The sequence below is a fragment of the Streptomyces sp. NPDC026377 genome, from assembly GCF_055567715.1.
In genome coordinates this window covers 1-56,127 of record NZ_JBVHPV010000022.1, presented here as the reverse complement: position 1 = coordinate 56,127, position 56,127 = coordinate 1, and the positions used below count along the sequence as shown (strand labels likewise).

The 56,127-nt window shown below is 72.8% G+C and carries 53 protein-coding genes and 2 pseudogenes (1 of these 55 only partly in view); 33 read left to right on the top strand and 22 right to left on the bottom strand.

Translation table 11 applies throughout. The annotated features are described in order from the left end of the window. The 7 genes from ACZ4MU_RS31730 to ACZ4MU_RS31700 form a co-directional block, all read right to left on the bottom strand. Positions 1-744: the 5' portion of an SDR family oxidoreductase gene (locus ACZ4MU_RS31730; RefSeq protein WP_467882995.1), read on the bottom strand. It extends 33 nt beyond the left edge of the window; 744 of the gene's 777 nt are visible here — the first part of the coding sequence; the start codon lies at positions 742-744; the stop codon falls past the left edge of the window. Between the two features lie 168 nt (positions 745-912). Beyond that, the gene (locus ACZ4MU_RS31725; protein WP_467882994.1) at positions 913-2,553 is read right to left on the bottom strand and encodes a pyruvate, phosphate dikinase; all 1,641 of its coding nucleotides are present in this window, start codon (positions 2,551-2,553) and stop codon (positions 913-915) included. A gap of 77 nt (positions 2,554-2,630) precedes the next feature. Continuing rightward, on the bottom strand, positions 2,631-3,263 hold the full coding sequence (locus tag ACZ4MU_RS31720; RefSeq protein ID WP_467882993.1) for a transcriptional regulator: 633 nt from the start codon (positions 3,261-3,263) through the stop codon (positions 2,631-2,633). Positions 3,264-3,703: 440 nt separating this feature from the next. Then, the gene (locus ACZ4MU_RS31715) at positions 3,704-4,273 is read right to left on the bottom strand and encodes a transcriptional regulator (RefSeq protein ID WP_467882992.1); all 570 of its coding nucleotides are present in this window, start codon (positions 4,271-4,273) and stop codon (positions 3,704-3,706) included. Position 4,274: 1 nt separating this feature from the next. Then, positions 4,275-6,017 (bottom strand): helix-turn-helix domain-containing protein, encoded by a 1,743-nt coding sequence (locus tag ACZ4MU_RS31710; RefSeq protein WP_467882991.1) that lies wholly within the window; start codon positions 6,015-6,017, stop codon positions 4,275-4,277. Then, entirely contained in the window at positions 6,014-6,319 is a 306-nt protein-coding gene (locus ACZ4MU_RS31705; RefSeq protein WP_467882990.1) for a helix-turn-helix domain-containing protein, read from the bottom strand. The genes ACZ4MU_RS31710 and ACZ4MU_RS31705 overlap by 4 nt, the downstream gene beginning before the upstream one ends. Before the next feature lie 56 nt (positions 6,320-6,375). Beyond that, a complete protein-coding gene (locus ACZ4MU_RS31700) occupies positions 6,376-7,140 on the bottom strand; it encodes an SDR family oxidoreductase (protein ID WP_467882989.1) in 765 nt (254 codons plus the stop codon). A gap of 231 nt (positions 7,141-7,371) precedes the next feature. Between ACZ4MU_RS31700 and ACZ4MU_RS31695 the strand changes: the two genes are divergently transcribed. The 6 genes from ACZ4MU_RS31695 to ACZ4MU_RS31670 all read left to right on the top strand — a co-directional run bounded on the left by ACZ4MU_RS31695 (position 7,372) and on the right by ACZ4MU_RS31670 (position 12,063). Continuing rightward, positions 7,372-8,274 carry a sigma factor gene (locus ACZ4MU_RS31695; protein ID WP_467883031.1) on the top strand — a complete coding sequence of 301 codons (903 nt, stop codon included), beginning with the start codon at positions 7,372-7,374 and terminating at the stop codon, positions 8,272-8,274. 179 nt (positions 8,275-8,453) lie between these two features. Continuing rightward, entirely contained in the window at positions 8,454-9,146 is a 693-nt protein-coding gene (locus ACZ4MU_RS31690; protein WP_467882988.1) for an HAD-IA family hydrolase, read from the top strand. Positions 9,147-9,268: 122 nt separating this feature from the next. Further along, entirely contained in the window at positions 9,269-9,469 is a 201-nt protein-coding gene (locus ACZ4MU_RS31685; protein WP_467882987.1) for a hypothetical protein, read from the top strand. Between the two features lie 109 nt (positions 9,470-9,578). After that, entirely contained in the window at positions 9,579-10,877 is a 1,299-nt protein-coding gene (locus ACZ4MU_RS31680; protein WP_467882986.1) for a cytochrome P450, read from the top strand. 197 nt (positions 10,878-11,074) lie between these two features. Continuing rightward, the gene (locus tag ACZ4MU_RS31675; RefSeq protein WP_467882985.1) at positions 11,075-11,662 is read left to right on the top strand and encodes a hypothetical protein; all 588 of its coding nucleotides are present in this window, start codon (positions 11,075-11,077) and stop codon (positions 11,660-11,662) included. Between the two features lie 110 nt (positions 11,663-11,772). Continuing rightward, complete coding sequence (locus ACZ4MU_RS31670) at positions 11,773-12,063, top strand: chaplin (protein ID WP_467882984.1); 291 nt, start codon at positions 11,773-11,775, stop codon at positions 12,061-12,063. Between the two features lie 106 nt (positions 12,064-12,169). Here the strand turns inward: ACZ4MU_RS31670 and ACZ4MU_RS31665 are convergent, their stop codons facing one another. Both ACZ4MU_RS31665 and ACZ4MU_RS31660 read right to left on the bottom strand, forming a co-directional pair. Beyond that, complete coding sequence (locus tag ACZ4MU_RS31665; protein ID WP_467882983.1) at positions 12,170-13,048, bottom strand: tyrosinase family protein; 879 nt, start codon at positions 13,046-13,048, stop codon at positions 12,170-12,172. A gap of 34 nt (positions 13,049-13,082) precedes the next feature. After that, positions 13,083-13,694, bottom strand: coding sequence for a tyrosinase family oxidase copper chaperone (locus ACZ4MU_RS31660; RefSeq protein WP_467882982.1), 612 nt, complete (start codon positions 13,692-13,694; stop codon positions 13,083-13,085). A 502-nt stretch (positions 13,695-14,196) separates the two neighbouring features. Here ACZ4MU_RS31660 and ACZ4MU_RS31655 point away from each other — a divergent pair. Then, the gene (locus ACZ4MU_RS31655) at positions 14,197-14,493 is read left to right on the top strand and encodes a hypothetical protein (RefSeq protein WP_467882981.1); all 297 of its coding nucleotides are present in this window, start codon (positions 14,197-14,199) and stop codon (positions 14,491-14,493) included. 94 nt (positions 14,494-14,587) lie between these two features. Here ACZ4MU_RS31655 and ACZ4MU_RS31650 read toward each other — a convergent pair whose 3' ends face one another. The 4 genes from ACZ4MU_RS31650 to ACZ4MU_RS31635 form a co-directional block, all read right to left on the bottom strand. Continuing rightward, positions 14,588-15,088: a DUF5949 family protein gene (locus ACZ4MU_RS31650; protein WP_467882980.1), complete on the bottom strand. Its 501-nt coding sequence runs from the start codon at positions 15,086-15,088 to the stop codon at positions 14,588-14,590. Between the two features lie 280 nt (positions 15,089-15,368). After that, positions 15,369-15,677 carry a hypothetical protein gene (locus ACZ4MU_RS31645; RefSeq protein WP_467882979.1) on the bottom strand — a complete coding sequence of 103 codons (309 nt, stop codon included), beginning with the start codon at positions 15,675-15,677 and terminating at the stop codon, positions 15,369-15,371. A gap of 299 nt (positions 15,678-15,976) precedes the next feature. Beyond that, complete coding sequence (locus tag ACZ4MU_RS31640) at positions 15,977-16,216, bottom strand: chaplin (protein ID WP_467882978.1); 240 nt, start codon at positions 16,214-16,216, stop codon at positions 15,977-15,979. A 102-nt stretch (positions 16,217-16,318) separates the two neighbouring features. Continuing rightward, positions 16,319-16,558, bottom strand: coding sequence for a chaplin (locus tag ACZ4MU_RS31635; RefSeq protein ID WP_467882977.1), 240 nt, complete (start codon positions 16,556-16,558; stop codon positions 16,319-16,321). 286 nt (positions 16,559-16,844) lie between these two features. Here ACZ4MU_RS31635 and ACZ4MU_RS31630 point away from each other — a divergent pair, with 286 nt between their 5' ends. The 9 genes and pseudogenes from ACZ4MU_RS31630 (at position 16,845) to ACZ4MU_RS31590 (ending at position 27,736) form a co-directional block, all read left to right on the top strand. Continuing rightward, positions 16,845-18,059: a glycosyltransferase family 4 protein gene (locus ACZ4MU_RS31630; RefSeq protein WP_467882976.1), complete on the top strand. Its 1,215-nt coding sequence runs from the start codon at positions 16,845-16,847 to the stop codon at positions 18,057-18,059. Beyond that, on the top strand, positions 18,056-19,531 hold the full coding sequence (locus tag ACZ4MU_RS31625) for a sugar transferase (protein WP_467882975.1): 1,476 nt from the start codon (positions 18,056-18,058) through the stop codon (positions 19,529-19,531). The genes ACZ4MU_RS31630 and ACZ4MU_RS31625 overlap by 4 nt, the downstream gene beginning before the upstream one ends. Positions 19,532-19,533: 2 nt before the next feature. Then, the gene (locus tag ACZ4MU_RS31620) at positions 19,534-20,913 is read left to right on the top strand and encodes an O-antigen ligase family protein (protein ID WP_467882974.1); all 1,380 of its coding nucleotides are present in this window, start codon (positions 19,534-19,536) and stop codon (positions 20,911-20,913) included. Further along, positions 20,910-22,616 (top strand): lipid II flippase MurJ, encoded by a 1,707-nt coding sequence (locus ACZ4MU_RS31615; protein WP_467882973.1) that lies wholly within the window; start codon positions 20,910-20,912, stop codon positions 22,614-22,616. The genes ACZ4MU_RS31620 and ACZ4MU_RS31615 overlap by 4 nt, the downstream gene beginning before the upstream one ends. After that, a pseudogene (locus ACZ4MU_RS31610) lies at positions 22,606-23,325 on the top strand (polysaccharide deacetylase family protein); the annotation flags it as partial. The gene ACZ4MU_RS31615 and the pseudogene ACZ4MU_RS31610, both read left to right, overlap by 11 nt. Positions 23,326-23,477: 152 nt before the next feature. Next, on the top strand, positions 23,478-24,776 hold the full coding sequence (locus ACZ4MU_RS31605; RefSeq protein WP_467882972.1) for a glycosyltransferase: 1,299 nt from the start codon (positions 23,478-23,480) through the stop codon (positions 24,774-24,776). Beyond that, on the top strand, positions 24,773-25,417 hold the full coding sequence (locus tag ACZ4MU_RS31600) for a YveK family protein (protein WP_467882971.1): 645 nt from the start codon (positions 24,773-24,775) through the stop codon (positions 25,415-25,417). The genes ACZ4MU_RS31605 and ACZ4MU_RS31600 overlap by 4 nt, the downstream gene beginning before the upstream one ends. Beyond that, a complete protein-coding gene (locus ACZ4MU_RS31595; protein ID WP_467882970.1) occupies positions 25,414-26,595 on the top strand; it encodes a GNAT family N-acetyltransferase in 1,182 nt (393 codons plus the stop codon). The genes ACZ4MU_RS31600 and ACZ4MU_RS31595 overlap by 4 nt, the downstream gene beginning before the upstream one ends. A gap of 103 nt (positions 26,596-26,698) precedes the next feature. After that, the gene (locus ACZ4MU_RS31590; RefSeq protein WP_467882969.1) at positions 26,699-27,736 is read left to right on the top strand and encodes an MBL fold metallo-hydrolase; all 1,038 of its coding nucleotides are present in this window, start codon (positions 26,699-26,701) and stop codon (positions 27,734-27,736) included. A gap of 79 nt (positions 27,737-27,815) precedes the next feature. Here the strand turns inward: ACZ4MU_RS31590 and ACZ4MU_RS31585 are convergent, their stop codons facing one another. Continuing rightward, entirely contained in the window at positions 27,816-28,748 is a 933-nt protein-coding gene (locus ACZ4MU_RS31585; protein ID WP_467882968.1) for an MmyB family transcriptional regulator, read from the bottom strand. Between the two features lie 261 nt (positions 28,749-29,009). On the opposite strand from ACZ4MU_RS31585, the gene ACZ4MU_RS31580 reads away from it, so the two are divergent. Both ACZ4MU_RS31580 and ACZ4MU_RS31575 read left to right on the top strand, forming a co-directional pair. Then, a complete protein-coding gene (locus ACZ4MU_RS31580; protein WP_467882967.1) occupies positions 29,010-29,681 on the top strand; it encodes a helix-turn-helix domain-containing protein in 672 nt (223 codons plus the stop codon). A gap of 312 nt (positions 29,682-29,993) precedes the next feature. After that, a complete protein-coding gene (locus ACZ4MU_RS31575) occupies positions 29,994-31,160 on the top strand; it encodes a hypothetical protein (protein ID WP_467882966.1) in 1,167 nt (388 codons plus the stop codon). 247 nt (positions 31,161-31,407) lie between these two features. Here ACZ4MU_RS31575 and ACZ4MU_RS31570 read toward each other — a convergent pair whose 3' ends face one another. Next, positions 31,408-32,769: a ParB/RepB/Spo0J family partition protein gene (locus ACZ4MU_RS31570; RefSeq protein ID WP_467882965.1), complete on the bottom strand. Its 1,362-nt coding sequence runs from the start codon at positions 32,767-32,769 to the stop codon at positions 31,408-31,410. Then, complete coding sequence (locus ACZ4MU_RS31565; protein ID WP_467882964.1) at positions 32,766-34,028, bottom strand: ParA family protein; 1,263 nt, start codon at positions 34,026-34,028, stop codon at positions 32,766-32,768. Before ACZ4MU_RS31565 ends, ACZ4MU_RS31570 begins: the two co-directional genes overlap by 4 nt. A 270-nt stretch (positions 34,029-34,298) precedes the next feature. Between ACZ4MU_RS31565 and ACZ4MU_RS31560 the strand changes: the two genes are divergently transcribed. The 4 genes from ACZ4MU_RS31560 (at position 34,299) to ACZ4MU_RS31545 (ending at position 39,125) form a co-directional block, all read left to right on the top strand. After that, on the top strand, positions 34,299-35,207 hold the full coding sequence (locus ACZ4MU_RS31560; protein ID WP_467882963.1) for a DUF4344 domain-containing metallopeptidase: 909 nt from the start codon (positions 34,299-34,301) through the stop codon (positions 35,205-35,207). 767 nt (positions 35,208-35,974) lie between these two features. After that, the gene (locus tag ACZ4MU_RS31555; RefSeq protein WP_467882962.1) at positions 35,975-37,108 is read left to right on the top strand and encodes a bifunctional DNA primase/polymerase; all 1,134 of its coding nucleotides are present in this window, start codon (positions 35,975-35,977) and stop codon (positions 37,106-37,108) included. Between the two features lie 197 nt (positions 37,109-37,305). After that, complete coding sequence (locus ACZ4MU_RS31550; protein ID WP_467883030.1) at positions 37,306-38,727, top strand: DNA primase family protein; 1,422 nt, start codon at positions 37,306-37,308, stop codon at positions 38,725-38,727. Beyond that, positions 38,724-39,125 carry a DUF6009 family protein gene (locus ACZ4MU_RS31545; RefSeq protein ID WP_358834948.1) on the top strand — a complete coding sequence of 134 codons (402 nt, stop codon included), beginning with the start codon at positions 38,724-38,726 and terminating at the stop codon, positions 39,123-39,125. The genes ACZ4MU_RS31550 and ACZ4MU_RS31545 overlap by 4 nt, the downstream gene beginning before the upstream one ends. A 71-nt stretch (positions 39,126-39,196) precedes the next feature. Here the strand turns inward: ACZ4MU_RS31545 and ACZ4MU_RS31540 are convergent, their stop codons facing one another. Then, entirely contained in the window at positions 39,197-39,673 is a 477-nt protein-coding gene (locus ACZ4MU_RS31540) for a carboxymuconolactone decarboxylase family protein (protein ID WP_467882961.1), read from the bottom strand. Positions 39,674-39,857: 184 nt separating this feature from the next. Continuing rightward, complete coding sequence (locus ACZ4MU_RS31535) at positions 39,858-40,265, bottom strand: rodlin (RefSeq protein WP_467882960.1); 408 nt, start codon at positions 40,263-40,265, stop codon at positions 39,858-39,860. Positions 40,266-40,440: 175 nt separating this feature from the next. Here ACZ4MU_RS31535 and ACZ4MU_RS31530 point away from each other — a divergent pair, with 175 nt between their 5' ends. Further along, a complete protein-coding gene (locus tag ACZ4MU_RS31530) occupies positions 40,441-40,638 on the top strand; it encodes a hypothetical protein (protein ID WP_467882959.1) in 198 nt (65 codons plus the stop codon). 68 nt (positions 40,639-40,706) lie between these two features. Here ACZ4MU_RS31530 and ACZ4MU_RS31525 read toward each other — a convergent pair whose 3' ends face one another. After that, positions 40,707-41,117: a rodlin gene (locus ACZ4MU_RS31525; protein WP_358834944.1), complete on the bottom strand. Its 411-nt coding sequence runs from the start codon at positions 41,115-41,117 to the stop codon at positions 40,707-40,709. A gap of 154 nt (positions 41,118-41,271) precedes the next feature. Next, complete coding sequence (locus tag ACZ4MU_RS31520; protein ID WP_467882958.1) at positions 41,272-41,679, bottom strand: hypothetical protein; 408 nt, start codon at positions 41,677-41,679, stop codon at positions 41,272-41,274. Between the two features lie 193 nt (positions 41,680-41,872). Between ACZ4MU_RS31520 and ACZ4MU_RS31515 the strand changes: the two genes are divergently transcribed. From ACZ4MU_RS31515 to ACZ4MU_RS31490, 6 genes and pseudogenes are all read left to right on the top strand, one after another. Further along, positions 41,873-42,283: a rodlin gene (locus ACZ4MU_RS31515; protein ID WP_467882957.1), complete on the top strand. Its 411-nt coding sequence runs from the start codon at positions 41,873-41,875 to the stop codon at positions 42,281-42,283. A gap of 299 nt (positions 42,284-42,582) precedes the next feature. Beyond that, positions 42,583-42,816, top strand: coding sequence for a chaplin (locus ACZ4MU_RS31510; RefSeq protein WP_467882956.1), 234 nt, complete (start codon positions 42,583-42,585; stop codon positions 42,814-42,816). A 178-nt stretch (positions 42,817-42,994) separates the two neighbouring features. Further along, positions 42,995-43,162, top strand: a pseudogene (locus ACZ4MU_RS31505) (chaplin); the annotation flags it as partial. A 351-nt stretch (positions 43,163-43,513) separates the two neighbouring features. Beyond that, a complete protein-coding gene (locus ACZ4MU_RS31500; protein WP_467883029.1) occupies positions 43,514-44,488 on the top strand; it encodes a chaplin in 975 nt (324 codons plus the stop codon). A gap of 481 nt (positions 44,489-44,969) precedes the next feature. After that, positions 44,970-46,469, top strand: a complete 1,500-nt coding sequence (locus ACZ4MU_RS31495) for a glycoside hydrolase family 26 protein (protein WP_467882955.1) — start codon at positions 44,970-44,972, stop codon at positions 46,467-46,469. A 107-nt stretch (positions 46,470-46,576) separates the two neighbouring features. Further along, complete coding sequence (locus ACZ4MU_RS31490) at positions 46,577-47,308, top strand: endonuclease/exonuclease/phosphatase family protein (protein WP_467883028.1); 732 nt, start codon at positions 46,577-46,579, stop codon at positions 47,306-47,308. Between the two features lie 105 nt (positions 47,309-47,413). On the opposite strand, the gene ACZ4MU_RS31485 is transcribed toward ACZ4MU_RS31490, so the two are convergent. Then, the gene (locus ACZ4MU_RS31485) at positions 47,414-50,386 is read right to left on the bottom strand and encodes an FG-GAP repeat domain-containing protein (RefSeq protein WP_467882954.1); all 2,973 of its coding nucleotides are present in this window, start codon (positions 50,384-50,386) and stop codon (positions 47,414-47,416) included. Between the two features lie 533 nt (positions 50,387-50,919). Beyond that, positions 50,920-51,561, bottom strand: a complete 642-nt coding sequence (locus tag ACZ4MU_RS31480; protein WP_467882953.1) for a TetR/AcrR family transcriptional regulator — start codon at positions 51,559-51,561, stop codon at positions 50,920-50,922. An 84-nt stretch (positions 51,562-51,645) separates the two neighbouring features. On the opposite strand from ACZ4MU_RS31480, the gene ACZ4MU_RS31475 reads away from it, so the two are divergent. The 4 genes from ACZ4MU_RS31475 to ACZ4MU_RS31460 all read left to right on the top strand — a co-directional run bounded on the left by ACZ4MU_RS31475 (position 51,646) and on the right by ACZ4MU_RS31460 (position 55,789). After that, positions 51,646-52,725, top strand: coding sequence for a zinc-binding dehydrogenase (locus ACZ4MU_RS31475; protein ID WP_467882952.1), 1,080 nt, complete (start codon positions 51,646-51,648; stop codon positions 52,723-52,725). Further along, on the top strand, positions 52,722-54,299 hold the full coding sequence (locus ACZ4MU_RS31470) for an MFS transporter (protein WP_467882951.1): 1,578 nt from the start codon (positions 52,722-52,724) through the stop codon (positions 54,297-54,299). Before ACZ4MU_RS31475 ends, ACZ4MU_RS31470 begins: the two co-directional genes overlap by 4 nt. A 14-nt stretch (positions 54,300-54,313) precedes the next feature. Beyond that, positions 54,314-54,934: a DsbA family oxidoreductase gene (locus ACZ4MU_RS31465; protein WP_467882950.1), complete on the top strand. Its 621-nt coding sequence runs from the start codon at positions 54,314-54,316 to the stop codon at positions 54,932-54,934. A gap of 345 nt (positions 54,935-55,279) precedes the next feature. After that, entirely contained in the window at positions 55,280-55,789 is a 510-nt protein-coding gene (locus tag ACZ4MU_RS31460; RefSeq protein ID WP_467882949.1) for a GNAT family N-acetyltransferase, read from the top strand. Positions 55,790-56,127 lie beyond the last annotated feature (338 nt).

Genomic DNA, 56,127 nt, shown 5'->3' with positions numbered 1-56,127 from the left:
GAGAAAGTCCTCCCAGGCCCGGGTACCCGTCACGGCGTGCTCCAGGGAGAGGTTGAGCCCGGCGCGGTAGGCGCGCCCGGCCTTGCCCGGCACCCGGACCGGCACCATTGGCCGCCGCTTGCCCCGGGCCCTGAGGTACGTACGGGTGATGTCCCCCATCCCGTACACCTTCGGTCCCGCCAGATCGGCCACCCGCCCGGCGGGCTCGCCCAGGGCCAGCTCGACGAGCCGGGCGGCGACCTCGCGCGAGTCGACGGGCTGGAGACGCATGCCCGGGACAGGGACCACCGGAAGCCTGGCCATCTTCTCCATCATGGTCAGCACCAGGTCGTGGAACTGGGCCGCCCGCAGCGTCGTCCACGGGATACCGGACTCCTCGACGGCCCGCTCGGCGCCGAGCTTGGCCCGGAAGTAGCCGAGCGGGACGGTGTCGGCGCCGATGACGGAGATGTACACGAGGTGCTTGACCCCGGCGCGGGCGGCGGCCGCGACCAGGTTGCGGGTCGCCAGGTCGTCACCCTTGGGCCCCCCGGCCAGGTGCAGCACGGTCCCAGCCCCCTCCACGGCATCCCCGATGCCCTCGCCCGCGAGCAGATCGCAGGCCACGTACGAGACGCCGCTGTCGTCACCGCGGCGCGCGTTCCGGCTCACCACCCGCACCTCGTGCCCGGCCTGCCGCAGCAGGGGGACGACGTGACCGCCGAGGGTGCCGGTACCACCGGTGACCAGGATGGGAGACGCCATGACCACACACTCCAGAACTCACTCCACGTGCCCCGCCTCTTCCGGCGGGGCCGAGCCGCGCTGTGCGGCGGCTCTGCTTCTGTGAAACGCGGGGGCGGGGGAACGTGACACGATCCTGGGATTTCTTTGACGCCGTTGGCGATTTCCTGGGCCGGCGGAGGTTGGTGATCACTTCTGGGGGCCGGCGCCACGCAGGACGGCCTGCGCCGAGGACAGGCGTTCCCTCTCGTCACGGTCGCCGCCGACGCCGCTCGTGACGTCGTCCGCCCAGCCGAGCAGCTGATGGAGGTGAGGGTCGGTCGCGGCCGCGACGATGCGCGGCTCACCCACGACGACCTCGCCGCCCGTTCCGTCGACCGCGATGAGCGTGCCCTCGGGCAGGGTGCGCCCACCCGCCCGGACGCAGCCGTCGGCGGCGTCGACCGTGAGGCCCGTGGCCCCCACGACGGCGGGCTTTCCCATCGCCCGCGCCACCACCGCCGCGTGGCTGGTCGGCCCGCCGCGTGCGGTGACGACCCCGGTCGCGGCCGCCAGGCCGTGCATGTCGAGCGGGGAGGTCTCCGGACGCAGCAGGACGACCGGTCCGCCCGCCGCCAGTCGCGCCGCGCTGTCGGCGGTGGTCGCCACCCGGCCGACGGCGACTCCCGGAGAGGCTCCGAGCCCTCGGGTGAAGACGTCCCGGGGGTCGATCGCCGTGATGCGCGGCGTCCGCACCTGGGCGAGGTGCTGCGGTGAGACGCGCAACAGCGCCTCGTCGCGCCCGATCGTTCCCGCCTCGGCGAGGTCGACCGCGACCCGTACCGCGGCACGCCCGACGAATCGCCCGGGACGCACCTGGAGGATCCACAACTCGCCCGCCTCGAAGGTGAACTCGACATAGCACGCGTCGCGGTAGTGCTCCTCCAGCCGGTCCAGGGCGGCCAGCAGGCGAGTCCATACGACGGGTTCCCGGTCCGCCAGCTCGCTCAGCGGCCCGGTCAGCGAGGTGCCGGAGACGACGTCCTCGCCCTGGCGGCCGAACAGGACCTCGCCGAACGGGACCTGCTCACCTGTGTTGGGATCGCGGCTGAAGGCGACACCCGTACCGCTGTGCTCATCGCGGTTGCCGAACACCATCGCCTGGACGGTCACGGCCGTGCCGAGGTCGCCGGGGATGTCGTGCAGGGCGCGGTAGGTCTTGGCGCGCGGGGTGTCCCACGACGAGAACACCGCCTCGACGGCGAGCTCCAGCTGCCGGGCCGCGTCCTCGGGAACGGGCTCGCCGCTGTGTTCGCGGATGAGCCCCTCGACCTCGCGGATCGCCGTCTTGAGGGCACTGGGGTCGCCGTCGTGCCCGGCGATCGCCCGGTCCACCCCCGCCAGGCTCTCCTGGCCCACGCCGACGACCTGGGAGGCGAAGCTGGTCAGGAACCGCAGCCGCGAGTCCAGCGCAAAACGCGGGGCGCCCATCTCCTCGGCCAGCGCGGCCGTCGCCCCGGAGGTGAGCCCGAGGTTGAGGACGGTGCTCATCATGCCGGGCATCGACACCCTGCCGCCGGAGCGGACCGACACCGCCAGCGGACGCTCCGGGCCGCCGAGCTCGCGGTGTGTGACGGCTTCCAACTCAGCAACGGCGGATGCGAGTTCGGTGGCGAGGCCGTGGGGAAGCCGCCCGGTACGGAGGTAGGCACGGCATGCCTGCGTACCGATGACGAACCCCGGCGGAACGGGCAGCCCCAGACGTCGGAGCACGATGAGCCCGTGCGCCTTGCCGCCGAGGACATCCACTGTCTCCTCGACCTCTGCCGAGAGCGGGTGAATCCAGGTCATCGCGTTGTCATCTCTGCGTCGCCTCTGCTGCTTGGCTGTTCGGGAGAGGGGGGTGCCACGCGTGGCGGCCGGTGGGTTCAGTGGCGTGGGATGCCGAGCGTGGCCAGCAGGTCCTCGTGCAGCTGGAACCACACGGTGTGGTACGAGGCGGTGCTGTCCGTCACGTACTCCAGCGCGCCGGACCTCGCGCGGGCGAGCGCGTCGGCGAGCCGGACCGGATAGCGCGTGAACCGGAGCAGGGCCGCGGACAGCTCCGCGCACAGGGGCTCGGCACGCCGGTGGAACTCCGTGAACCGGTCGAGGACACGGGCGTCGTAGGAGGAGTCGCTGTGGTCGTTCATCGTCATGGTGCCGTCGACGGTGCGGGTCTGCCATGCCGTGCAGAGGTCGAGGAGTTCGGGATTGAGGACGAGGAACCGGTCGAAGGCCGCGGTCAGAGCGGGTCGCACACCGGCCGTCGCCACCTCGTCGGCGATCCGCTCGGCGTCCGCGGCGCGGCCTGCGTCCGTGAGACCCCAGCCGCCGAAGTCGCCCGCGGTGCGCGTGACGAGTCCGGCGACGGCGAGGTCGATCAGTTCCGACTCGACGTCGGACTCGGGGAGTCCTGTCGCCCCGGCCACTGCGGACAGGCCCGAGAAGCCGATGCAGCGCAGAGCGTGGAGCACCAGCAGGTCGGTGCTGGTGGCGTGGGACGAAACGGGCTGGGTCATGGTGCGGCCCCATCGGGTGTGGTGTGGGAAAGGTCTGCGGTGGTGAGGTTGGCGGCCGTGGGTGGCCGCGGCATGCGCGGCACCCGGTCCTTGGGCTCGGATGACGATCGTGCAGCACCCGCACGCTCATTGTGCTGGAGAGCATCCGAAGGGGGGTCCGTCACCGATCAGATACGGACAGCCCGTGAACGCCCGGCCCGCCCAGTGCTCCTGAATCAGGCCGCATGCGTCGCCGTCAGGGTCACCTGGGAACGGCTCGGGTCTTGCCGGCGTTGCCATGGGCCCGATCGAGCCGGCGCGGCAGATGGGCGGCGGCGCCCATCCGGCTCCGGCGAGGACCTCGTCGGCGTCGATGTCCCGTTACCGGTCGATGCCTCGCCGGGGCAGGTCCACGAGCACCCCCGGGGCCGGGCCGGCCCCGGGCATCACCCCGTGACTCCCTACGCCGCGAACCCCACATTCGTCACATATTCATACTGCCCCCACTGCGACCCCAGATCCTCGATGACATCCGTCCACGCCCCCTCCAGCGCCTCCGCGTCCGCCTCCGCCCAGGCCGCCACGATGCGGTCCCAGCGGCGGACGTTCATCGTGCGGTACTCCACCATCCGCTGGCGCGGGCGCGGCACGTGGGACTGGTTGAGGGGGTGGAGCTCCACGCGTGTGCCGCCCGCCGCGTTGAGGCGGCGCAGCAGGTGGCGGGCCACGTTGTGGCGGCGGACCGTCCAGTACGCGCGGTCGATGCGCTCCAGGTTCGCGGCGGTGGGGGTGCGCCCGCCCGCCAGCCAGGCTCTGACCGTACGGTCGGTGACGGTCAGGCCCGCCTCCCGCGCCGCCGCCCACGCGTGCGGGGTACGCGTCAGGTAGTGCAGCCGCGCCATCAGTCCGCGCTTGGCCGTCACCGGTGTCGCGATGCCGCCCGCGAGGGAGTCCAGGACCCGGGACACCGCCTCGCTGCCCTTGACGCCGCGCGCCCCGTACTTCCCGAACTCCTGACTGTGCTCCGGCACTTCAGCCCTCCTCGCCCTCAGCGGCCGCACCCGCGCTGTACGTGTCCTTGACCTTGACCTCGGTCACGCCCCGGCCCTCCGCGAACACCGCGCGCCAGTCGCCGATCACATGGAGCTCGTCGGTGCCCATCGCCCGTACCACCGTCAGCCCCTCGTCGTGCGCCTTGTACGCCTTCATCCAGAGGTTGGCGAACGCCTGCGAGCGGATGATGTGCATCCAGTCCGGACGGTACAGCTCCCTGTTGTAGTTGGACTCGCCCATCGTGGAGACGAACTTGGAGTACATCGCCTTCACGTACTCCAGTGTCACCTCGTCCCCGTCCGCGAGCGCCGCGTCCCGCGCGTCCTTCAGCGCGATCCGGAACTTCTCCAGCAGGTTCTCCGTCGCCCCCGACGTGAACGACTCGTGGATCTCGGGCGGTTCGCACAGCCCGTACCTCGGTCCGGAGAGGCGTTGCAGCAGCCGCAGGGTCGGCTCGGTCACCCACAGCGGGCCGGGCTCGTCGCGGTTGCCGATCGGGTTGGGCAGGACGTCCTCGTGCTCCCACACCGGCGGCGTGATCAGATGCACGCCCGCCCGGCGCCGGTCGTGCGCGAAGCCCGTGGAGTGCTCCAGCTGCCCCAGCGGCAGATGGGTCTTGAGCGCGGAGAGGTACGCGCCGTTGATGTCCAGCGCCGTCACCTCGTGCTCGCCCGGCGGCAGCGCGTGCCGCGTCCACTTGGGGCGCGCCTCCCAGATCCGGTCGGCGCCCTTGGCCGTCTGCTTGCGCAGCACGTCCGGGATCCACGGGTGGGCGACGATGTCGTAACGGGCGCCCTTGCGCGTCTCGTCCAGCAGCCGCATCGCGTCCGGGATCGCCCGCTTCACCAGCGCGGCCGTCGCCGCGTCCACATCACCCCCGTGCTCGGCGAGCGCCGCCCGCACGGCCTGGACGACCAGGTCCGAGGGCTCGGGCCGGGCCGCCTGGAAGGCCCGGCGGGTGGGAGTCCTGGGGGGCGCGGCGGCCTCCCGGGGCCGGTTCGCCCGGGACGCGGGGGGCGGGGTCGCGGTGGCGGCGGCGGTCGCGTTCTCCGTACGCGTACGGGCAGGGACAGGGGCAGGAGTACGTGTACGAGAGGGAGGGCGCGGGGCCGCCGGGTCCGCGGGGACCCGCTCAGCCACGGGAGCCTGCGCGTCCGGAACCGCCGGAGCCTCCGGAACCGCCGAAGCCCCCACGCCGCCGGATCCCGCCTCCCCGCACTCCCCCGGATCCAGGTGCTGCGCGAACCCCGCCACCCGCTGCCGGGCCGGACGCCCGCACAGCACGCACGGCTCGGGCACGGCAAGCTGCTCGACTTCCTCGATGTCCTCGAAGCCCTCGGCGTCCTCGATGCCCCCAGCCCCCCCAAGACCCCCGGCGCCGCCCCGGCCCCCGCAGGCGTCCCCGCCCCCGCCCTCCCCCGCGGGCACGTCCTCCGGTTCCTGCCCGGACTGCTCCTGCCCGGACTCTTCCCGCCCGTACTCCTCCAGCCGCTCCCTCAGCCCGTCCAGCAGGTACGCGTACCGCGTGCGCAGCTCGCCCGACGGGTCGCGGCCGGTCTCCCAGCCCGTGACCGTCGAAGGGCTGACCCCGAGCGCGCGGGCGACCTGCGCCTTCGAAAGGCGCGCGGCCTCGCGCAGCCGCAGGCGCTCCTCGGGCGCCACGAGCGGGGTCTCGGGGCCGACCGAGGCGAGCAGCGAGTCGATCGCGTCGAAGTCGCTCACCGTCCCGCCACCCCGTCCCCCACGTTCCGCACACTCCTGCCGCCACCGCCGCGCCGCGCCCCCGCCGGAAGCGCCTCGCACGCGCGGGTCGGACCGGCCAGCAGGTCCAGGGGGCCGATCCCATAGTGCGCGGCCAGCACATCGCAGTCGCGCAGGCTCCACGCGGTGGTGCCCGCCTGACGGCGCGACACCTGGGTCTGCGTCAGACCGAGCACGTCGGCCAGGTCACGCTGCGACTGGCCCGTCGCCTGCATCAGCGCCGCGACCGTCAGCCGCAGCGACTCCTCCAACCCCAGTCCCATACGCCCCACTCTACCAACCAGCGATGCGTTTTCCGCATGGGACGCAGGGATAGCAACTAGCCCAGTCGTTCGGCGAGGAAGTCCTCCCAGGTGCGCTCTCCCAGCACGGCGGTGCCGTCCTGGGAGAGGTTCTCGCCCGCCCGGTAGGCACGCCCGGCCTTGCCCGGCATGGGCACCGGGACCAGCAGCCGACGCGTGTCGCGGGCCTGGAGGTACGTACGGATCAGGTCGCCCAACTCGTACACCTTCGGCCCCGCCAGGTCCGGCGCCTGCCCGGCCGGGTTCCCCAGGGCCAAGCGCACCAACCGGTCCGCCACCTCGCGCGCGTCGACCGGCTGGAAGCGCAGACCCGCCGGAACGGGGACGACCGGCAGCCGGGCCATCTTGCGGCACATCAGCAGGATCAGGTCGTGGAACTGGGCCGCGCGCAGGACCGTCCACGGGATGCCGGAGGTCCGTACCGCCTGTTCGGCGTCCCTCTTCGTCCCGAACCAGCCCAGCGGGACGCGGTCCGCGCCGATGACGGAGATGTGGACCAGGTGACTGACCCCGGCCCGGGAGGCGGCGCCGGCCAGATTGCGGGTGGCCTCGTCGTCGCCCTTGGGGCCACCGGCCAGGTGCAGCACGATGTCGGCGCCCTCGACGGCGAGGTCGATGCCCTCGGGCCGCAGCAGGTCGACGGCGACGTACTCGACACCACCGGCATCCGCGCGGTCGTGGCGGCTGAGGACGCGCACCCGGTGCCCCTCCTCCAGCAGGCGCGGCACGACATGGCCGCCGAGCGTGCCCGTGCCACCGGTGACCAGGATCGTTGACGCCATCGCTGCCGCTCCTCGCTTTGTCGGACTCCCCCGGGTAGAGGAGCAGGTCCGCGGTGATCTACTTCTCTGACACACCGCGCACGGGCGAGGGGGACCGGAGGAATGCGGCCGATGGACGAGCACCAGACGCACAGCGACAGGCAGAACACCCCGGAGGGGGAGACGCAGACGCGGACGGAGACCCCGGGGCGGATACACACGCAGACGCGGACGTCACAGCCGCCGTCGCAGATGCAGACGCTGACCGAGCGCTTCGAGCAGGACCGTTCCCATCTGCGTGCGGTCGCCTACCGCATGCTCGGCTCCCTCAGCGAGGCCGAGGACGCCCTCCAGGACGCCTGGCTGCGCGCCGGCCGGGCCGACCTCGGCGAGGTCGAGAACCTCGGCGGCTGGCTGACCACGGTCGTGGCGCGGGTGTGCCTGAACATGCTCCGCACCCGCCGCACCCGGGGCGAGGACCCCCTGGAGGCGGGTGGACCCGACGCGGACTTCGGCACCGGCCCGGCCACCGGCTCCCCCGGCGAGACCGGCCACCCCGACCCCGAACGGGAAGCGGTGATGGCGGACTCGGTCGGGCACGCGCTGCTCGTCGTCCTCGACACGCTCTCCCCGGCGGAACGCCTCGCCTTCGTCCTGCACGACATGTTCGCCGTACCGTTCGACGAGATCGGCCCGATGATCGAGCGGACCCCGGCCGCGGCCCGCCAGCTCGCCAGTCGCGCCCGCCGCCGCGCCAGGGGCGCCACGGCCGCGCCCGGTCCGGACCTCTCGCGCGGACGCCGGCTCGCCGAGGCCTTCCTCGCCGCCACCCGCGACGGCGACTTCGAGGCCCTGGTCACCCTGCTCCACCCCGATGTGGTCCTGCGCGCCGACAAGGCGGTCGTGCCCAGCGCCGAGCCCATCTTCCTGGGCGGCGCCGTCACGGTCGCCCGGGCGGCGATGGCGGCGGTGGGCCGCGCCCGGTTCACCGGGGTGGCCCTGATCGGCGGGACGGTCGGCCTCGCCATGGCCCCGTTCGGCCGCCTGCGCGTGGTGCTGCGCTTCACGGTCGTGGACGAGATGATCAGCGAGATCGACGTCGTGGCGGAGCCGGACCGCCTGCGCGAACTGGAGATCGCGGTGGCGGACGCCTGAGCGCGAGGGGGCGGGAGGCCGGTACGGCAGAGCCCGTACGGCACCGAGCCCACACCCCTCGGCGGGGCGGCGGCGGGGGCCGTACGGCACGCGCCCGTACGGCCCCCGCCCCCGCACCACCTCGGTGGGGCGGTCCCGGCGCCGAGCCCGCCCCACCGCCCCGGCTACGCTCACCGGTCATGCACCTCTCGGCCGACGCCCTCCTCTTCGACAGCGACGAGACCCTCGTCTCCAGCATGCGTTCGGTCGTACGGGCCTGGACCGGCTGGGCCGCCTCGTACGGCATGACCCTCCAGGACGTCGCCCGCGTCGAGGTGCACGGCCGCCCGGCCGCCGCGATCGTGGCCGAGCTGCTGCCGCCGGAGCAGGTCGCCGAGGCCGTGGCCCGGCTGGAGGACGCGGAGGTCGCCGACGCGCTGGCGGGGGGCGTGGAACCGGTCCCCGGAGCGCCCGAACTCCTCGCCCGGCTCCCCCCGGACCGCTGGGCCGTGGTGACGTCCGGCACCCGCCGGGTGGCCGAGGCCCGCCTCAGCGGGGTCGGCATCCGCCCCCGCCACCTGGTCACCGTCGACGACATCACCCACCACAAACCCCACCCCGAGCCGTTCCTGCTGGCGGCCGAGCGCCTGGGCGTCGACCCGGCGCGCTGCGTGGTCGTCGAGGACGCCCCCGCCGGTCTGGCCTCGGGCCGGGCGGCCGGCATGACGACGATCGCCCTGACCAGGACCCACCCGGCCCACGAACTCGACGCGGACATCACCGTCGACGAACTCACCTCCGTATCCGTACGGGTGACGGCCACCGGCCTGGAGATCACCGTCGACCGAGCCGTACGCGCCGTACGAACCGCCACGGACCGCACGGGCGCGTAGAAAAGCGGGAATTGCGCGGCCGGGCCGGGGCGTGCCTTCTTCCCGCCCATCGCGTTGATAAGGGCATGAATGTATGTCGAGTTCTCAGTACTGCGGTCGCGGGGACGGCGTTGGTGGCCGCAATGGCGCCTTCCGCTCAGGCTCTTGACATCGGCCGGACCATCAGCAGCGCCGCGCGTACGGCCACCGCCGCCGGGCAGCAGGTGAAGCCCGTGGCCCAAGGAGTCGTCGGGCGCAATCTGGACAAGCGGGTGAACGCCGCCAAGAAGGCGGTCAAGGCCGGTAGCGAAGCCGTCGAAGCCGGGCGCGAACTAACGAGTTGACCGGACCTGGGCAGTGTGTGACGAGACGCGCCCCTGCCTTCCTCCGCCCCCGGGAATTCCTCCCGAGGGCGGACTTTCCTTTTGTGCGACTTTCATGGCGGGTGGGACATTGTCCGTTGGTAGGGACGGCGCGGACCGTAAGGACGGGGTCGGGTGCGATCTCGCGGACCCCGCGTTCTGGGCACTCCCCCGCGAGCGCCGCCTGGAAGCCTTCGCGCGGTTGAGACGGCTGGAGCGGCCCGCCTATTTCGTCGAGCGGTCCCCCGGCCGCCGACGGCCCGAGCGCGGTTTCTACGCCCTGGTGCGCCACGCGGACGTCGTCGCGGCCAGTCGGCGGGCCGACGTGTTCGCCAGCGCCCCCGGGGCCACCGCGCCCGAGCCGCCCCGCTGGGTGCGCGCGGTGTTCGGGGACTCGATGGTCAACCTGGACGGGCCGCGCCACGCCCAGTTGCGGCGGGTCGTCTCGCGCGCCTTCACCCCCCGCGTCCTGGCCGACGCCGAGCACGGGATCCGCGAGCTCGCCGCCCGTATCGTCGACGACCTGGTGGCGACGGGGGCCGGGGAGTTCGTCTCGGCCGCCGCCTCGCGCATGGCCTTCGAGGTCATCTGCGACATGCTCGGTGTGCCCGAGCCGGGCCGCGTCGAGATCGCCCGCCAGGTCGACCGCGCCTCCGAGAACGCCGGTGTCGCCCGTACGCTGCGGGCCCGTGTCCGGGTGCCCGGGCGGGGGCTGCGGGCGCTGGCCCGGATGCAGCTGACCGTCGCCGCCCTCGGCCGCGAGCGGCGCAGACGGCCCACCGGGGACCTCATCTCCGCGCTGGTCGCCGCCGACGTCGACGGACAGGGCCTGAGCACCCGTCAGCTCGGCTCGTTCTTCTCGCTGCTCATGGTCGCGGGCGTGGAGACCACCCGCAACGCCATCGCCCACGCGCTCGCCCTGCTCACCGACCACCCCGAGCAGCGCGCCCTGCTCACCGGCGACTTCGAGCGCTACGCGGACGGGGCCGTGGAGGAGATCGTCCGCTTCTCCACCCCCATCATCCAGTTCCGCCGCCATGTGACACGCCCGCACGTCCTGGGCGGGCGGGCGTTCGTCCCCGGTGACCGCGTGATGCTGCTGTACGCCTCCGCCAACCGCGACGAGGCCGTGTTCGACCGCCCCGACGCCTTCGACATCACCCGCAAGCCCAATCCGCACCTCGGATACGGGGGCGGCGGCCCCCACTACTGCCTCGGCGCCCATCTGGCCCGCGTCGAGATCAAGGCCCTGCTGCGCGAGCTGCTGAGCCGCCCGCTCGCCCTGCGCGCCGTGGGGATGCCGGAGCTGGGGCACTCCAGTTTCGACAACCGCGTACGGGCGCAGCGCTGTGCCTTCACGCCCGAGGAGAGCCGGGCGACGCCCCGGTGACCCCGCGCACCCCGTGACCCCCGCGAACCCTGCGAACCCTGCGAACCCGAACAGATCATCCGATGTGCGCTAGACGGGTTGCCGCGCGCCGATCCGGTACGGACACGCGCACGGATACGGCCCTTCCGGTGATGCCCGGAGTATTCCTATGACCATCTGGTCTTCTCCCCGCATTCCTGTCGAAGGGTTGGTCCGGCATGCACAACATCTCTGGTTCCGTCGCCCGGGCCGCCGTGGTGGCGGGCCTGGTCACGACGCTGGGTACGGCCTACAGCGCGGCCGCCGCCACGGGCGGCCCCGCCGGGGAGCGCGCCTCGGCACAGCAGGGCACGGCGGCCCCGTCGGCCGGGCGGCAGGACGCCCGTACGGGTGGCGCCGCCCACCCCGCTTCGGACCAGCGCGAGGACCACGACGACGGCGGTTACGGCCACCAGGGCCGCGACGACCACGATGACCACGGGGCCCGCGACGACCACGACGGATACGGCCGCCCCGATCACGCCCACGACCACGGCCCCGGCCACACCACACCCCCCGGCCACCACACCCCCACGGGTGACGACAAACCGCCGCAGCACGGCGGGCCCCCGCAGCACGGGACGCAGCAGAACACGCCTCCTCAGCACGGCACACCGCAGCACCACGGCACGCCCCCGCAGCTGGCGCACACCGGCAGTGACAGGCTCCCGCTCTTCCTCGGCGCGGCCAGCGGCACCCTGCTGATCACCGGTGGAGCCGTGGTGGCGCTGGGCCGGCGCGTGGCCCGGCATCAGCAGACGCAGTAAACCTCCGTTACTTCTGCACGCCGGGCGCGTTTAGCCATGACAACTGCGGCTTCGCGGTGGCCGATGGCCCTCGGGAGCCCTGAAGCGTTGGAACAAACAAGGAGAACTTGATGTCTCGTATCGCGAAGACCGTCGCCGTCCTCGCCGGAACGGGTGCGGTGGCGCTGAGCGGTGCCGGCATGGCCACGGCCGACGCGGGGGCGCACGGCGAAGCGTCGAACTCCCCGGGTGTGCTGTCCGGCAACCTGCTGCAGGTCCCGGTCCACGTGCCGGTCAACCTCTGCGGAAACACCATCAACGTGATCGGCCTGCTGAACCCGGTGTTCGGCAACCACTGCGTGAACGAGAGCGGCCACCACGGCGACCACCACGGGCGCCACGGCGGCAGCTACGGGCACTGAGCCGGGCCGTCCTCGACGGCTGGGTCCATGAACGGACGGCCCCCGGGTTCTCCCCGGGGGCCGTCCGTGTGTGCGCGACGCGGCCGGCACGGCCGCCGCCCGGCCCTCAGTCCGCGTACTTGTAGATCTTGCTGTGGTCCAGGAGCGCCGCCGGGGTGGTGTGCCACGGGGGCATCCGCTCGTTGAGGGCGGCGACGCGTCCGCGCTGCGGGTCGTCGCGGCCGGGCGGCTTGGCGGGGCGGTAGCCCGACTTGGGGTGGCGGGCCTGCCAGCGGGACCAGATGAGGTCGACGAAGGCGTGGTGGAGCCAGAACACCGGGTCGTTGACGGCCCCGCCGCCGATCATGGTGCCGCCGATCCAGCGGTGGACGCGGTTGTGGGTGCGCATGGTGTCGGTGCGCGAGCCGTCCGTCCAGCCCTCCATCTTGTTGCGGAAACCGGTGGGGCTCAGCGAGTTCCACGGAGCGACGTCGTAGACGGAGTCGGCGAGCGCCCGGTTGAGGTCCTCGCGCGGCGGCAGGTCCATCCGGCCGCCGCGCCCGTGGGCGTTGGCGAGGTCGCGGGTGAGGAAGGGGTCCTCGGTCACCGCGGTCTCGATCGTCCAGTTGCCGTGCCGGTAGGCGAAGGGCCCGGTGGTCACCTGGAGGTCCTCGCCGCGCCCGGTGCCGCCCATGAAGTCCTCGGCCCACAGCGACGACGAGGGCGAGTTGTCGCGCGTCCAGTCCCAGTACGGGACCGTCACCTTCGGGTTGACCTTGCGCAGCTCGCGCTCGAAGTCCAGCAGGAAGCGGCGGTGCCAGGGCAGGAAGGACGGCGCCATGTGGGCGACGCGCAGTCCCTCGTCCCCGTCGCCGACGAAGTACTCGATGTGGGTGCGCACGAACCGGTCGTACCGGCCCCGGCGCTTGAGCTCCAGGACGGCGTTGACGAAGGCCCGCTTCTCGGCCTTCGTGAGGTTCTTCTGGTTCTTGCGGATGTACACCATGCGGGTTGTCTCACCTGGCCTGTCGGGTGCGGGGTCACTTGCCGTGGAGCGGGGTCTCGGCCAGGCGGGCGGGCCCCAGGGCGTCGACGGCCGCACGGACGGCCTCCAGCGGAGTGGCGTACGAGGTGTAGTGGTCCATCGCGCTGATGTACGTGCCGTCCGCGCGGCGCATCAGATGCAGCTGGCGGCCGTCGATGAGCGCCTCGAACCCCGCCCCGGCCGCGTTGGTGCCGCCGGGGCCCGGGTGCGGGAGCACCGCGAGGGTGCCGGGCGGGCGCTCGGGCAGTCGGCCCGTCGCCGCGGCGGACGCCTGCGCGTGCACGTCGGCGAGGACGGTGCGGCCCTGGATGCGCCGGCCCCGGTAGTTCTCGTCGAACGCGGCGGGCAGACCGTTGTCCCTGGCCCCCTTGGCGTCGGACCCCTTGTCGTCGGCGCCGGTCCAGGCGCCGGCCTGGTCGGCCGGGTCGGTTCCGGTGCGGGGGGCCGCGTCGATCCGGGCGAGGGTGCCGCCCGTGAAGCCGACGACCGTCAGGGTGAACAGCCCGCGCAGCACACCGCGGCGGGTGGAGGCGGAGGGGGTCCAGCGGGGGCGGCCGGGCCGGAACAGTCCGGGGCGGCGCCCCGGTACCGGGTCTTCGGTGATCACACGGTCTCCGTTCTGCCCGGGATCCGACCAGATGCGTACGGGCCGGGGCTGATCGTTCACAAGGGGGCATTCGGGACAACGAGACCGGCCGGAAACCGTTCCGGTCGAGTTTGATCAATTGGAGTCGGATCCGGCGACCGGCCGTGACGTCCGGGGCGGACGGTCGTTGGTGCGGGTAGGGCAGAGGAGAATGAACGCCTGCTGGGGTCCCGGAGGTCACCACACTTCCGGGGCCTTGGTTTTTGTCCGGCCCCCTCAGGCGGCGGGCGGGCACTCCCCCGGGCGGTGCGGGGCCTCGACGAGTGGCGGAAGGGACCCCTTCTGACGGCCCGGCACCTGACATCCCGGCATCTGACGACTCCGTATCTGACGGGCCGGAGGCTGACGGCCCGACACCCGCGCCACTCACATGCAGTAGCCGCCCGCTCGCTCAGCGCGACAAGTGCGCATGATCGGATTAGCGTCCTAGGTGTCCGTGTTCACCACCTCAGGAGCACCGAAAATGACGTTTCGTCACATAGCTGTAGTCGCCGCCCTGTCCGCCGTGGCGATCCTCCCGGTCGCCGGCGCCGCCCAGGCAGCGCCCCAGACGGCCCGTACCCCGGCATCGGCGGCACTCTCGTGCGGGTACGGCGACCACTGCAACAACAAGGACAACCGGGAACACGGCCGCTACGACAACGGTGGCAGCTACGGCCACGAGGGCCGCTACGACCGTGAGGGCCGTGACAGCCACGACGGCGGCTACGGCCACCGTCACCACATGGGGCTCCTCGGTGTGCTGGGGTATCTGCTCTAGTCCCCGGCCGGTCGGCACATGAGAACGGCGTGTGCCGCGGACCTTCCGTCCGCGGCACACGCCGTTTCCGTACGCCCTCCGGGGGGGCGTACGGCTACGTGCGCAGGCGGCTGACCGGCAGGACGCAGTGGCCGGCGCCGGTGAGCGTCCGCTCGTCGCCGACGAAGGCCCGCATCATGTCCTCGGTGAGCGGCGTGCCCGGAACCGCCTCGGGCCAGGCGCGGGTGGTGAAGACGAAGTGCGCGGCGCCCTCGGCCTGCGCGGCCCGCATCCACTCGGGGGGCGTGGCGCACTGGACGTGGAACTGAGGCAGCGTCAGGGTCACCTGGCCGCCCTCCAGCAGGAGGGTCAGCGGCAGCCGCGCCCCCTGGGCGGCGTCGTGGACGGTCCCGGCCGGCATGCCGATCTCCTCGAGCAGCTCCCGCACCGCCGACTCGGCGCCTTCGGCGCCGCCCTCGCCGTCACCGAGCGGATACACCATCAGGAAGGCCACGTCGCGGTCCTCCTCGAAATGCGGGCCGCTCCATGCGAGCAGGGAGAGCGTGCCCAACTGGGCGGTCCGGGAGGGGCTTACGGCACTGGAAGCTGTGGTCATGCCGGGACTCTAGCGACATCGGGGAGACACCAGGAGCAAAAGCCACTCGTTAGGGCGAACCGGATCCCACTCCGGCCCGGCCGCCCTCGTCCGGACCCGCCACCCGCACATCGCAGCCGCCCGAACCCCGGGGGCGCCCCGTACCCGGGAATTACGCAATCCCCAACACCTGTCCGCAGCCACTCGCATTTCTGCGCATTTCACGCATGCTCATGCGCAATACAGCGAAATGCCGCCTACCGCTTCCGGAAGGGAAATGCCGCGCTATTCCGTCGCTTCATCAGTGGCCGAGGGGAAGGCCGCCGAGAAGGCCCGCCGGGACGACGCCATTGGTCTTGTTCGCGCTGCCGGTGGCCTGGGAGGCCGTGTGGAACAGGGAGTCCTTGCTGTTCGGGTCCAACGCGTTGGTCTCGACGGGCGACGGCAGCTGCGGCTTGGTCAGCATCTGGCCCGCCAGAGACTCCACACCGCCGTTGAGGCTGGTGGGGACAGGGCTGCCACCCATGCCGCCCGCCGCGAACGCCGGGGCCGCGGCCCCCACCACCGCCAGGGAACCCGCCACGACCGCGGCGACCTTCATCGGCTTCATCGTCATTTCCTTCCGGTGGCGACATTTCGTCGCGGTTCACTGATTTCCGTGTGCGCATATGCACCAGGGGAAGGGGCACGCGCTTCTCCCTGGCTAACGACCTCCCGGCCCGAGAGAAACCCGGCAAGCCGGAAATTGTCACCGGACCACTCGTACGAAGGGGAACGCGCCGCTGCTCGTACGATTCTCCTATCAGCATCCGGCCGGGAGCCGGGCCGCAACACAAGACCGCCCTTCCCCCGTGGGGAGAAGGGCGGTCCGCGCACGGCAACGGCCGTGCGATGCGACGTGAGGAAACGTCAGTCGTTCTTGCACTCGTTGCCGAACGCCGGGTTCAGCAGGCCGATGATGTCGACGCTGTTGCCGCAGAAGTTGATCGGGACGTGCACCGGCACCTGGAGCAGGTTGCCGGACAGGACGCCCGGGGAGTTGTGCGCCGCGCCTCCCGCGTGGGCGTCGGCGGCGGCGACACCGGCACCGCCGGCGACGGCCGCTGCGGCAGCGGCGGAGAGGGCGAGAGCCTTGGCGGTACGCGACATGAAGAAGCGCTCCTCTTGATGGGGGCTGTGACCGGGCGTTGTCGCCCAGCCTGTCTATCAACGCAGGTCAAAGGCCCCAGGTTGTGGCCCGACCGGGTGAACTCAGTCGTTCTCGCACTCGTTGCCGAAGGCGGGGTCGAGCAGACCGATCACATTGATGGTGTTCCCGCAGAAGTTGACCGGCACGTGCACCGGCACCTGGATCAGGTTGCCGGACAGGACGCCGGGGGAGTTGTGCGCCTGGCCCGAGGCGTGGCTGTCGGCGGACGAGACGCCGGCGCCGAGCACCACGACGGCCGCGCTCGTGCCCGCCATCGCCACGGACGTGACAATGCGCTTCATCACTTTTTCCTTTCAGGGCGAAGATGAGGCACTTCCCCCAACGAGACCGCTGGCGACCGGATACGGATGATCACCCGATGGGACACTCCGAAACACATTCATGACGACCCCCGGCCGCGAATAGGGCTACAGTTGCTTCCCACCCATTGCCCACGCGAAACAGCAGTGCGCCGGAGGCTCGGCCATCCGGCTCAGCAATGCGGAATTGAATGACCGACCCGGGGGAACGACACCCGTTCGGCGGGCCGCTTATACGAATACCTTCCCATGGGCGGAGTGACCTCGCGTGCAGCCGCAATTCCCCGACACCGGACCGGAAAACCGGCCCGGGCCGCGCCCTGAGAACCCCCCGCGTCCCCCGCACGTCCTGCACCTGGTACAGCCCGTCGACGGCGGGGTGGCCCGGGTCGTCGCCGATCTGGTGCGCCATCAGCTGCGGTGCGGGATGCGGGTGTCGGTGGCCTGCCCGGGCGCGGGGCGCCTGGGCGCGGAGGCGGCCCGGCTCGGCGCCGGCGCTTATGCCTGGGAGGCGACCCGCTCCCCCGGCCCCGGCCTGCTCGGCGAGACCGTACGGGCCGCGCGTCTGATCCGGCGCCTGGGGCCCGACGTCGTGCACGCGCACAGCGCCAAGGCCGGGGTGGCGGCGCGGCTCGCGGTGCGCGGCCGGGTGCCGACCGTCTTCCAGCCGCACGCCTGGTCCTTCGAGGCCGTCACCGGCCCCGTCGCGTACGCCTCGCGCGCCTGGGAGCGGGCGGCGGTGCGCTGGACCGCGCGGCTGGTCTGCGTCAGCGAGGGCGAGCGGCGCACCGGCGAGCGGGCCGGGGTGCGCGGGCCCTCGGTGGTCGTCCCCAACGGCGTCGACCTCACCCGCCACCGCCCGCCCGCGCCCGGCGAGGACGTACGCGCCCCGCTGGCCGTCCTCGGGGAGGTGGACGCGCACGCGCCGCTGGTGGTGTGCGTGGGGCGGCTGTGCCGGCAAAAGGGCCAGGACGTGCTCCTGGACGCCTGGCGGGAGCTGTCGGGCGAACTGCCCGCCGCCCGCCTGGTCCTGGTGGGCGACGGACCCGAGGAGGCGGCCCTGCGCGCGGCGGCGCCCGCGTCCGTCCTGTTCGCCGGGGCGGTCGAGGACCCCACCGCCTGGTACCGGGCCGCCGACGTCGTCGTCCTGCCCTCGCGCTGGGAGGGCATGGCCCTGGCGCCCCTGGAGGCGATGGCCTGCCAGAAACCCGTCGTCGTTACTGATGTGGGCGGCTCGTCCCAGAGCCTGCCGCCCGGGCACGCCCCGCTCTGCCTCGTCCCGCCGGACAGCCCGCGGGCGCTGGCCCGGGCCGTCGGCGCTCTGCTCCGCGACGCGCCGCTGCGCGACACCCTGGGCCACCAGGGCCACCAGCACGTGACCACCACCCACGATGTGCGCCAGACGGCGGAAGCGATCGCGGACCTCTACCGCGAACTGACCGGCGCCCGGCGCTCCGAGTGCAGGGAACCCACCTTCAAGTGACTGCGGACAACACCGTTCCCTCCCCCGGAGGGGGCGTTCCTTCCCCGGCGGGTCCGCGCCGGGGCGGCGCGGCCGCGGCGGGGGCCGCCTCGATGGTGGCGGAGCCCGCCCGGGCGTCCGCCCCGCCGCCGCTGCCCGTGCGGCGCGCGCCCCGGCCGCGCACGGAAGCCGCCCTGATGGCCGTGGACGGCTGCGCGGTGCTGCTCGCTGCGGCGGCGGGCGGCGCACAACCGGCGCACCCGGCCACCGCCGCGCTGGTCCTGGGCGTCCTGGTCCTGAACGGGCACGCCGGGCTGTACCGGCCGGGCGCCCTCGCCGCCGCGCGCGGCGCCCTGGAGGAGGTGCCCGCGCTGGCGTTCCGGGCGGCCGTCGCGTGGTGCGTGCTGGCGGCCGTGCTTCCCGGGCCCGCGCTCGCGCTGCCGGTGCTGGCCGCCTCCTGCGCCGTACAGACGGCGGCGAGCACGGCCGGGCGCTGCGCGGCGTACGCGCTGCGCCGCCGGCGCGCCGCCCGCGCTCCGCGCCCGGCCCTGGTGGTGGGCCCGGCGAGCGCGCTGCGGCTGACCGCGGCGCTCGGGCGCCGCCCGGGCGGCGGGATCCGCCCGGTCGGGGTGGTGGTGCCGGAGTTCCAGCCGGTGCCCGAGCCGGTCGGGGTGCCGGTGCTGCGCACCATCGAGGAGGTGCAGCGCGCGGTCATCCAGAACGGCGTCCGCGACGTGCTGTTCACCGACGCCGACGCCGCCGATCCCTCCCTGCTGCTGCGCCAGCTGGAGAGCTGGGGCTGCGCCCTGTGGTACGTCGACACCCGCGCCCCGGGCCTGGCCGCACCCGCGGTGCGGGGCGAGGAGCTCGCCGGGTTCCCGGTGCGCCGGGTGCAGGCGGCCGGGGTGCGCCGCCCGGGGTTCGCCGTCAAGCGGGTCCTGGACCTGTGCGTGGCGGTGCCCGCCCTGCTGCTGGCGTCACCGGTGCTGGTGGTGTGCGCGCTGCTGCTGCGCGCCGGGGACGGGCCCGGCGTGGTCTTCCGCCAGGAGCGCGTGGGCCGCGACGGGCGCCCCTTCACCCTGTGCAAGTTCCGTACGCTGCGCCCCGCCGACGCCCACGAGGCCGCCACCCGCTGGAGCGTCGCCGACGACGAACGCATCGGCCGCACCGGCCGCCTGATGCGGCTGACCTCGCTGGACGAGCTCCTGAACCTGTGGAACGTGGTGCGCGGTGACATGAGCCTGGTGGGCCCGCGCCCCGAACGGCCCTACTTCGTCGCCCAGTTCGGCCAGAGCCACCCCGGCTACTGGGCCCGCCACCGCATGCCCGCGGGCATCACGGGCCTGGCGCAGGTGGAGGGCCTGCGCGGTGACACCTCCATCGAGGACCGGGCCCGGTACGACAACTACTACATCGACCACTGGTCGCCCTGGCAGGACGTGTGCGTGCTGCTGCGCACGGTGGCGTCCCTGGCGCGCCCGACAGGGAGCTGACGATGAGTCAGAACGCGGCGGCGCCGCCCCGGACCACCGCCTGGCCCCCCTGGGCCCTGAACGCGGCCGTGGGGCGCCGTCTGCACCTGCTGCCGCTGCTCGCCGTCCTCGTCCTGCTCGCCGCACCCGCGCCGGGCGGCGCGGGCGGCGAGGACACGGGCACCGGCACGCCCGCCGACGCGGCCTGCGCCGTCCTCGCCCTGTGGGCGCTGGGCTCCTCGCTCCGGTCCGGGGCGCGGCCCCTGGCCCCGGCCGCCGCCGCGCTGTTCGGCGCCGCCGCCGCGGGGATCGCGGTGGCCGCCGCCGGAGCCGGGGATGCGGGCGATGCGCTCACCGGACTGGCCCGCTACCTGGAGATCTTCGTCCTCGTACCGGTCTCGGTGCTCCTCCTGGTGCGCGACCGCCGCGACTTCACGGTCGTCGCCTGGACCCTGGTGGCCCTCGCCCTGGCCGAGGGGGCGGTCGGGGTGCACCAGTACGCCACCGCCACCGGCGCCTCCTACATGGGCGAGGACATCCGCGCGGTCGGCACCTTCGGCGCCTCCGACATCATGGGCATGGCCACCCTCGTCGCCCTCGGCCTGGTGTGCGCGGTGGGCCTCGCGCTCGCGCCCGACGCCCGCGCGGGCCGCGCCCAGCGCCCGGTGGCGCTGGTGTGCGCGGCGGGGCTGCTGCTGCCCCTCGCCCTCTCCTTCAGCCGCGGCGCCTGGATCGCCACCGCCGTCACCTGCGCGGCACTGCTCCTGCTGGCGGGCGTACGGCGGGCGGTGGCCGTCGCGGCCGGCGCCCTCGCGCTCGCCGTGGTCGTCGTCGGCGGCGCCGGGGCCGGGACCGCGCTCCTCCAGGAACGCCTCACCAGCATCACCCGCGTCACCGACGCCCCCGACCAGTCCGTCACCGACCGGTACACCCTGTGGAGCGCCGCCGCCGCGATGTGGCGCGAGGCGCCGCTGACCGGCGTCGGCCTCAAGGGCTTCCCCGCCCACCGCGACAGCCACGCCCCCCTCGCCCTGTCCTCCGGCAGCGACACCGCGGGCGCGGGCGCCGCCTTCCGCCGCCAGCCGCTGCTCTCCCCGCACAACATGTACCTCCTCGTCCTGAGCGAACAGGGCCTGACCGGGGTGTGCACCCTGGTCGCCGGGTGGGCCGCGCTCCTCGTCGCCGCCCTGCGCAGGCTGTACGCGGCCGCCGCGGGCCGCCGCCGCGACCGGGACTGCGGCCTCGCGGCCACCGGCCTGCTCCTGTGGCTCCTGGTCGACTTCTTCTACGGCGACATCGGCGGCCCCTCCACCGTCCTGACCGCCCTCGCACTCGGCCTGGCCGCCTGGTGGGCCCTGGGCCGGCACGGCGGCGCCGGGACACCGGAGGCCGCGCGGCGATGAGCGAGGCCTCTCCCGCCGCGCCGGGCCCTCCGCCGAGAGACCGTCAGGACGGCCGTCCGCCCCCGGAGTCCGCCTCGGGGGGGTTCCTGGCCCGGGCCGCCGCCGTCACCGCCGCGCTCACCGTCGCGGGCGCGGTCCTCGGGCTGCTGCGCGACCGTACCTTCGCGCACGTCTTCGGCGCGGGCCCGGACACCGACGCGTTCCTGGTGGCCTGGACGGTGCCGGAGGTCGCGGCCACCCTGCTCATCGAGGACGGGCTCGCGCTGGTGCTCGTCCCCGCGTTCAGCCTCGCCGCCGTACGGCGCGGCCGGGGCGGCCCCGACCCGGTGCGGGCCCTGGTCGCCGCCACCCTCCCCCGGCTGATGCTCGCCCTCGCGGCCCTCGCGGCGCTGCTGGCGGCGGCGGCGCCCGCCCTGGTGGACCTGCTCGCGCCCGGCCTGCCCGAGGCGGACCTGGCCGTCGACTGCACCCGCGCCACCTCCACCTGCGTCCTCACCTTCGGCCTCGCCGGATACTGCAGCGCCGCCCTGCGCGGCCATGCCCGCTTCCTCGCCCCGGCCACGATCTACGTGGCGTACAACACCGGCATCATCACCGTGCTGCTCGTCTGCGGCCACGCCTGGGGCGTACGGGCGGCGGCGGCCGGGGTCGCGGCGGGCGGCGCCCTGATGGTCGCGGCCCAGGCGCCCTCGCTGTGGCGGGGGGTGCGGCGCACGGGACGGCGCGGGGAGCGGTGGCGCGGCCCCGGCCCGCGCGGCATCCCCGGGCAGCGACAGCCGGCGAGGCGGCCGGGGCAGCCGAAGGAGGCGGCCGGGAGCGTGCGCCTGGCCATGGTCGCCCCCGTCGTCGTCTTCGCCCTCGGCCGCCAGTGCCAGACGCTGGTGGAGCGCCACCTCGCGGCCCCGCTGCCCGCCGGGGCGATCTCGCACCTCAACTACGCCCAGAAAGTGGCGCAGATGCCGATGGTGCTCTCCCTGATGCTGTGCACGGTCACCTTCCCCGTCGTCGCCCGGGCCCTGGCCGCGGGCGACACCGAGCGGGCCCGGCGGCGCGTCGAGGGCGATCTGCTGGTGGCGGGCGCGATCGTGCTGCTGGGCGGCGCCGTCGTCATCGGCTGCGCCCCCCAGATCGTCGAAGTGCTCTTCCAGCGCGGCGCGTTCGGCCCCGCCGACACCGCCGCCACCGCCGCCGTGATGCGCCTGTACGCGCTCGGCCTGCTCGCCCAGACCATGGTGGGCGTCCTGGTCCGCTCGTCCTTCTCCGCCGCCCGCCCCACCTGGTACCCGGCCGCCACCATGGTGGTATGCCTGGCGGTGACCGCCGGCGCCGGGGCGTGGGCGGCGCCGCTGTGGGGGGCGCGCGGCATCGCCGCCGCCAACGCCCTCGGCATCACCTGCGGCGCGCTGCTGCTGCTCGCGGGCGCGGGCCGCCGCCCGGTCGGCCTCGCCCGGCTCCGCACCGGCGGCGAACTGCTGAAGCTGGCCGGGGCCGGGGCGGGGGCCGCGGCCGTCTGCTGGTGGTGCGCGGCCCGCGTCGGCGACCCGGCCGCCGCGCTGGCCACCGGCTCCCTCGCGGCCACGGCCGCCTTCCTCGTGCTGGCCCGCGCCGCCCGCGTACACGGCTTCGCACCGCTGCTGCTGCTGTCGGCGCTGCTGCGCCCGCTGACCCGCTCCCTGACCCGAAGGCCGAGGCATGCCCGTTGACACCCCCGCCCTGTGGGCGGCGATGTACCACTCGGTCGGCGCCCGCGCCGACGCCCGCGAGGACGACCCGTACGGCATCACCGTCACCCCCCGGCGCCTGGAGCGGCAACTGCGCTGGCTGCGCGCCCGGGGGCTGCTCGGTGTCGGCATGGCGCAGTTGCTGCGGGCCCGCGCCGCCGGCGGCGGCACCCGCCTGGTGGGCCTCACCTTCGACGACGGGTACGCCGACTTCACCGAGGAGGCGCTGCCGCTGCTGCGCCGCTACGACTGCACGGCCACCGTCTTCGCCCTGCCCGGACGGCTGGGCGCCACCAACGACTGGGACCCGCTCGGTCCGCGCCGCCCGCTCCTGGACGAGGACGGCATCCGGCGCGCCCTGACCTGGGGCATGGAGATCGGCTCGCACGGCCTGCTCCACACCGACCTCACCACCGCCGACGACGACACCCTGCGCCGCGAGACCGCCGAGAGCCGCGACCTGCTGCGCGCGCTGACCGGCCGGGACGTGCCGGGCTTCTGCTACCCGTACGGGCGGTGCGACCAGCGGGTTCTCGACGCGGTGCGCGCGGCGGGCTACAGCTACGCCTGCGCCATCGACCCCGGCTCCCTGACCGGCCGTTACGCGCTGCCGCGCGTCCACATCGGCGAGGGCGACACCAGCTGGCGGCTGCACCTCAAACGCGGGCTGCACCGCTGGCGGCGCCGTCCGCCCGGCGACGGCCCGGGCGCCGGTTTCCTGCCCGAGGACCGCCCCGCCCTCCTCGCCCCGCCACGCCGCCCCCAGGACGAGGACACCTCCGCCCCCGACCCGTCCCCCCAGGCTCCCGCCCGGAGCCGCCCCGCACCCGGCCAGGAGGCACGGTGAGAGTCCTGCACGTCATCACCGGCCTCGGCGTCGGCGGCGCCGAACAGCAACTGCGCCTGCTGATCGGCGAGTTGGACGCCGACTGTGAGGTGGTCACCCTCACCAACCCGGGAGCCGTCGCCGAGGGGCTGAGCGCCGACGGCGTACGGGTGCACCACCTCGGCATGGCGGGCAACCGCGACCTGAGCGCCCTGCCGCGCCTGACCCGCCTGATCCGCCGGGGCGACTACGACCTGGTCCACACCCACCTCTACCGTGCCTGCCTGTACGGTCGGGCCGCCGCCCGCCTCGCCGGAATCCGCACCCTCGTGGCCACGGAGCACTCGCTCGGCGCCGCCACCATCGAGGGCCGCCCGCTCGGCGCCGGGGTGCGCGCCCTGTATCTGGCCTCCGAACGCCTGGGCACCTCCACGGTCGCCGTCTCCGCGACGATCGCGCGGCGGCTGCGCGCCTGGGGCGTGCCCGCCCGCCGCATCCACGTGGTGCCCAACGGCATCGACGCGGACCGCTTCCGCTTCGACGCGCTGCCGCGCACCCGGGCCCGCACCCTGCTGGCCCTGCCCCAGGACGCCTTCGTGATCGGCGGGGTGGGCCGCCTGGTCGCGGGCAAGCGCTTCGACGTCCTGGTCCGGGCCCTGCCCCATCTGCCCAGCGCCCATCTGCTTCTGGTGGGCGGCGGCGAACAGGAGGCGGCGCTGCGGGCGCTCGCGGCGCGGCTGGGGGTGGCCGGGCGGGTGTGCTTCGCGGGCGAGTGCGCGTACGAGGGCGGCGGCGGGGGCCTCGACCTGCCCGCCCTGCTCGCCGCGATGGACGTCCTGGCCTCGCCCTCGGCGGACGAGGCGTTCGGCCTGGCCGTGGTGGAGGCCCTGGCGGCGGGCCTGCCCGTCGTCTACGCGACCTGCCCCGCCGTCGACGACCTGCCGCCCGGACAGGCGCCGGGCGCGGTACGGGCCGACCCGGCGGGCTTCCTCACCGCGCTGCGGGCCACGGTCCAGGCACCGCCCGGCCGGCTGCCCGTGCCCCCGGCCGTCGCGCACTACACGGTCGCCGCCTCGGCGGCCCGGCTGAGGGCCGTCTACGAGGCGGCCCTGCACGGCACGACCCCCGTACTCGGCCGACACCACCCGCCGCCCCTTGCCACGGACACCCCGGACGGCCCGAACACCCCGCACAACACGGCCACTTCCGGCACCACCGCCACGTCCGGCACCCCCCATACCCCCAGTACCCCCCATACCCCCAGTACCCCCGACACCCCCGACCCCTCAGTCACGTCAGGAGTGAGCGCACGATGAGCCGACCCCCAAGCCCCTGGCGCCGGACGCGGTCGCACCCCGGCACCCGGCCGCTGCCGAGGTGGTGGCCGCTGCCGGTGTGCGCGCTGCTCGGCGCGGTCGCGGGCGGCGTGTACGGAGTGGCCCGGCCCGCCGAGTACTCCGCGACCAGCTATGTCGTGGTGACCCCCACCGGCAAGTCGGACCCCGCCACCGCCCTCGGCTTCGCCCAGGCGTACGGGCGGGTCGCCACCCAGGTCGCGGTGGTCGGCGACGCGCAGACATGGGCCGGGGTGTCCGCCGACACCATCCGCCGCAAGGTGCAGACGGCGACCTCCCCGGACGCGCCGATGATCGCCATCACCGGCACCTCGGGGCGGCCGGGCGAGGCGGCCGACATCGCCAACGCGGTGGCCCGCTCGCTGACCGTCAACGGCACGCACACCGAGGCGAGTACGGGCGTGCGTCTGGTGCAGTTCTCGCGCGCGGCCCGCCCCGTCGACCCCTCCTCGGCGTCCGCCTCCCTGACCGCGCTGGTGGGGGGCTGCGCCGGGGGTCTGACCGGCGGCCTGGTCCTGCTCGTACGGCCCGCCCGGCGCGAGCCCGCGCCCGTGCCGTCGCCCGCCCTGCCCGCCGGTGTGCCCCACGGCGGCGCCCGGTGACGCTCACGACGGTCCCGGACACCGCCCTGGTGGCCGAGGTGTGCACGGACAGCGGCCACTTCGCGGGGCTGGCCCGGCAATGGCGGGACCTGCACGGCCGCTGCCGCACGGCCACCCCCTTCCAGAGCCACGCCTGGCTGCACTCGTGGTGGACGTCCTACGGCGTGAGCGGCAGGCTGCGCCTGGTGCTGGTGCGCCGGGACGGCGAACTCGTCGCGGCGGCCCCGCTGATGCTGGTCTTCCGGCCCTTGCGCACCCTGGTGCCGCTGGGCGGCGCCATCACCGACTTCACGGACGTGCTCCTCGACGACTCCTGCGCCCCGCAGGCGGCGCGGGCGCTGGTGGCGGCGGTGCGGGAGGCGGCGGGCGGCGCGCTGGTGGACCTGCGCGAGGTGCGGCCGGGCGGCGCGGCCGAGCTGCTGGCCGCCCAGTGGCCGGGCAGGAGCGTCCGGCTGCCGGACTCGACGTGCCTGGAGCTGCCGGCCGCCCCCATGGACGGCCTGCTGGCGCGGCTGCCCTCGAAGGCGGCCCAGCGGGTACGCGCCAAACTCCGCAGGATCGACACGCTGGCGGTCGACGAGCGCGCGGTGGCGCCCGAGGAGGTGCCCGCCGTCCTGGACACCCTGCTCACCCTGCACCGGTTGCAGTGGCGCGGACGGGGGGTGACCCGCGAGCATCTGCGCCCCCGGTTCGCCGAGCACCTGGACCGCGCGGTGCGGCTGATGGTGGCTCAGGACGAGGCGGTGCTCACCGAGTTCCGCCTGGACGGCACGGTGGTGGCCGCCGACCTCACCCTCCAGTCGCCGTCGCTCTCGGGTGGCTACCTCTACGGCGCCCACCCCGTCCTGCGCGCGCACAAGCTCGACGTGGCGACGATGCTGCTGCGCACCTCCGCCCGCCGCACCGACGGCAGCGGACGGACCGTACTGAGCATGCTGCGCGGCACCGAGCCGTACAAGAACCACTGGCGCCCCGGCACGGTCCGCAACCAGCGCTTCCTGCTCGCCCACGGCACCCGCGCGACTCCCCTGCTGTGGTGGTGCGCGGGATACGTACGGGCACGGCGGTGGGCCGTGACGGTCGTACGGGGGCTGCGCGCACGGCGGCGGGCGGCGGCGCCCGGCGGGAGGCCCTCCCCGGGAGAGGCGCCCAACTCCCCACCGGGCACCGGAAAGTAGCAGCCGCCGAGAGGGCGGGGCAGGTCCCCGCCGGGCCATGTCCACCGGCCCGGCGGGAGGATTCACCACCGGAACGGCAGCCTCGCCCCCCAGAATTGCGGTCATGCTGATTCCTTCCGAACTCGTGTCCCTGGACGAGCGTGTGCACGCCTGGCTGCCCCACTCCCCCGGCACCTGGGGCATGGCCAACTGCGTGGTCGTGGGCTCCGAGTCCGACGCCCTGCTGGTCGACACTCCGTACACCGCCGGCCTCACGCACGCCCTGGTCGCGGCCGCCCGCCAGGTCCTCGCCCCCGGGGCCCGCTTCTCGACCGTCGTGAACACCCACGCCAACGGCGACCACAGCTACGGCAACGGCCTCTTCCCCGACGCGGAGATCATCAGCACCGAGGCGAACCTGGCGCACCTGTGCGCCGAGCCCACTCCCCCGCAGCTCCAGGCCGTACTCGACGGATGCCGGGCAGAGGTGCCCTTCGAGCGGTATCTGCTCGCGCACTTCGGCCGCTACGACTACGCGGGAATCGACGTCGTCCCGCCGACGCGCACCTTCAGCGGCCGCCTCGACCTCCTCGTCGGCTCGACTCCGGTCGAGCTGCACGAGGTGGGCCCCGCGCACACCGCCGGGGACCTGGTGGTGCACCTGCCGGAGAGCAGCGTGGTCTGCGCCGGGGACGTCCTGTTCGCCGGGGACGTGCCGGTGCACTGGGCCGGCCCCCTCGACGGGGTGATCGCGGCCTGCTCGCGCGTCCTCGCCCTCGACCCGCGCGTCGTCGTCCCGGGCCACGGGCCGCTGATGGGGCAGGACGACGTGCGCGCGTACATGGCGTACCTGGAGGAGGTGCGCGGACGCGTCCACGAGCTGCACCGCGCCGGTACCGGTGTGGAGGAGGCCGCGCGGGTGGTGCTGCGGGAGCTGCGGCGCCCGGGGCTCGGGCTGTGGGAGCGGCTCGCCGTCCTGACGGCCGTGGAGTACCGCCGTCTCGACGGCTCCACCGAGCCGTTGCAGCTGGTGAACGTGCTGGACGCGGCGGTACGGCTCGCCCCGGACTGCGTACCGGAAACGGTCGCCGGGCGGCCGGAGCTGGTGGCGGGGCTGCGGGACCGGCTGCCGGGCGGGCAGGCGGTCGCGGCCGAGGGCTGACGGCCCCGCGCGGCGGGCCGGAGGTACCAGGGGCACCGGGGGCCTCCCCCGGGCCACCGGCCCCCTCCCCCACCGCCCCTCACGCCGCGCTGCGGGCGGCTCTCCCCTCGCGCGGGGGTGCGGCCACGCCCGGGCAGTCGAACGGGGTGAGGACGAAGGTCAGACGCGTCAGTCCCAGCGCGTGGGCGCGGGTCGGGATCTCCTCGACCAGCCGGCAGACCTGGAGGCCGCGACGCGGATCGGGGTGGCGCAGTACGCGCAGGGGGCCCTCGGGGTGGGCGAGGTCCGCGGCGCCGTCCGGGGCGCAGCCGTCGAGCGCGTCGCGGCACAGGGCGCGCAGCGACGGGCGCCGGTGCACATCGGCGTGCAGGGCGCGCAGCGCGGAGTCGTACGGGTACTGCTCGCGCGCCGCCGCCAGCGCGGACAGCAGCGAGATCCGCCAGTCGGCGTGGTTGGCGAGGATGCTCCCGGCGTCGGGGTGCAGCAGGCCGAACCGCAGGAAGCTGGCGGCCGGGTCGGCGTCCGGGTGGGCGCTCAGCCCCGCGAACAGGTCGTGGTAGGCGTCGTTGGCGGCCTGCACCTCCCATCGGTGGTCGATGAGCAGGGCGGGCAGCGACAGCGCGTTCATCATGACGTCGTAGTCGGCGAGGACGGCCTGCGCGGCCTTGCACGACGCCCGCCCGGCGTGGGCGGAGGGCCTGCGCACCCGGGCGGGAAAGCGGCCGACGGTGAGCCGGAACAGCCGCTCCACCTGGTAGTCCGACATCTCCAGAACGTCGGCGAGGGCGAGGAGCTTGCCGTCGGTCCACTCCTTGACCCGGCCGCGCTCCCAGTTGCCGTACGCGCGCGAACTGACCCCGAGCCGCTCGGCCACGGCCTCCTGGCTCAGCCCGAGGCGGCTGCGGCGGCCTCGGATGAGCTCCTGGAGCGGTTCGGGGCGCGCGGCCCGTCCGCCCGTCCCCGCCCGCGCCGGTTCCTCCAACCCCAGGGCCTCACGCGTACCCACCGTCATGGCCATCCCCGTCCCCGTCCCCGTTGTGCGAGATCTCGGACCGCCGCCCTGGGGGGCGATGGTCCCGCGAAGTCCCGCGCGGCGACGTCGTATTGACACTCCGTCACCTTTGCCGTGATCCTGCAACTCCCCCACCACCCATGTCAACCAGGCTTTCCCACCGGGGAAAGCCGGCTTTGCCCCGGGGGGTGGGTTCAAGCCGCCGCAGTCGTTACGCTCGGGCCTTCGAGGAGCGACGGCGGGGTACGACCAGGGGGTGCCGTGACTGACGCCTGCGGGCTCGACGCGATGCTGGACCGCGTGCGGGCCCTGATCGAGGAGCTGGAACGGCGGCCGGAGGATGTCCTGGACGCCGGGGAGCTCTCCTACGCGTCGGGAGTGCCGCCGACGGACGTACGGGAGCTGCTCGCCGGGGGCCGGGTGGCGGACCCCGGGGTGGCCGCCCGTGTCCAGCAGCGCCTGGAGCTCCTGATGAACACCCGCAGGAGGTGCGGCGACGGCATCGTGCGGCCGGTGGGGGAAGCGGTGGCCCCGCACACCCAGGCCGAGATCGCCCAGGGCATCGGCGTCACCCCCCAGGCACTGCGCGCCTACCGCAAACCGGACCACCCCGCCGTCCCCAGCGTCCATACGGTTCTCGGCATCAGCGAGTGGTTCCGGGTGCACTCCGGCTGGCTCACCGAACCGGCCGATCGCGCCCTGGCCCGCGTCCTGCGCGAGCGGCTCCAGGAGCTGGAACGGCAGTCCGCCCAGCGGGAGATGGAGCGGCTCCTGCACGACAGGGGCGTACGCGCCCACGCCTTCCGGGCGGTCGGCGCTCTCCCCCGGCAGAAGCTGGAGGCGCTGATGACCCTGCTCGGCTGCGACCCCGACAACACCGATCCCGCCGAATCCCCCGGCACCCCGCCGCTGGGCGCCACCCCCGGCCGCTGACCCGCTTCCCCTGCAAGCCCCGCCCCCACCAGGGACTTCCCCGTACTCCACCTCCAGGCACCCGGGCACCCCCGTCAAAACGACCATGGCGAGAACCATCCCCCCTCGGCACGGCTCCTTGACGCCCCCACTCCCCTCCCGGTAGAAGCGGGGCGCGCGGCGTCACGCCCGTCCGCCAAGTGACCGGATCTCGCTGGGAAAACCCCGTTCCGGAAGCGCCGTTTCCTGGTGGAGTTCCCACTCCTTCGATAGGCATCGTGTCCCGCGCACAACGCGGCAGCACGGCAAGAGCCACGAGCAGGAGGGGGATCCATGCACAGCCTCGCGTCACCGGACCGGGAGATCGGGTACGAAGGCCGGAGCGTGGTGTACGAGACGTGCTGGCCGGAGGGTCCGCAAGGGGAGGACGGGCTGCTGTTCAGCAGTCTGGCCACCGCGCAACGCCAGGCGGAGCACGCCTATCTGCGCGTGGCGGGGAGCGGTCCGTCCGGCGCCGCGCCGCTCGCACCGCGCGGCGGCACCGGACGCCTGTCGTGGTTACGGCAGGACGCGCACGCGTCGCGGGCGTACGAGACGTGGAGTCTGCTCGACGGGGGTGAGCGAACTGTGGTCTCCATCAGCGCACGGCCCGTCCACGACAGCGCGGTACCGCCCGCGACCGTGACGACCTGGCGGACGTTCCCCCTGCCGCCCGCCCCGCCCCACCACACGCGGGGCAGGCCCGCCCACTGCCGGGCGAGCCCCGTCCACCGTGCCGCCGCTCCCCCGGGACCGGCGGCCGTACCGTACGACTCCCCCGGCCGGGAGGTGCCATCGGCGTCCCCGGTGTTCTCTGTGCCCTCGGGGTCTTCGGGGTCTTCGCGGTCTTCGATGTCCTCGGTGTCCTCGGTGTCCTCGGTCGAGGAACTGCTGGCCCGCTTCCGCGACCACCCGGACCTGTCGGAGTCCATGTACGCGCTGTGCGGATTCGACATGTCGTGCCGCGACCACGGGGAGGTGCTGAGCGTGCCCTCGGGCGTACCGGTGGAGGGCTTCGCCGGGGACGACGTCGGCGGCACCTACTTCCTGTGCGGCGACCCCGCCGGGCAGCGCGCCGTGGTGTACGCGAGCCCCGAGGGCGAGGGCGGCCTGATCGCGGACAGCCTCGGCGACGCGCTGTGCGTCATCGTCGGGCTGCCCGGCTGGCAGGACTGCCTGCGGTTCTCGGGCGGCGGCAGCCTGACGGCCATGCGGGCGGCGGCGGCGTACCTGGAGAACGACCTGCGCCGGGTCGAGCCGCACCTCACGGCGCGCCGCAGACACCTGGCCGCCGCGCTCTGCCTAGACCTGCCGCCCGTCCACCTGCTGCTGGCCCGGCTGCGGGACGCGGTCGCGCGGACCAGCCCCTCGTACGTCCTGAGGACCGCCCGGGGGGACACCTGCACGTCACTGTTCGGCACACTGACACCTGCCGACAACCCGGGCTGGAGCGGCCCGTAGCGACCGGATCGCCCGACCGGGGCGATCCGCGATTATCACGGCGTGATAGGTCGGCGACCGCCCCGAGCAGGTCGCTGGATCTATCACGCCGTGATAGATCGCGGGATTTTCCGGGCCGGGGGAAGATCCCGCGCGATCGTCGCCGGCCCGGCGCCATCAATGGCCGCCGACCGCGGTCAGTCCGGCCGTTGATGACCGATCACCGTCCGCGCATCGCCGTCAGCGGTTCACTGTCGGCCCGTCACCGTCAGCCGGCCGTCGACGATTCCGTCGAGGCGGCTCCCCGGTCCCGGGCCGCCTCCTCCTGGAGCCGTTCCACCATCCGGCCACGCTCTACGGCCGTCATCCGCGAGATAGCGATCTCCGCACAGGCGACGCCATCGGTCCAGGGCATCTTGACGACGGGCCGAGCGGGGGCGGAAGGCGCCTCGGGACGCTGGGCCGGGAAGTCGCCTCCGGCGGAAGCAGGGACCGGATTATCACGCCGTGATAGGTCGGCCACTCCCCCGGCGGCCGTCGCGCCTCCGGCCACCGACCCGGACGCGGGAACAGCAGAGGCGGTACCGGCCCCCACGACCGCTCCCGAATTATCACGCCGTGATAGGTCAGCCTCGGGCTCGCGGCTGTCACGGCGTGATAGGTCCGACTCAGCCTCGCGATTATCACGGCGTGATAGATCCGGATCCGCCTCGCGGCTATCACGGCGTGATAGGTCCGCTTCCCCCTCGTGGCTATCACGCCGTGATAGCTCACGGTCCTGCGTCGCCGTCACCGACTCCTGCGGCGACGCCGAACCCGATCCGGACACCGCCTCCGGCCGCCCCGGCTCCCTCGTCAGCTCCTCCGTGGACCTATCACGGCGTGATAGGTCGGCCGCCCGCCTGCTCGCCTCCCGGCGTTCCTCCGCCGCCGCCGCCCGGGCGTCGGCCTGGGCGCGCTGCTGCTCGGCGTCGTACTTCGACAGGTTCCGTACGTGCTCGACCTTGCGGCGGCCCTCCAGGAGATCGGCCTGGAGCTCCGGGGTCAGGTCGAGGACCGACAGCTTGGAGGAGATCGTGGACTGGGCGATGCCGAGGCGCTTGGCGGCGCGGCTCTGGGAGCCGTAGAACTCCACCAGCTTCTTCAGCGCGTGCGCCTGCTCCAGCGGGTTCATGTCGTCGCGGTGGACGTTGGCGACGAAGGCCGCTTCGAGGAGCGCCTCATCGGTGGAGACGAGCGCGTTGTCGACGCTGACCCGCACCGTGGGGACGCCCGCGAGTTTGGCGGCGGCCAGCCGCCGGTGACCGTCGATGACGATGTAGCGGGTGTCGGGGTCGAGGTCGTCGGCCCGGTCGGGACGCTCGCGCAGGTACGCCTCGACGGAGGCGATGGTGATGGCGTTGACGAGCCCGATCTCACGGATGCTGTCGGCCAGGCCGTCCAGGTCCCGGAGCTGCTCGCGCGGGTTGTCGGGGTTCTGGCTGATGCGGCCGACCGGCAGTTCGGTGGGGTCGGGGACGCCGGCGGTGGGGGCGACCGTGACGGCGCCGATCGCGGCCCGGCGGGCGGAGACCGCCCGCGCCTGCCCGAACGACGAACCGGCTCCGAGGTTCTTGGCCTTGCTGCTCACTTGCTGATCTCCCGGGCGAGGGCGCGCAGCCCCACGGACTGGTCGCAGCGCGGGGCGTACGACAGGAGCGGACGCTTGACCCGTACCGCTTCCTTCTGTTCCTTCAGGTCTCCGATGACACCGACGACGCGAGGGTCCTTGATGTCCATCCAGGACTGGAGGGAGGACGTGGCGATGTAGCCGCGCCGGGCGTCGTAGTGGTTGACGACGATGCCGAGGTAGTCGAGCTCCAGGGCGAGGTCGGTCCGCATGTCCTCTATCTGCGACGTCAGCAGGTCGTAGGCGTCGGCGCTGCTGTCCTCGGCCTGGACGACGATGAGGGTGCCGGAGTTGCCCGGTACCTCGTCGGGGCGGCGGCGTCCGTAGTAGGCGGCGGCGTCCATGCTCAGGCCGAGGCTGGGCGGGCAGTCGATGAGGATGACGTCGTAGTCGGCCTCGACGGGGGCCAGGGCCCGCTCCAGCGCGGCTTCCCGGGCGCGTACCGAAGCCAGGCGTACGTCGAGGAGGAAGGCGTCCGTACAGGCGGGCAGGAGGTGGAGGCGGTCGCCGAAGCGGTCCTGGTCAATGGCGACGATCACCTCGCGCAGCTCGCCCTTGGCATCGCCCGCCATGTGGTTGGTGAGGGAGTCACCGCCCATGGGGAGGGGCTCCTGCCCGAGTTGCTTGGTGAGGTGGCCCTGCGGGTCGAAGTCGACGAGCAGGACGCGCTGGCCGAGGCCGGGCAGGTCTTCGAGGGCGAGGGGGTCGTTGCCCCGGTCGTTCTCACCGTCGCCGAGGAGCGCCGCGAAGTGCTTGGAGACGCGTACGGGCATGAGGGTCGCGGGGTCCTCGGCGAGCGCCTCACCCGTACCGGCGGTGATGGCGGTCTTGCCGACGCCGCCCTTCTGGTTGCAGACCACGATGCGCCGCACGATCGCGGGGCGCCGCACGGCGGGGGCGGGATGGTGGTCGAGCCATACCTGTACGGACTGGGCGAGGCCCTGGATGAGGGAGACGCCCCGGTCCTTGCAGTCGCTGCGGAAGCCGGACCACTGCTCGGCGGGCAGGAAGGTGGCGAACGACTCGGCGCCGGAGGTGTCGATGGGGGAGAGGTTCGAGCCGAGGCTGCGCCAGGTCGTGATGCCGGTCTCGACGGCTTCCTGGATGTCGACCCCCAGCTGGGCGGCCCGGATCTTCAACTCCTGGCGGAGCCGCAGGGGAAGCTTCGAGACGACCTTCTCCCGGTCGCTTCTGGATGCAGGTGAGGTGGGTGAGGTCATGGAACGTAACTGTACTAACGCCGAAGATCCTTTGACGGACCGACACGTTAGCTTTCTGACTTTGGAGGTGGGGGAGAGGGGGATGAAACACCCCAATAGGGATGAAGTGGGCGGCGGGGGAGGGGAGTTATCACGGCGTGATAGGTCGAGGACCGCGTGACAGGTCGAGAGCGAGCTATCACGCCGTGATAGATGGCCGCCGCGCGCGGAACGCACCTCGATGCTCGAACGCCCTGCCAAAACGATCCGTCACCCCGTTGAATGCACCTCATGCGCACACGGGGTCCCCACCAGTCCAGCAGAGCCCGCACGGCCTTCCTGGCGGCCCTGCTGACGCTGTGTACGGCCGCCTGCGGCCCTTCGCGCGCGTCCAACACCCCCAGCGGCTCCAGCGGAACCCAGAGCCGGTCATCACCCCATACGGGCTTCCCCATCCGCTACGAACTCCCCTCCGCCCCCGACCGCTCCGACGCCGCCTTCCTGCGCGGCCGCCGGATCCTGGAGCGCGCCTCCGCCGACCTCGGCACCCTGGTCCCCGCCGCACGCCTGGGCCACGCCGTGGAGGTGGTCGCCCGCTCCTGCGCCGGGGAGGGCTCGGGTTACGACCCCGAGGCCCGGCGGATCGAGATCTGCTACGACGACGTGGCCCAGGAGCTCGCCCTGTTCGTGGCGGCGGGGGTGCGCCCGGCGGATGACGAGGCCGCTGCCGTACTCACCGAGACGTACTTCCACGAGGCGGGGCACGCCCTCACGGACGTACTCGGCCTGGACCTCGGCGACCGGGCGGAGGAGGACGCGGCCGACGAGTTCGCCGCCCTGATGCTGATCCGGCGGGGCGCTGCGGGCCGGCAGGAGCTTCGCACGGCGGCCCGGGAGTACGAGCTGTCGGCGGCGGCCGAGAAAGCGGATCGCGGTTCGGACGGCGGCCCGGGTGACGAGCCGGGGGAGAGGTCGGCCGACGAGCACTCCTCAGACCTCGTCCGAGCCGCCCACCACCTCTGCCACCTCCATGGCGCCGACCCCGCCCACACCACCGGCCTGGTCGGGACGGAGCTGCTCCCGCGTGAGCGGGCCAGTCGCTGCGGGGAGGAGTGGCGCACGGTGCGCGAGACCTGGCAGAAACGTCTCGCTTCGGTCGCTGGGCGCAGTGACCGTAAGCCCGCCGGGCCCAGCGACTGAAGCGACCGGAGCGACTCAAGGCCGGAGATGGCTCAGGCCAGAAAAAAAACGAAAAAGAAGGCCCAGGAGGCGATGACCGGCGGGGGTGACCGCTGTCGGAGCGACGGAACCCGCCGCAGCGACTGAAGCGACCGAAGCGACTGAGGCCCGGACCTTTTGGCGTGTCCCGGACCAGTCGCAGGGGCAGGTGCGGAGTTCGGTCGCTTCAGTCGCTTGAGTAGCTGGACCCGAAGACCCTTCGGTCGCTGCCCTTCAGTCGCTGCCGAGCCCTTCAGTCGCTGTTACGCCCGGTAAGGGTGACGGCGATTTGGGCGTTTTGCGCTCCCAGCTACTGAAGCGAGCGACCGTAAGGGCTTCAGTAGCTGTTCAGTCGCTGCCCTGAAACCGCAGGTCAGAGCCGCAGAGGCCAGCTGAACAGCGACTGAAGCGACTCAGGCTCCTATATTAGGTAGCCGTTTTTGTATTTTCCTCGTATGCGCGTGGGAGTTATAAGTAGGGGTTTTTAGTCGCTGTCAGTCGCTTGTGGATCTCTACATGGCCTCTGACCTGGTGTTTTAGGCAGCACCGAAGACAGCGACTGAAAAACGCTCAGTCGCTGCCCTTCGGTCGCTGGTCGCTCGTTGAGCAGCTGGGCCCGATCCCGGCGGCCGCCCCCGCCGACGCCCGACACGGCAGGCGTTTTCCGTGGGCCTGCGCTCACCCGCCCCCATGCTTCGCTAACCTATGTCCGTCGTTGAGTCGCTTCAGTCGCTGAGTAGGGGAACCACATGACTGCTGAGCTGCGGTTTTCACGCAGCGACTCAGAGCAGTCAGCCCTTGAGCCGACTCTTGCTGAGCTCGCGGCCACGGGCCCGCTCGCCCTGGCCCTGGGCTGCGCCGCCCGGGACTGGCCGGTGCACCCCCTCGCGCCGGGCCGCAAAACGCCCGTGGCCAACTGCTCGCGCTGCCGCCTCCCGGGCCACACGCACGAGGGCTGCCCCTGCACCGCCGCCGGTCGCTGGTGCCACGGCTTCCACGCCGCCACCGCCGACCCGGGCCTGGTCGACCGCTGGTGGGGTGGTGACGGCGAGCTCGGCGTCGCCGTCTCCTGCGGGCCCGCGGGCCTCGTCGTGATCGACGTCGACGACCACCCCCAGCCGCTCCCGGCCCGCGACCGCATCCTGCCGGGCATCGCGATCCACGACGACGTCGATCTGCGGGGCATGTCCAACGGCTTCCACACGCTGGCCGTCCTGGCCGCCCTGCGCGGCGAGAAGAGCCCGGCCGACGACACCTCGACCCTGCGCGTGCGCACCCCCTCGGGCGGGCTGCACGTCTGGTACCGGGCCCTTCCCGACGGCCGCCGCTGGCACTCCTCCGTGGGCCAGGGCGGCGGCTGCTCCCTGGCCTGGCAGGTCGACGTACGGGCGCACGGCGGCTACATCGTCGCTCCGGGAACCGTCACCCCCGCCGGGAGGTACACCCCCCTGGAAGGCGCGGGGGAGCCCGCCCCGCTGCCCGCCTGGCTCGCCGGCGAGCTGGAGCGCACGGGCCACCTGCGGGTCCGGCCGACGCCCGTGGCCAAGCCCCCGCACCGCCCCGACCGCGCCCGCCAGGCCGTCATCGCCGCCGGCGGCGGCCGCGAGCAGGCCACCCGGGTCCTCGCCGCCGCCCTGGCCGAGGTCGCCGACTGCGCGGCCGTGGCCGAGGGCGCGGGCTTCACCGACAAGCTCAACCGGGCCGCCTACACCGTCGGCGGGCTCGTCGCGGCCGGATACCTGGGACAGGACGCGGGGGAGCGGGTGCTGCTGGAGGCGGCCGAGTACGCGCGTCCGGGCCAGGAGCGCCGGGCCGCCCCGATCGTGCGCGGCGGCATGACCGCGGGCCTGCGCCGCCCCCTGGAACTCCGGAGCCGCCCGTGAGCGCCACCGGCAAGGGCGGCGGCCGCGGACGGGCCCACGAGGACGTGCTCTTCGACTTCGACCCGCAGACGGTCGCCTCGCAGATCCTGGCGCACGCCCCGGACTCCCCGTCCGGGGAAGCCCTGTTGCCCGCTCAGACGGGCAGCCAGGGCCCTTCCGAGGCCCGTCCCGCCCACGCCCGGGCCTCCGCCCAGGCCATGCCGGTTCAGGACGCGTCCGCGCACCCCCACTCCGCCGCCCGCACGGGCCTGCTGCCCGACACCCTCACCGACCGGGGCAACGCCAAGCTGTTCGTGCGGCTCTTCGCCGACGACTACCGGCACGTGCCGGGCCTCGGCTGGTACCGCTGGGACACCACGCGCTGGCAGCTCGACGAGGACGACACGGTGATGTGGGCCGCCGGAGACCTGGCCGAGAACATCGCCGACAGCGACCCGCGCGGTCTCTACACCGCCCAGGCGCTCCAGCAGCACCGCCGCCGGGCCCTGTCGACGTCCGGGATGAACGCGATGCTGGCGCAGGCCCGTTCGGCGCCCGGGATGGTCCTCAACGCGGCACTGCTGGACGCCGACCCGTACGCGCTGTGCACCCCCGCCGGGATCGTCGACCTGCGCACCGGCCTGCTGCGCACGCCCGACCCGAACAAGGACTTCCACTCCCGCTCGACCTCGACCGGGCCCCGCCAGATGCCGACCCCGCGCTGGAACCGGTTCCTGACCGACACCTTCGGCGAGGACGCCGAGTCCGCCGAGATGATCAGCTTCCTGCATCTGCTGCTCGGCTACTCGATCACCGGCGATGTCGGCGGACAGATCATGCCGTTCCTGTTCGGATCGGGCAAGAACGGCAAATCGGTCCTCCTGGACGTGGTGATGAAGCTGCTCGGCGACTACGCCGACGCCGGGCCCCCCGGCTTCCTGATGGCCCGCCCCTTCGAGGGGCACCCCACGGACCTCGCCGAGCTGCACGGGCGGCGCGTCATCGTCTGCTCCGAGGTCAAGCCCGGCGACAAGTTCGACGAGGCCCGCGTCAAGCTGCTCACCGGCGGCGACCGCATCAAGGCCCGCCGGATGCGCCAGGACTTCTTCAGCTTCCAGCCCACCCACAAGCTCTGGCTGCTCGGCAACCACCGCCCCGAGGTCGGCACCGGTGGCTTCGCCTTCTGGCGCCGCATGCGGCTGATTCCCTTCGAACGCGTCGTCTCCGACGAACGCAAGATCGACAACCTGGCGGACGTCCTGGTCACCGAGGAGGGCCCGGGCATCCTGAACTGGCTGATCGAGGGCGCCCGCCGCTACCTGGGCGGCGACAAGGACCTCACCGGGCCCGAGCGCGTACGGATCGCCACGACCGTGTACGCGGAGACCGAGGACCACACCGGGCGCTTCTTCGAGGAGACCTGCGCCCTGCACCCCGACCACCGGGCGGAGCAGACCCGCCTCTACGCCGCGTACCGGGCCTGGTGTCAGAATGAGGGGGCACCCGTCATCACCTCCCGCGCGTTCGCCGCGCGCGCACGCGAACTGGTCGGGCTGGCCTCGCCCAAGGAGATGATCTTGTCCAATTCGCGGAAGTACTACCCGGGCATCGGACTGCTCGCCGACGAGGAGAGGGCATGAGCTCCCTGATCACGGACGACGAGATCAGCCACGAGACCGAGCTGGTCTGGCTGGAGGACATCTCCCGTCTGGACTACGTACGCCAGAGCCTGGACCGGCTGCCCACCCGGCGCAGCAAACCGGCCTACCACCGCGACGGGCGGATGGTCGGCTACGCGCTGCTGGGTCCCAAGGCCAAGGCGTCCCCGTCCTCGGGCACCTGGCGCCGCCGCGTGTTCTGGGTGCTGCCCCACGACCGCGACAGCGAACCGGACGGTCTGTACGCCACGGGGGCGCCGGCCGAGGCCATCGACCCGCGCACGCTCGCCCCGGGCAGCAAGGGCCGCAAGACCGAGCGCTCCGAGGGCGGCCCGCCGTCCTCGGCGATGCGTGAGCTCGGGATAACGCTCCCGCTCTGAGTGCCGTTCTTTGACCCCCGTCTGCGCCCAAATGCCCGGCACGGACGCCCGCACGCCGGAGCCGCGCCCATCTACCAGGTGGCCCCCGCCGGCTGCCGCGTCGTCGCGTTGAGCCGGTTGAACAGGTTCGTCAGGGCGATCATCAGGGTGAGCGCGGCGAGCTGGCGCTCGTCGTAGTGCCGGGCGGCCTCGTCCCACACGGCGTCCGGCACCGGGTCGGGCCGGTCGGCCAGCCGGGTCGCGGCCTCGGCGAGGGCCAGTGCCGCGCGCTCGGGCCCGGTGAAGCAGCCCGCCTCGCGCCAGGCGGCCACCGCGTGCAGCCGCTGGTCGCTCTCCCCGGCCTTCCTGGCGCTCGCCACGCCCCCGTACACGCAGTAGCTGCACCCGTTGATCTGACTGGCCCGCAGATGGACCAGCTCCAGAGTCCTCTGGGGCACCCCGCCCTGCTTGGCGGCCTCGAAGACGTCGAGCAGCGGTCGCATCGCGCCGGGCAGCACCACGGCGGGGTTGCGCATCCGGGCCGGGCGCCCCGTGGTCGGAGCGGTCATCAGTGCCTCCTCGTGCTCGTCTCACCCAGCCCAACGAGCCAGTACGGCAAACGGGACGACACCGACGCCGCGAAAGCGCCCGAACAGAAAGAACCGGGCTGTCGGCACCGACCCCCACAGGGTCGGTGCCGACAGCCCGGTGTGCCCGGACCGGGCCGCGCGCGGCGGCGCCGGACCGGGAACCTCAGCTGCCGGAGGCGGCGTTGCCCGAGAGCACCGGGATGTTGTCCACGATGTGTGAGAGCTGCGCGTCGTCCTGCTGCTGGGTGGAGTTCTCGGTGCACTGCTGGTTCTGCTGCTGGGTGAGGACGTAGATGTCCTGGATGCCCACGTTGACCAGCGCCACGATGTTCTGCACGTCGGCCTTCTGGAGCACACCGAGGCAGAGCTTGTTCAGCGAGCCCTGGACGAGGCTCATCTGCGGGCTCATGTCGCCCTCGGTCTTCGACTGGCCATACGCCTGACGGCTCTCGTTCCCGTCGTACGCCGTGGGGCCGTCGTCGTTCCCGATGGCCATGGCCTGGGGCGCCACCATCATCGTGACACCGGAGATGGCTGCGGCAACGGTCGCGGCCGACCACAACTTCTGCATGTTGGCTCCTCTTGAGTCAGACTCCAGGGGCGGAGATCTGTAGCCATCAACGGACGCGACCGGCGGCGGTTGCTGTCCGTGACGATGAATAGCCCGAATGGCGCAGTCGAGCGGTGAACCGGCCCGCCGCACGGTATGGGTGTCGGGAATCTCCCGCGAGAAGTCGAGGTGACAGATGTCACAGCCCGAACACGCTTGGCACCGACAGGCGTTCATCCCCGCCAGCCGCAAGGAGAGCCCCGCGCCCGCCGCTGCCGCGCCGCCCCTCTACCGCGAACTCGTCGCGGTCTGGGCCGCGCAGGGCCGCACCCTGCCCGGCGGCCCAGACCGCGAGTGGCGGGACGTGACCGCCCGCCCCTGCTGGCCGGTCTGAGCGCCCGGCAACGGGTACGTCGAAGGGCCGCACCGGCCGGCGAGGCGGTGCGGCCCTTCGACGTCGTGTCAGCTGCCGCTTCCGCCGTTGCCCGACAGGAGCGGGATGTTGTTGAGGATGTGCGAGAGCTGCCCGTCGCCCTGCTGCTGGGTGGAGTTCTCGGTGCACTGCTGGGTCTGCTGCTGGGTGAGGATCGGGATGTCCTGGATACCCACGTTGACCAGGGCGAGGATGTTCTGCACGTTGGCCTTCGCCGGCAGGGCGATGCAGGGCTTGTTGAAGGAGCCCTGGATGAGCGCGATCTGCGGGCTCATGTCCCCGTACGTCGCGGAGTTGCCGTAGTACTGCATCGCGCTGTTGCCGTTGTACGCCGTGGGGCCGTTCTCGTTCCCGATGGCCAGGGCCTGGGGCGCCGCAGCCGCCGAAACTGCGACGACGGACGCGGAAACGGCGGCTGCCGCCATAGCCTTCTTGAACACGCTGGTCCCTTCCTCATGGAAGCCCCGTCCGGAATGGAGCCCCGTCCGGAGCTGTCGGAGCTAGCTGGATCAACTGACTTGTCGCGCTATGGTTTCCCCCCTTCACCCGTACGGCCGACGCGGTACCACCCCCGGGGTTGACCGGCGCGGTGCCTCAACCGCGCCGGGTGGCGGACATGTTGGGGCGCCGGTGCAGATGCAGGAACGACAGACGGGTGTTCGTCTCGGCGGTGCGCGGATGGGTCGGGGCGGACGCGGCGGGGGCGGCCGGGCGCTCACCGAGCCCGGCGAACAGATGCCAGTCGTCCGGCGGCACCCGCCACGACAGCCGCCCCGCCGCCGTGTGCACATGCACCAGCGACCACCCCGTACGCTCTGCGGTGACATCACCGCCGTGCAGCCGCGCCACGTACGAGATCAGGGCGGCGCGTTCCTGGTGCAGGGCGTCCAGCTGGTGGTGCAGGGCCGCCAGCCGGTCGACGAGCCTGAGCTCCCGCTCGCTCCAGAATCCGCGGCGCCGCCGTCTGCCGGTGCCCGCGTCAGGCGCGCTCGCGCGCTTCAAAGGACCTCCTGGTGGTGAGAAACGAAACGGAATGATAAACGGCCTGCATACGCGCGCCCCCGGGGCGCGCCGCGTGGCAGCGTGAATTCGCTTCCCCACCGATCGGGTGAATGGGCGTCACTAAACTCCACCAAGGCAGTTGATCGGAGTGCGGTAAACGCGTGAACTCCTCTCTCCAGAAAAGGAACACCCAGTGATCAAGAAGGTTATGGCGGCTACGGCGGTCACCGCGTCCATCCTCGGCGCCGCGGCCGTCACCGCTCCTCAGGCCATGGCCATCGGGAACGACAACGGCCCCACCGCCTACAGCGGCAACGGCTCGAAGCAGGCCTACGGCAACCAGAAGACCGAGGGCGACATGAGCCCGCAGCTCAGCCTGGTCCAGGGCACGCTGAACAAGCCGTGTGTCGGCCTGCTCCAGAAGCTCGACATCCAGAACATCGTCGCGCTGGTCAACGTGGGCCTGCAGGACATCTACGTCCTCACCCAGCAGCAGAACCAGCAGTGCACCGAGAACTCTTCCCAGGAGGAGGGCGACGCGCAGCTGTCGCACATCCTGGACAACATCCCGGTCCTCTCGGGCAACGGCGCCTCCGGCAGCTGATCCCCGCTTTCCGGCGAGTTCACTGAGTGACCGGGCTGCCGGCACCTCCTTTCCCGGGGTGCCGGCAGCCTCGTCTTCTTTTGTCCGCTTTTGGCGTGCTGCTTTCCCGACGGCCTCTTAGCGCGTTGCGGTGTCCTTGCCCGTAGCGGCGCGGCTGCCAAGCGAGTGAATATGCGGTATGCCCCCGGGCGCTGGTTTCCTTTACCGCAGCGGATCGTTATCAATCCGTCAGCGGTGCCTCTCCTGTGCGCCGTGCGCGGATAATTCTCGCGCGCCTTTCTCAAAGGAAAGAGAAACAAGTGAAGTACATGAAGACCGCCACTGTCCTGGCCGGCCTCGTCATGGCCGCCGGCGCGGCCACCCCGGCCCTCGCCGACGCCGGCGCCAAGGGCGTGGCGGCCAACTCCCCGGGTGTCCTGTCGGGCAACGTCATCCAGGTCCCCGTTCACATCCCCGTGAACGTGTGCGGCAACACCATCGACATCATCGCGCTGCTGAACCCCGCGTTCGGCAACGAGTGCAAGAACGACTGACACCGCACCAGGGACTTCTCCCGCCGGCTTCGGGACGTGCGGCGGCATACCCCGAAGCCGGCTCCCGAACCGAGAGCGCGAGCAGACCGTGAGCCCCCAGGAAGGCACCGCATTGCGACAGGTCATCAAAAAGACGCTGTTCACCGCCATGGCGGCGAGCAGCGTTCTCTCCATGAGCGGCGCCTGCGCTCACGCGGCGGATGCGCATTCCGAAACCGGTGATTCCCCCGGCGTCCTGTCCGGCAACTCCATTCAGGCGCCCCTGGACGTCCCGGTGAACGCCTGCGGAAACTCCGTCAACCCAGTGGGCGCCCTCAACCCGTCGTTCGGCAACGATTGTTCGCACCGGCCGGACGGGCACGACGCCTACGAGCGGGCGTACGAGCGTGCCTACCAGCGGTACGACGACGAGGACGAGGGCGACGACGGCCCGTACGGACGCGGACGCGGCGGAGACTACCGAGACGACCGCTACGACGACCGCCACGAGCACGGCCGCGGCTACGGACACGACCACGGCCGCGACCGGGACTACGACCGCGACCGGGGCCGGGAGTCCGGCTACGGAGACCAGTACGGCTACGGCTACGGCGACGACCACCGCCGGGACGACTACCGCGGGGGCTACCGCCATGAGGAGCGCCACCACGCCGCGCCCTCCGGCACCCACGCCGAGACGCACGGCTCCCCGGGCGTCCTGTCCGGCAACGCGATCCAGGCGCCCGTCAAGGCACCGGTGAACCTCTGCGGCAACACCGTCAACATCATCGCGCTGCTCAACCCGGCGTTCGGCAGCACGTGTACGACCAAGGAAAGCGCCGGCCCCCGCCACGCGCGCCCCCCGCACCACCCCCACCCGGCCCCCCGGGCACACGCCCCGGCACCGCCGCCCGCGGCTCCCGCCCCGGCCCCGCACCACACCGTGCCCCAGCACCCCGTGACGCCCGCGCCCGTGGTCCACGCACCCCAGCCGCACCACCCGGCACCGCACCACAACCCGGCCCACCACCCGGCACCGCACCCGCCGGTGGCGCACGCACCCGCGCCCAAGCCGCCGGTGCACCACGTCCCGACGGCGAAGCCCCCGGTGCACCACGAGCACGCGAAGCCGCCGGTCCACCACCACCCGGCCGTGCCCAAGCCCCCGGCCCCCAGGCCTCCGGTGACGCAGGTACCGCCCGCCCACCAGCCGCCCGCGCCGCAACCGCCCGTGGCCAAGCCTCCGGTCGCCAAGCCTCCGGTGGTCGCCCCGCCCGTGGCCACGCCTGCGAAGGTGACGCCGCCGGTGACGGTCCCGCCGAAGGCCGAGCAGCCGCCCGCGCAGCCGCCCGTACAGGTGCCGCCGCAGAAGCAGACGCCACCGGTGACCCGGCCCGAGGTGCCCGCCAAGCCGGAGGTGCACGCACAGCCGGCGACGCCGCCGCACGCCGTGGCCCCGCCGGTGACGCGGGCGATGCCGCCGCAGCCCGCACGCCCGTACAAGCCCCGGCACGCGGCCCCCGCCGCGCCCGTCGTGCACGAGGCGCCGGGCCGTCCGCAGCTCGCCGCGACCGGCGGTGACGCGGACCTGCTGGGCGCGGCAGGAGCGGCAGCCGTGGCACTGCTGGTCGGGGGAGGGCTCCTCTACCGCAGGGGCACGGCCGCCGCGGCGACCGTCCGTAACGACAGGTAGACAGAGCAGGAGCAGGAAGACGAAGAAGGAGGCCGGGAGAGCCGGAGGGTGCTCTCCCGGCCGGGGGGACGGTGACACACCGTCACATCAAGGGCGCGCGTCCACGGCAGAAGAGCCGACGGCTGGCGGACGGGCGCCTTTCACGCACCTTCGAGTGCACCACACCGGCGACGCCCCGCAGATCCGCGTTCACCCGTACGGCGGGTACTTCGACACGGACGAGGCGTCACGCGCGCGCGACCGTCACCGCGACCGTCACCGCGACCCAACTTCACGCCCTCAAGGCACAGTTCACATCGCCCGCGAACGGGCCCGCTCCCGTACCGACGCCCCAGCGCGCGTACGCATGCCCCGATCCTCCCTCCGCGTACCTCGATAGGGGGATCAACGCACCCAACGGATTATCTTCCCGATCAGCGTAATAAGAATATTTTGCGAACGGGTATATCGGGGAGGGGGAATCCGTCGTGGAGGAGTGGACATGCGCCAGGGGAAACACCGCAACGGAAAAAGCGGCACCACGGAGAACCGGCGGAAAACCCCTTCGGCCACGGCAACCCGGCGCGCCCTGGGCGCGCTTGTGGCGGCGGGAGCCCTCGCCTCCTGTCTCGCCGTAGCGCCCCCGGCCCACGACCCCGGACCCACCGGCGGCGCCGCGCCCGGCCCCGAGCACCCCTCCACCGCCTGGTTCGGCGCGTTCCTGGAGTCCGACGAGCGCGGCGTGCAGCGGATGGGGGAGCTGGAGAAATGGCTCGGGGGAGCGGACCTGAGAGTGGGCCACACCTATCTGCCCGGGGAGACCTGGAGCGACATCGAGGGCCGGGCCCGCTTCCTGGAGCGGTGGGCCGGCTGGCGGCGCCAGCGCGAGGACCGGCTCTTCGTCCTCAACGTACCGATGCAGGCCCACAACGAGGAGGGCGTCTCCGACAACGGCGTCCGCAGACTGCTGAGGCAGGGCCAGGAGGGCATGTTCGACGGGCATTTCAGAAGACTCGCCGAACGCCTGGTCGCCCTGAACATCCCCGATACGGTCATCGTGCTCGGCTGGGAGATGAACGGCACCACGTACACCCACCGCTGCGGCCCCGACCCGGAGGCGTGGAAGGCGTACTGGCGGCGCGCGGTCACCGCGATGCGCTCGGTGCCGGGCCAGAAGTTCCGCTTCGACTACGCGCCGAGCCGGGGGCGGGACGCCGTGCCGTGGACCGAGTGCTATCCCGGTGACGACGTCGTCGACGTGATCGGCATGGACTCCTACGACCAGCCGCCGGGCAGGAGCTTCGACGAGCAGGTCAAGGAACCGTACGGCCTCCAGCAGCACGTGGACTTCGCCGCCGCCCACAAGAAGCAGATCTCCTACCCGGAGTGGGGGCTCTTCCGCAACGGCGACAACCCCGAGTACATGCGGCGCATGCTCGAATGGATGGACGCCCACAGACCGTTGTACAACACCATCACCGACTACTGCCCGCACGGGGTATGGCAGTGCGACGCCAACCCGAAGGCGGCGAAGGTGTACCGGACGCTGCTGTTCGGCCGCACGGAACCGGCCCCGACGCCACCGGTGACACCACCGGTCACGCCTCCGGCAACCCCGCCGGTCACGCCTCCGGCAACCTCGCCGGTCACGCCTCCGGCAACCCCGCCGGTCACGCCCCCGGTGACCCCACCCGTCACGCCCCCTGCGACCCCGCCCGTGACGCCGCCGCCACTGACGCCTCCGGTCACGCCTTCGGTCACGCCTCCGGAGGCCCCACCGGCGCCGGGCCCGGTCACTCCACCGGTCACTCCACCGGCCGCGCCCCAGATCGATCCCCCCGTGCCCCCGCCCGCGGGGCCCCCGGCCACCCGGCCCGCCACCCGGCCCACGAAACCGACCCTCCCGGCCACCTGCCGGCCGATGGACGTGGGCCCCTGGGTCGAGTACTGGATCGGCGGCAAGCTCTGCATGCGGTTCGGCTGGTACCCACACGGGAGCTGACCGGCACCGGCGGCGGTACCCATGAAATGCTCGTGGCGAGCCGGACGAGGCGAAACGAGACCCGTACGGACAACACGAAGGGGGAGAGCGGCGTGGAGGACCTGCCGATGTCGGCGACGGAGCCCGACGGCTCCGCGGTCGTACGGGTGCTCAGCTACAACGTCCGCTCCATGCGCGACGACGTCCCGGCGCTGGCCCGTGTGATCCGGGCCTGCCGCCCCGACGTGGTCTGCGTCCAGGAGGCGCCGCGCTTCTTCCGCTGGCGCAAGGCCGCGGCCCGCCTCGCGAGCACTTCGGGGCTCGTCCACGTGACAGGGGGCGCCACAGCCTCCGGCCCCATGATCCTCTCCTCGCTCCGGGCCCACGTGGAGCGCACCGAGGACGTCCTGCTGCCCCGCACCCCCGGCCTGCACCAGCGCGGTTTCGCGACCGCCGTACTGCGTTTCGGCCGGGCCCGCCTCGGTGTGCTCAGCTGCCACCTGAGCATCGACGACGAGGAACGCTACGAGCAGGGCCGGTTGCTCCTGGACCGGCTGTCCGCCCTGGACGTGCCGCACGCCGTGGCCGCGGGCGACCTCAACGACCGCCCCGGCGGCCACACCTTCCAGCTGCTCGCGGGCGCTCTGCAGGACGGCTGGGCGACGAAACCGTGGGGCCGCGAGCACACCACCAGACTGGGCGACCCCCTCCAGCGCATCGACGCGGTCTTCGCCACCCCCGGGGTCCAGGTGCTGGGCTGTGGTGTCCCGATGGGCCTGGCCGGCCTCGCGGAGCGAGACCTGCGAGCAGCCACGGACCACCTGCCGGTACTGGCGGCCGTACGGGTGCCGGCCACGTAAGGGGGACTCCAGCACCTCGCGCGGACATGGGTGCGGGCCCGTACATGAACGTACGGGCCCGCACCGCGTGGGGACTCAGCGGATCACGCGCGGAACATCAGCGGATCAGAAGAGGTACTTGTACATCTGCCAGCCCCCGCCGACCTTGACCCGGCCCAGGAAGTTGCCCTTGCCGTCCCCGGCGTAGGACCACAGCACACCCGAGGTGTCGCGGGCGACCAGGTCGAGCCTGCCGTCACCGGTCATGTCGCCGACGCCGACCAGCGTGTCGTACACCTGCCAGCCCCCGCCGATCTTCACCCGGGTGTCCAGGGTGCCCTTGCCGGTGCCCGGGTAGAGCCACAGGACGCCCGAGGAGTCGCGGGCGATGAGGTCCGCCCTGCCGTCCGCGTTCAGGTCTCCTCCGCCCGCCGCCAGCAGATAGGACTTCCAGCCGCTGCCGATCTTCACACGGGCCTTGAAGTTCCCCGAACCGTTGGCCTCGTAGAGGTACAGGTCGCCCGTGGACGCCTCGCGGGCGACCAGGTCCGCGTGCCCGTCACCGGTCATGTCGCCCGGGGACGTGAGCACGTCGAAGACGTTCCAGCCGCTGCCGATCTTCGCGTACGGAGTCGAGGGCGTCAGCGCCTTGCCCGCCGGCTTGTACAGGCGCAGCTCGCCACTGGCCACCCGGACCAGGACGTCGTTGCTGCCGTCGCCGTCGACGTCGTCGAACGGAACGGCCGCCGAGATCGTGAGCGCGTCCGTCCAGCCGGAACCCGACACCTTTCCGTCGAGAAGTCCGCCGTCGCCCTCCCGGAAGTCGGCGGTGCCGCCGGGCGTGACGGCCAGCAGGTCCGCGAAGTCGACGGGAGAGGCGATGTGGTCACGCCAGGCCGGGGCGGCCTTGCCCTTCACCTCGAAGGAGGTGGTCACTTCCTGGTCCGGGCCGCCGTCGGCGGGGACCAGGGTCAGCTTCCAGGCGTACGAACCCGGGGCCAGGTCCTTTCCGGCGTAGTCCTTGCCGTCCCAGTCCAGACGCACCAGCCCGCGGGTCTCGTTCCCCATGGCCGTACGGACCGTATTGCGGGTGGCGAGGTTCACCAGCGACAGTTCCCAGGAGACCAGCGGCTTCGACGTCCACCAACGCACCGGGCGGGCAGCCGACTTGGCGTCGACGGCCGACGGGAAGTCCGTGTCCAGCGCGGCGACGGGAGCACCGGCGACCCCGGACGGGGCCACCCTCGTGTCGCCCTGCGCGTCCACGTACGCCACCGTGCCGGCGAAGCGGTCCACGGTCCAGCCCCGGCCGGGCGCGGCCGCGGCGGGCTTGCCCACCTGGTGCGTTCCCGCCCCGCCGTGCAGATCCGTGACGCTCAGCAGGCCGTCCTTCTGCCAGGCGACATAGCCGTTGCCGAGCAGGGCGCCCTCGTGGGCGGGCAGCTCCAGGTTCTTGTCGGTCAGGGTGTCGTACACCCCGGACTTGTCCCGGTCGCACTCCCAGTAGACGTCGGTACCCTGCGCCTGGAGCGACGTCGTCAGGCAGGGCGCCATGATGTCCTTGCCGGTGGCCTTGCCCGTACGGACGTCGAAGGCCCGCGCCAGGCCGGGCTCGCCACCGATCCACAGGGTGCTGCCGGAGAGGGCGAAGCTGCGGGAAGAGGAACCGGTGTGAACGACCGAGCCGGTGTCGAGGTCGGTGACCTGGACCCGCTCGTCCTTGCGCCAGGTGGCGAGATAGCGGCCCGAGACACGCACCAGGTCCGCCTTGACACCCAGCGTGCGCGCGGGAAGCTTCGCGCCCGCGTCGAGGACCTTCACGGTGCCGTCACCGAGCCGGTAGACCAGACGGCCGTCACCCGTGGCCTGGATGTCCGGGGTGCCGGTTACGGGGAAGTCGGCGGCGTCCGCGCCCCGGTCGGTACGCGGCCCGGCGCTCAGCGCACCCGTGACCGACAGGTCGATTCCGCTCAGCCGGGTGTGGCCGCTCTCCTCGTCGGGCACCCGGTCCACCGAGGTCAGCCGGCCCTGGGCCAGGGCGAGCGCGCTGGGGACCGACGCCAGGGACGGCGACTCACGGACCTTGGAGACCTCCAGCGAGGAGCCGACCGCGTACACGCCCTGGTGGCCGTCGACGACCGCGCCGATCAGCATGGTGCCGTCGGGCTTGAAGGCGGCCATCGCGGTCGCCTTCTCCAGCACGACACGCTCGGGTCCGCCCTTGAGCGGCACCGCGACGACGCGGTAGTCGAGCGAGGAGTAACGCTCCTGGCCACCGGTGGAGACACGACGCGCCACCAGGACGCTGTCCCCGACCGCGCCGAGCAGCTGGGTGCTGTCGTAGCCGGGAATCGTGAGGTGGTCGGTCGCGGACCAGAAGTCCGAGGTCTTCCAGACCGACGCCTTGCCGTCCTTGGTCCACTGGACCAGCCGGTCACCACCGACCTCGATCCGTCCGTTGTCGTACTCCTCCGCCGTGAGGTGGGTGGACCGCGCGACACCGTCCCTGCCCAGCCAGCACAGCAGCGTCATACCGGAGATCTTCTGCTGGACGAGGATGCCGTCCTTGTTGCCCGTGTAGAGCGACTCCAGCGTGCCCGAACCGCTGACGGCCTTCTCCCGCAGGGTGTCGCCCTCCCAGTACTGCAGGCGCATACCGAGCGTGCCCTGGCTGACGACCACATCGCCGAAGGCCCCGGCGAACCGCTGCCCCTCGGGCAGCGGCACGGTCCGCTGCGTCCCGTCCTTCATATTGCGCTGGACGACCGAGCCGGTGTCCTTGCCGGTGAGGACGAGCACGTCGGTGCCGGTCTCCCAGGCGGTGTCCAGGCCCTCCGGCATGACGACCGGCGCGGTGGAACCGTCCGCGTACGACGTCCAGTTGAACCCGGACTTGACCCAGCCGGACAGATACCCCGTCTCGCCCGCACCGTTGATCACGGTCGCGTTGGCGTCGGGCGTGCGGTCGGCGGGAACGGTGAGCTCCGCCGGTGCGTCCGCCGCGAAGGCCGGAGCCGCGGCCAACGGCGCGACAGCGCCCGCGATCCCGAACGCCGTAACGGCGGCGACCGCACTCCGTATGAGTGTGTGACGTTTCATTGCTGCTTGCTCCCGAACATCTCTGGGCATGGGATGGCACACGGACGCGGCGAACTCCACAGCCCCCCTGCGCAGAACAGCCCCCCGGGCTGCCCGACCCCCCTGCACGTAGTGAGACGCACCAAAGATCACTTCAGTTGTACGGAGAACGCCCTCCCGGCCAAAACACATCAGGGCATGGCACGCGATGCGGGCCGGTCGCCCCCGGGATGGATGCACGACGTCTTCTGGGCGTGGTCTTTCGCGCGGCCCGTACCGGCATCGCCCATCACACCGCTTGCCCACCGACGACGCGGGCAGACGCGCGCCCCGCCGGGCGCGGAAGGCGCCTGGTCTGCGCCCTGCCGTATCCCTCATTCCGCTCCTGGTGTTGAGACTTGAGAGACCTCGAGGAGGCTCTGGAGCTGGAGGCGGGCACCGGGTTCAACGCCGCTTCGCTGTGTGCGCTCGTCGGCGACCAGCACGTCGTCACCGTCGAACTCGCCCCCGTCGCCCGGCGCCTCCTTCTGCCGGCGTCCGGCGAGGAGGCCGGGCTACCAGCGTTCGGCGAGGAGGCCGGGGCCGGGCGGCCGGCCCGGGAGAGGGCCGTGCCCGGCGCGCAGGCCGTCGACCGCGATGGCGATGATGCGGCGGCGGGCGTCGGCGGCCGCGTCGAGGAGGTCGGTCCTGCCCTGCACCTCGAACTGCTCGACCAGGGAAGACTTTCCGAGCTGCTCGATGAGGAGGGACACGTCCACGGCGGTGACGTCGGCCCGCAGCACGCCCGCCTCGTGGGCGCGTGCGATCAGGGCGCGCGTCAGCTCGTCGGACCTGGTGAACTTCTCGGCCATCTCCTCGGTGACGGGGATCGTGCCGGCCAGCGGGCCGAGCGCACCGCCGCTGAACTCGGTGGCGGCGCTGATGTAGTGGACGAGTCCCTCCCAGGGGTCGTCGTGCGCGAGCCCCTCCTGCACCGCCTGGATCCACTGCCCGAGCGAGAGCGCGCACAGGTGCTGGAACAGCTCCTCCTTGGTGCGGTAGCGCCGGTAGAGGCTGGCGATGCCGACTCCCGCGCGGGCCGCGATCGTCGCCACGGAGGTATGGGCGCCGTCCACGGCGAGGACCTTCCTGGCGGCTTCGAGGAGGGCGCGGTCGTTGCGTTCCGCTTCAGCGTATCGGGGAGCTCGTCGGGCCATGGGCCCACTCTAGCCGCTTGCGAAGCGAATCACTCCGTTATAGATTCCAAACGAAGCGAATCTATCCGTTTTAGGGGGGGCGCCGTGCTGTCCGTGGTGATGGAGGAGTTCGGAGGACCAGAGGTCCTGCGGGCCCGACAGGTCGAGGACCCGGTGCCGGGCCCGGGGCAGGTGCTGATCGACGTCGCGTACGCGAGCGTCACCTTCGTCGAGACCCAGGTGCGCTCCGGAAATGGCCCCTTCGGCCGCCCCTCGCTCCCCCGAATACCCGGCAACGGCGTCGGCGGCCGGGTCGTCGCCGTCGGCGAGAAAACGGACTCCGCGCTGCTCGGCACGGTCGTGGTCGCCACGACCGGCGGCGAGGGCGGCTACGCCGAGCGCGCCCTGGCACGGGCCGACGAGGTCGTACCGGTCCCGCCCGGCCTCGCCCTCAAGGACGCGGTCGCGCTGCTCGCCGACGGCCGCACCGCCCTCCTGCTCTTCCGTCAGGCGGAGGTCGAGCCGGGCGAGAAGGTTCTCGTGGAGGCCGCGGCCGGTGGTGTCGGCAGTCTCCTGGTCCAGTTGGCGGTGCACGCGGGTGCCCGCGTGGTCGGTGCCGCGCGCGGTGAGCGGAAGGCCGAGCTGGTCCGTTCTCTCGGCGCGTCCTACGTCGATTACTCACGGGAGTCCTGGCTTCACCAGGTCCGGGACGCGGCCGGCGGCGGTGAACTCGACGTCGTCTTCGACGGGGTGGGCGGGGCGATCGGCACTGCGGCGGCGGGCGGGCTGCGTGCCGGAGGGCGCATCAGCCTGTACGGCATGGCGAGCGGCGCGGACGCCACGCTCGACGAGGACGACCTGGGCGCCCGGGGAATTCGCACCCTCGGCCTCTTCGCCGCGCCGGGTCCCGCCCAGACCCACCCCCTCATCGGGCAGGCGCTGCGGCTCGCGGCGCAGGGCGTCCTGCGGCCGGTCGTCGGCCAGGTCTTCCCGCTCACCGCGGCGGCGCAGGCGCACGCCGCCATCGAGGCGCGGAACACTCTGGGCAAGACCCTGCTCGCCGTCGGCGACCGGGAGGCCGCAACGGAAAGCACCGCGGACGGCGTCACGGACGGCACCACGGACGGCACCACGACCCTCGGCACGACCGCCGCGACGAACGGCGCGACGAACGGCGGCCGATGAGCACCGGGGCCCGCACACCACCCCAGCGGGCGGGCGCCCGCGAGTGGACCGCGCTCGCGGTCCTGGGCGTCCCGGCCGTCCTGGTCATGATGAACATGTCGGTGCTCTACCTGGCCCTGCCGACCCTCGGCCGGGACCTGGAACCCAGCGGCCCCCAACTGCTGTGGATCACCGACATCTACGGCTTCATGGTCGCCGGTGCCCTCATCACCATGGGCACGCTCGGCGACCGTATCGGCCACCGCAGGATCCTGCTGACCGGAGCCGCCGCCTTCACCGCCGCCTCGGTCTTCGCGGCGTACGCCAACAGCGCGGGCATGCTCGTCGCCGCGCGCGCCGTCCAGGGCGTCGCGGCCGCCTCCCTCGCGCCCTCCTCGCTCTCCGTGATCCGCCACCTCTTTTGGGACCCGGCCCAGCGCACCCTCGCCATCACCATCTGGATGATGAGCTTCATGGGCGGCGGGGCACTCGGCCCACTCGTGGGCGGCGTGCTCCTCCAGTACTTCTGGTGGGGCTCGGTCTTCCTCACCGCCGTACCGACCATGCTGGTACTGCTCCTCACCGCACCCTTCCTGGTGCCGGACTTCCGCCCCTCCGTCACCGGCCGCCCGGACCTCGTCAGCGTCGCGATGTCCCTGCTGGCTCCCCTGGCGACCGTGTACGGAATCAAGGAAGCCGCCGCGGACGGCCCCCACCCCTCCTCGCTGGGCTCCATCGTGCTCGGTCTGCTTATTGGTTGGGCTTTCATACGTCGTCAACGAAGGCTTGTCGAGCCTCTGCTGGATCTCTCTCTTTTCCGTATCCCTGCCTTCGCGGTTTCGGCCGCCGGCATGATTGTCGTCGGTATGCTCCTGTTCGGTACGAGCCTGCTCACCTCGCAGTACCTGCAACTGGTACTGGGATTGGAGCCCTTAAAGGCCGGCCTGTGGCAACTGCCGACCGCCGTGGGCGGCACTGCCGCCGCGCTGGGGGCCTCTGCCCTGGCCGCCCGTTTCCAGCCGGCCGTGCTGATGAGCGCGGGAGCGGCCCTCGCCGTCCTCGGACCGGTCTTGCTCACCCAGGTCGACGGCGGGCCCGGCTTCCTGGCGGCCGGTTCCCTGCTCCTCTTCGCGGGCCTCACTCCGTTCATGGCCCTGGGCACCGGCCTGGTCGTGGACGCGGCACCACCCGAGCGGGCCGGCGCCGCCTCGGCCATCTCCGAGACGGGCGCGGAACTCGGCGGCGCGCTCGGCATCGCCACCCTCGGCAGTGTCGCCACCGCCGTCTACGGCCGCTACATGAACGGCCACCTGCCGCCAGGCCTGCCCCCGGGCGTCGCCGGACCCGCTGGCGAAACCCTGCCCACGGCCCTGGAAACCGCCCGCCACCTCCCCGGGGACCTCGGCCCCGCACTGGCGGACACCGCACGCGCCGCGTTCACCCACAGCCTCCACGTCCACGCGCTCATCCTGATCCCCCTGCTGCTCACCCTCTCCGGCCTCACGCTCACGCTGCGCCACCGTGGACAGCGGGACCCGCAGGACTGCCCCTCGCCCGCCGACCAGGCCACGACCCCCGCGCCGCACGCCCAGTGAAAGGAGCCCCGCCCATGAGAGTGGAGGTGTACGTCGACATGCTGTGCCCCTGGTGCTACATCGGGAAAAGGAGGCTGGCGACCGCACTCGCCGGACGCGAGGACGTGGACGTCCTCTGGCGCAGCATGGAACTGGACCCGGACGGCAGCCCGACGCCGGGACCCACGGCGGCCGAGGTGATCGCCCAGTACCAGAGCGGACCCCAGCAGGCCGCCACCCGCATACGGCAGATCCAGTCACTCGGCGAAGCCGAAGGACTCCGACTCGACCTCCACAAGGCCCGGCCGGTCAACTCCTTCGACGCACACCGACTCGTCCACCTGGGCGCCGCCCACGGGCGCGCCGACGAGACGCTCGAGCGCCTGCTGTACGGCTATCACACGGAAGGACTCGACATCGCCGCCCCCGACGTCCTGGAGAAGCTGGGGACCGAAGCGGGACTCAATCCCTCTGCGGTCCGCCGGGTGGTGGAGGGCACGGAGTACACCGAGCACGTCCGCGCCGACGAACGGCGCGCCGCCAAGCAGGGCATCAGGGGCGTACCGACCCTGGTGGTCGACGGCGCGCCACCGGCCTCGGCCGTGCAGAGCCCGGACGCCCTGGACCGGCTGCTGATCCCCCTGCCACCTGGCTGATCACGCGGCCGGTCCCGGCCAGGATCCGTGTCCTCACCGGGACAACTCGGCCCCCTCACCCGATTGCCATGCCGTGACCGCCAGGTTGGAGTCGACCTGACGCACTGATAACGCGGGCCGAAATCGGCAGGGTGGTACGGTGTTTGGCGTTCGTGTCTGCCCCAGATCGAGGAAGTGGGGAGGTGAGGTTGATGACCGCGCTCAAGGCCACCGCCATGTGCTCTGCCCGGACCACCCTCACGTCCCGGGCCGTGGCCTGACCTCATCTGAACTCGCCTTGCTGGGAGCGTGAGCTCGCGAGGCAACACCGACACGAACCCACCACGAAACGGATCTCCATCCCTCATGAGCACCAACTGGAACACGCGCGCTGAGACCCCCGCCGACATCCCCACCATCCGCGACATCAGCCTCGCCGCGTTTGACACTCCACTGGAGGCCGACCTCATCGACGCCCTGCGCGCCGACCCCTCGTGGATCAACGGACTCTCCATCGTCACCACCGACCAGGACGGCATGCTCATCGGCCACGCGCTGCTGACCCGCTGCCACATCGACGACACCCCGGCCCTGTGCCTGGGCCCCGTCGCGGTCTGGCCCCAGCACCAGAAGGCCGGCGTCGGCTCCGCGGCAATCCGCGCCTCCTTGCAGGCCGCCAAAGAGTTGGGCGAGCACTTCGTCACCGTCCTCGGACACCCGACGTACTACCCGCGGTTCGGCTTCACCCGCGCCTCCACCTACGGCATCGGACTCAGCATCGACGTTCCGGACGAGGCCATGATGGCCCTCACCCTCGACGCCAACCACCCGCTGCCCCCCGGCACCGTCCGCTACGCCGCACCGTTCGGCATCTAGACAAATCCCGCCGTGCCAGGGCGCCGGGCCTTGGCACGGCGGTGCCCGACAGGGAAGCAAGTCGGGATGCGCTGGATGATGAATCCAGTGTGGTGGTACGGGAATTGACGAAGCCTCAGAAAACGGGATCCGAGAACCGGACACCCCCAACCCCTAACCAGACCAATACAATTCGCGGAGCGAATTGTATTCCGGCCGAATCGCGGAGCGATTCGCGCCCAGGGCCAACGGAGTTGGCCCGCACCGGCTACGGAGTAGCCGGCCATGCCGCGCGGAGCGCGGCATGGCTTCCCGCCGCGTAGCGGCGGCGCGTCGTGTCTGCGGAGCAGACCGCGCGC

Coding starts and splice junctions, on each gene's coding strand:
- ACZ4MU_RS31665 (WP_467882983.1), bottom strand. CDS start 13,048: ATGGTGTACATCCGCAAGAACCAGAAGAACCTCACGAAGGCCGAGAAG.
- ACZ4MU_RS31635 (WP_467882977.1), bottom strand. CDS start 16,558: ATGAAGCGCATTGTCACGTCCGTGGCGATGGCGGGCACGAGCGCGGCC.
- ACZ4MU_RS31485 (WP_467882954.1), bottom strand. CDS start 50,386: ATGAAACGTCACACACTCATACGGAGTGCGGTCGCCGCCGTTACGGCG.
- ACZ4MU_RS31690 (WP_467882988.1), top strand. CDS start 8,454: ATGCACCTCTCGGCCGACGCCCTCCTCTTCGACAGCGACGAGACCCTC.
- ACZ4MU_RS31655 (WP_467882981.1), top strand. CDS start 14,197: ATGACGTTTCGTCACATAGCTGTAGTCGCCGCCCTGTCCGCCGTGGCG.
- ACZ4MU_RS31670 (WP_467882984.1), top strand. CDS start 11,773: ATGTCTCGTATCGCGAAGACCGTCGCCGTCCTCGCCGGAACGGGTGCG.
- ACZ4MU_RS31650 (WP_467882980.1), bottom strand. CDS start 15,088: ATGACCACAGCTTCCAGTGCCGTAAGCCCCTCCCGGACCGCCCAGTTG.
- ACZ4MU_RS31685 (WP_467882987.1), top strand. CDS start 9,269: ATGGCGCCTTCCGCTCAGGCTCTTGACATCGGCCGGACCATCAGCAGC.
- ACZ4MU_RS31480 (WP_467882953.1), bottom strand. CDS start 51,561: ATGGCCCGACGAGCTCCCCGATACGCTGAAGCGGAACGCAACGACCGC.
- ACZ4MU_RS31600 (WP_467882971.1), top strand. CDS start 24,773: ATGAGCCGACCCCCAAGCCCCTGGCGCCGGACGCGGTCGCACCCCGGC.
- ACZ4MU_RS31540 (WP_467882961.1), bottom strand. CDS start 39,673: ATGACCGCTCCGACCACGGGGCGCCCGGCCCGGATGCGCAACCCCGCC.
- ACZ4MU_RS31545 (WP_358834948.1), top strand. CDS start 38,724: ATGAGCTCCCTGATCACGGACGACGAGATCAGCCACGAGACCGAGCTG.
- ACZ4MU_RS31590 (WP_467882969.1), top strand. CDS start 26,699: ATGCTGATTCCTTCCGAACTCGTGTCCCTGGACGAGCGTGTGCACGCC.
- ACZ4MU_RS31645 (WP_467882979.1), bottom strand. CDS start 15,677: ATGAAGCCGATGAAGGTCGCCGCGGTCGTGGCGGGTTCCCTGGCGGTG.
- ACZ4MU_RS31725 (WP_467882994.1), bottom strand. CDS start 2,553: ATGACCTGGATTCACCCGCTCTCGGCAGAGGTCGAGGAGACAGTGGAT.
- ACZ4MU_RS31495 (WP_467882955.1), top strand. CDS start 44,970: ATGCGCCAGGGGAAACACCGCAACGGAAAAAGCGGCACCACGGAGAAC.
- ACZ4MU_RS31470 (WP_467882951.1), top strand. CDS start 52,722: ATGAGCACCGGGGCCCGCACACCACCCCAGCGGGCGGGCGCCCGCGAG.
- ACZ4MU_RS31490 (WP_467883028.1), top strand. CDS start 46,577: ATGTCGGCGACGGAGCCCGACGGCTCCGCGGTCGTACGGGTGCTCAGC.
- ACZ4MU_RS31530 (WP_467882959.1), top strand. CDS start 40,441: ATGTCACAGCCCGAACACGCTTGGCACCGACAGGCGTTCATCCCCGCC.
- ACZ4MU_RS31675 (WP_467882985.1), top strand. CDS start 11,075: ATGCACAACATCTCTGGTTCCGTCGCCCGGGCCGCCGTGGTGGCGGGC.
- ACZ4MU_RS31555 (WP_467882962.1), top strand. CDS start 35,975: ATGACTGCTGAGCTGCGGTTTTCACGCAGCGACTCAGAGCAGTCAGCC.
- ACZ4MU_RS31720 (WP_467882993.1), bottom strand. CDS start 3,263: ATGACCCAGCCCGTTTCGTCCCACGCCACCAGCACCGACCTGCTGGTG.
- ACZ4MU_RS31695 (WP_467883031.1), top strand. CDS start 7,372: ATGCAGACGCTGACCGAGCGCTTCGAGCAGGACCGTTCCCATCTGCGT.
- ACZ4MU_RS31560 (WP_467882963.1), top strand. CDS start 34,299: ATGCGCACACGGGGTCCCCACCAGTCCAGCAGAGCCCGCACGGCCTTC.
- ACZ4MU_RS31705 (WP_467882990.1), bottom strand. CDS start 6,319: ATGGGACTGGGGTTGGAGGAGTCGCTGCGGCTGACGGTCGCGGCGCTG.
- ACZ4MU_RS31550 (WP_467883030.1), top strand. CDS start 37,306: ATGCCGGTTCAGGACGCGTCCGCGCACCCCCACTCCGCCGCCCGCACG.
- ACZ4MU_RS31700 (WP_467882989.1), bottom strand. CDS start 7,140: ATGGCGTCAACGATCCTGGTCACCGGTGGCACGGGCACGCTCGGCGGC.
- ACZ4MU_RS31620 (WP_467882974.1), top strand. CDS start 19,534: ATGAGTCAGAACGCGGCGGCGCCGCCCCGGACCACCGCCTGGCCCCCC.
- ACZ4MU_RS31615 (WP_467882973.1), top strand. CDS start 20,910: ATGAGCGAGGCCTCTCCCGCCGCGCCGGGCCCTCCGCCGAGAGACCGT.
- ACZ4MU_RS31535 (WP_467882960.1), bottom strand. CDS start 40,265: ATGCAGAAGTTGTGGTCGGCCGCGACCGTTGCCGCAGCCATCTCCGGT.
- ACZ4MU_RS31585 (WP_467882968.1), bottom strand. CDS start 28,748: ATGACGGTGGGTACGCGTGAGGCCCTGGGGTTGGAGGAACCGGCGCGG.
- ACZ4MU_RS31640 (WP_467882978.1), bottom strand. CDS start 16,216: ATGTCGCGTACCGCCAAGGCTCTCGCCCTCTCCGCCGCTGCCGCAGCG.
- ACZ4MU_RS31565 (WP_467882964.1), bottom strand. CDS start 34,028: ATGACCTCACCCACCTCACCTGCATCCAGAAGCGACCGGGAGAAGGTC.
- ACZ4MU_RS31460 (WP_467882949.1), top strand. CDS start 55,280: ATGAGCACCAACTGGAACACGCGCGCTGAGACCCCCGCCGACATCCCC.
- ACZ4MU_RS31465 (WP_467882950.1), top strand. CDS start 54,314: ATGAGAGTGGAGGTGTACGTCGACATGCTGTGCCCCTGGTGCTACATC.
- ACZ4MU_RS31575 (WP_467882966.1), top strand. CDS start 29,994: ATGCACAGCCTCGCGTCACCGGACCGGGAGATCGGGTACGAAGGCCGG.